This is a genomic window from Turicibacter sp. KK003 (assembly GCF_037014675.1).
In the GTDB taxonomy this organism is placed as follows: Bacteria; Bacillota_I; Bacilli_A; order MOL361; family Turicibacteraceae; genus Turicibacter; species Turicibacter faecis.
The window spans coordinates 697501-755171 of the sequence record NZ_CP142738.1 but is presented as its reverse complement, the minus strand read 5'-3'; the positions used below and the strand labels follow the sequence as shown (position 1 = coordinate 755171).

49 protein-coding genes and 3 other annotated features (2 of these 52 only partly in view) are annotated in these 57671 nt (G+C 36.5%); of the genes, 12 read left to right on the top strand and 37 right to left on the bottom strand.

Features of this window, described 5'->3' with window-relative positions; all coding sequences use genetic code 11:
• On the bottom strand, positions 1-67 hold the 5' portion of the coding sequence (locus VXM77_RS03580) for a PASTA domain-containing protein (RefSeq protein ID WP_161831581.1). The gene continues 416 nt to the left of window position 1, outside the view; only the first 67 of its 483 coding nucleotides appear in the window; it begins with the start codon at positions 65-67; the stop codon falls past the left edge of the window.
• Positions 68-302: 235 nt separating this feature from the next.
• Positions 303-2939, bottom strand: coding sequence for a valine--tRNA ligase (locus tag VXM77_RS03575; RefSeq protein WP_338507181.1), 2637 nt, complete (start codon positions 2937-2939; stop codon positions 303-305).
• 1847 nt (positions 2940-4786) lie between these two features.
• Positions 4787-5004, bottom strand: a binding site (T-box leader).
• 164 nt (positions 5005-5168) lie between these two features.
• Here VXM77_RS03575 and VXM77_RS03570 point away from each other — a divergent pair.
• Entirely contained in the window at positions 5169-5345 is a 177-nt protein-coding gene (locus VXM77_RS03570; RefSeq protein ID WP_161831579.1) for a hypothetical protein, read from the top strand.
• A gap of 498 nt (positions 5346-5843) precedes the next feature.
• On the opposite strand, the gene VXM77_RS03565 is transcribed toward VXM77_RS03570, so the two are convergent.
• Both VXM77_RS03565 and VXM77_RS03560 read right to left on the bottom strand, forming a co-directional pair.
• Positions 5844-6821: a hypothetical protein gene (locus tag VXM77_RS03565; RefSeq protein ID WP_338507179.1), complete on the bottom strand. Its 978-nt coding sequence runs from the start codon at positions 6819-6821 to the stop codon at positions 5844-5846.
• Positions 6805-8049, bottom strand: coding sequence for a hypothetical protein (locus VXM77_RS03560; RefSeq protein ID WP_338507177.1), 1245 nt, complete (start codon positions 8047-8049; stop codon positions 6805-6807). The genes VXM77_RS03565 and VXM77_RS03560 overlap by 17 nt, the downstream gene beginning before the upstream one ends.
• Positions 8050-8285: 236 nt before the next feature.
• On the opposite strand from VXM77_RS03560, the gene VXM77_RS03555 reads away from it, so the two are divergent.
• Positions 8286-8855 carry a transposase family protein gene (locus VXM77_RS03555; protein ID WP_338505899.1) on the top strand — a complete coding sequence of 190 codons (570 nt, stop codon included), beginning with the start codon at positions 8286-8288 and terminating at the stop codon, positions 8853-8855.
• A complete protein-coding gene (locus VXM77_RS03550) occupies positions 8828-9622 on the top strand; it encodes an ISL3 family transposase (RefSeq protein WP_338506044.1) in 795 nt (264 codons plus the stop codon). The genes VXM77_RS03555 and VXM77_RS03550 overlap by 28 nt, the downstream gene beginning before the upstream one ends.
• Before the next feature lie 208 nt (positions 9623-9830).
• Here VXM77_RS03550 and rplT read toward each other — a convergent pair whose 3' ends face one another.
• The 13 genes from rplT to polA form a co-directional block, all read right to left on the bottom strand.
• A complete protein-coding gene (gene rplT / locus VXM77_RS03545; RefSeq protein WP_055243298.1) occupies positions 9831-10190 on the bottom strand; it encodes a 50S ribosomal protein L20 in 360 nt (119 codons plus the stop codon).
• Between the two features lie 43 nt (positions 10191-10233).
• Positions 10234-10431, bottom strand: coding sequence for a 50S ribosomal protein L35 (rpmI, locus tag VXM77_RS03540; RefSeq protein ID WP_161831576.1), 198 nt, complete (start codon positions 10429-10431; stop codon positions 10234-10236).
• A gap of 24 nt (positions 10432-10455) precedes the next feature.
• Positions 10456-10992 (bottom strand): translation initiation factor IF-3, encoded by a 537-nt coding sequence (gene infC, locus VXM77_RS03535; RefSeq protein ID WP_262950841.1) that lies wholly within the window; start codon positions 10990-10992, stop codon positions 10456-10458.
• A gap of 25 nt (positions 10993-11017) precedes the next feature.
• Positions 11018-11158 (bottom strand) — a sequence feature (ribosomal protein L20 leader region).
• Between the two features lie 54 nt (positions 11159-11212).
• Positions 11213-12199 carry a hypothetical protein gene (locus VXM77_RS03530; protein ID WP_161831575.1) on the bottom strand — a complete coding sequence of 329 codons (987 nt, stop codon included), beginning with the start codon at positions 12197-12199 and terminating at the stop codon, positions 11213-11215.
• 339 nt (positions 12200-12538) lie between these two features.
• Complete coding sequence (locus VXM77_RS03525) at positions 12539-13726, bottom strand: hypothetical protein (RefSeq protein WP_338507167.1); 1188 nt, start codon at positions 13724-13726, stop codon at positions 12539-12541.
• An 18-nt stretch (positions 13727-13744) separates the two neighbouring features.
• A complete protein-coding gene (locus VXM77_RS03520; protein ID WP_338507164.1) occupies positions 13745-14278 on the bottom strand; it encodes a YiiX/YebB-like N1pC/P60 family cysteine hydrolase in 534 nt (177 codons plus the stop codon).
• 69 nt (positions 14279-14347) lie between these two features.
• Positions 14348-14557: a hypothetical protein gene (locus VXM77_RS03515; RefSeq protein ID WP_161831572.1), complete on the bottom strand. Its 210-nt coding sequence runs from the start codon at positions 14555-14557 to the stop codon at positions 14348-14350.
• Between the two features lie 238 nt (positions 14558-14795).
• The gene (gene thrS / locus VXM77_RS03510; protein ID WP_262950836.1) at positions 14796-16733 is read right to left on the bottom strand and encodes a threonine--tRNA ligase; all 1938 of its coding nucleotides are present in this window, start codon (positions 16731-16733) and stop codon (positions 14796-14798) included.
• Between the two features lie 79 nt (positions 16734-16812).
• Positions 16813-17024, bottom strand: a binding site (T-box leader).
• Positions 17025-17099: 75 nt separating this feature from the next.
• The gene (dnaI, locus tag VXM77_RS03505; protein WP_338507159.1) at positions 17100-18008 is read right to left on the bottom strand and encodes a primosomal protein DnaI; all 909 of its coding nucleotides are present in this window, start codon (positions 18006-18008) and stop codon (positions 17100-17102) included.
• A gap of 5 nt (positions 18009-18013) precedes the next feature.
• A complete protein-coding gene (locus tag VXM77_RS03500; protein ID WP_338507156.1) occupies positions 18014-19384 on the bottom strand; it encodes a DnaD domain protein in 1371 nt (456 codons plus the stop codon).
• A 461-nt stretch (positions 19385-19845) separates the two neighbouring features.
• Positions 19846-20457 carry a dephospho-CoA kinase gene (gene coaE, locus VXM77_RS03495; RefSeq protein WP_262950831.1) on the bottom strand — a complete coding sequence of 204 codons (612 nt, stop codon included), beginning with the start codon at positions 20455-20457 and terminating at the stop codon, positions 19846-19848.
• 356 nt (positions 20458-20813) lie between these two features.
• Positions 20814-21677, bottom strand: coding sequence for a DNA-formamidopyrimidine glycosylase (gene mutM, locus VXM77_RS03490; protein WP_262950829.1), 864 nt, complete (start codon positions 21675-21677; stop codon positions 20814-20816).
• A gap of 241 nt (positions 21678-21918) precedes the next feature.
• Entirely contained in the window at positions 21919-24555 is a 2637-nt protein-coding gene (gene polA, locus VXM77_RS03485; RefSeq protein ID WP_338507149.1) for a DNA polymerase I, read from the bottom strand.
• A gap of 110 nt (positions 24556-24665) precedes the next feature.
• On the opposite strand from polA, the gene VXM77_RS03480 reads away from it, so the two are divergent.
• The 3 genes from VXM77_RS03480 to VXM77_RS03470 all read left to right on the top strand — a co-directional run bounded on the left by VXM77_RS03480 (position 24666) and on the right by VXM77_RS03470 (position 26291).
• Entirely contained in the window at positions 24666-24935 is a 270-nt protein-coding gene (locus tag VXM77_RS03480; protein WP_262953465.1) for a hypothetical protein, read from the top strand.
• A gap of 94 nt (positions 24936-25029) precedes the next feature.
• On the top strand, positions 25030-25830 hold the full coding sequence (locus VXM77_RS03475) for a metallophosphoesterase (RefSeq protein WP_262953466.1): 801 nt from the start codon (positions 25030-25032) through the stop codon (positions 25828-25830).
• 71 nt (positions 25831-25901) lie between these two features.
• Entirely contained in the window at positions 25902-26291 is a 390-nt protein-coding gene (locus tag VXM77_RS03470) for a hypothetical protein (protein WP_161831564.1), read from the top strand.
• A gap of 40 nt (positions 26292-26331) precedes the next feature.
• On the opposite strand, the gene aspT is transcribed toward VXM77_RS03470, so the two are convergent.
• The 9 genes from aspT to VXM77_RS03425 all read right to left on the bottom strand — a co-directional run bounded on the left by aspT (position 26332) and on the right by VXM77_RS03425 (position 36929).
• On the bottom strand, positions 26332-28014 hold the full coding sequence (aspT, locus tag VXM77_RS03465; protein WP_161831563.1) for an aspartate-alanine antiporter: 1683 nt from the start codon (positions 28012-28014) through the stop codon (positions 26332-26334).
• Positions 28015-28285: 271 nt separating this feature from the next.
• Complete coding sequence (locus VXM77_RS03460) at positions 28286-28969, bottom strand: hypothetical protein (protein ID WP_161831562.1); 684 nt, start codon at positions 28967-28969, stop codon at positions 28286-28288.
• Positions 28970-28984: 15 nt separating this feature from the next.
• The gene (locus tag VXM77_RS03455) at positions 28985-29845 is read right to left on the bottom strand and encodes a polysaccharide deacetylase family protein (protein ID WP_338507140.1); all 861 of its coding nucleotides are present in this window, start codon (positions 29843-29845) and stop codon (positions 28985-28987) included.
• Positions 29846-29985: 140 nt separating this feature from the next.
• Entirely contained in the window at positions 29986-30750 is a 765-nt protein-coding gene (locus tag VXM77_RS03450) for a polysaccharide deacetylase family protein (protein ID WP_161831560.1), read from the bottom strand.
• 111 nt (positions 30751-30861) lie between these two features.
• A complete protein-coding gene (gene ptsP / locus VXM77_RS03445) occupies positions 30862-32571 on the bottom strand; it encodes a phosphoenolpyruvate--protein phosphotransferase (protein ID WP_161831559.1) in 1710 nt (569 codons plus the stop codon).
• A gap of 178 nt (positions 32572-32749) precedes the next feature.
• Positions 32750-33013, bottom strand: a complete 264-nt coding sequence (locus tag VXM77_RS03440) for a phosphocarrier protein HPr (protein WP_161831558.1) — start codon at positions 33011-33013, stop codon at positions 32750-32752.
• Between the two features lie 87 nt (positions 33014-33100).
• Positions 33101-33610: a PTS glucose transporter subunit IIA gene (locus tag VXM77_RS03435; RefSeq protein WP_161831557.1), complete on the bottom strand. Its 510-nt coding sequence runs from the start codon at positions 33608-33610 to the stop codon at positions 33101-33103.
• A gap of 248 nt (positions 33611-33858) precedes the next feature.
• A complete protein-coding gene (locus VXM77_RS03430) occupies positions 33859-34824 on the bottom strand; it encodes a polyprenyl synthetase family protein (protein WP_161831556.1) in 966 nt (321 codons plus the stop codon).
• A gap of 119 nt (positions 34825-34943) precedes the next feature.
• Positions 34944-36929 carry an FAD-dependent oxidoreductase gene (locus VXM77_RS03425; RefSeq protein WP_320100814.1) on the bottom strand — a complete coding sequence of 662 codons (1986 nt, stop codon included), beginning with the start codon at positions 36927-36929 and terminating at the stop codon, positions 34944-34946.
• A gap of 349 nt (positions 36930-37278) precedes the next feature.
• Here VXM77_RS03425 and VXM77_RS03420 point away from each other — a divergent pair, with 349 nt between their 5' ends.
• The 3 genes from VXM77_RS03420 to VXM77_RS03410 all read left to right on the top strand — a co-directional run bounded on the left by VXM77_RS03420 (position 37279) and on the right by VXM77_RS03410 (position 40130).
• On the top strand, positions 37279-38124 hold the full coding sequence (locus VXM77_RS03420) for an FMN-binding protein (RefSeq protein ID WP_161831554.1): 846 nt from the start codon (positions 37279-37281) through the stop codon (positions 38122-38124).
• Between the two features lie 369 nt (positions 38125-38493).
• Positions 38494-39528 (top strand): FAD:protein FMN transferase, encoded by a 1035-nt coding sequence (locus VXM77_RS03415; RefSeq protein ID WP_161831553.1) that lies wholly within the window; start codon positions 38494-38496, stop codon positions 39526-39528.
• Positions 39529-39662: 134 nt separating this feature from the next.
• The gene (locus tag VXM77_RS03410) at positions 39663-40130 is read left to right on the top strand and encodes a hypothetical protein (protein ID WP_161831552.1); all 468 of its coding nucleotides are present in this window, start codon (positions 39663-39665) and stop codon (positions 40128-40130) included.
• A gap of 107 nt (positions 40131-40237) precedes the next feature.
• Here VXM77_RS03410 and pyk read toward each other — a convergent pair whose 3' ends face one another.
• The 9 genes from pyk to asnB all read right to left on the bottom strand — a co-directional run bounded on the left by pyk (position 40238) and on the right by asnB (position 52788).
• Positions 40238-41671 (bottom strand): pyruvate kinase, encoded by a 1434-nt coding sequence (gene pyk / locus VXM77_RS03405; protein ID WP_161831551.1) that lies wholly within the window; start codon positions 41669-41671, stop codon positions 40238-40240.
• A 64-nt stretch (positions 41672-41735) separates the two neighbouring features.
• Positions 41736-42695, bottom strand: coding sequence for a 6-phosphofructokinase (gene pfkA, locus VXM77_RS03400; RefSeq protein ID WP_161831550.1), 960 nt, complete (start codon positions 42693-42695; stop codon positions 41736-41738).
• 112 nt (positions 42696-42807) lie between these two features.
• Positions 42808-45849 carry a DNA polymerase III subunit alpha gene (dnaE, locus tag VXM77_RS03395; protein ID WP_338507129.1) on the bottom strand — a complete coding sequence of 1014 codons (3042 nt, stop codon included), beginning with the start codon at positions 45847-45849 and terminating at the stop codon, positions 42808-42810.
• A 122-nt stretch (positions 45850-45971) separates the two neighbouring features.
• Complete coding sequence (locus VXM77_RS03390) at positions 45972-46928, bottom strand: bifunctional oligoribonuclease/PAP phosphatase NrnA (RefSeq protein WP_161831548.1); 957 nt, start codon at positions 46926-46928, stop codon at positions 45972-45974.
• A gap of 106 nt (positions 46929-47034) precedes the next feature.
• Complete coding sequence (locus VXM77_RS03385; protein ID WP_161831547.1) at positions 47035-48222, bottom strand: acetate kinase; 1188 nt, start codon at positions 48220-48222, stop codon at positions 47035-47037.
• A gap of 16 nt (positions 48223-48238) precedes the next feature.
• A complete protein-coding gene (locus VXM77_RS03380; protein WP_338507123.1) occupies positions 48239-49225 on the bottom strand; it encodes a class I SAM-dependent methyltransferase in 987 nt (328 codons plus the stop codon).
• Positions 49226-49662: 437 nt separating this feature from the next.
• On the bottom strand, positions 49663-50079 hold the full coding sequence (gene ytfJ / locus VXM77_RS03375; RefSeq protein WP_161831545.1) for a GerW family sporulation protein: 417 nt from the start codon (positions 50077-50079) through the stop codon (positions 49663-49665).
• Between the two features lie 4 nt (positions 50080-50083).
• Positions 50084-50857 (bottom strand): DUF2953 domain-containing protein, encoded by a 774-nt coding sequence (locus VXM77_RS03370; RefSeq protein WP_161831544.1) that lies wholly within the window; start codon positions 50855-50857, stop codon positions 50084-50086.
• Between the two features lie 122 nt (positions 50858-50979).
• Positions 50980-52788, bottom strand: coding sequence for an asparagine synthase (glutamine-hydrolyzing) (asnB, locus tag VXM77_RS03365; protein ID WP_161831543.1), 1809 nt, complete (start codon positions 52786-52788; stop codon positions 50980-50982).
• 232 nt (positions 52789-53020) lie between these two features.
• Here asnB and yidD point away from each other — a divergent pair, with 232 nt between their 5' ends.
• From yidD to VXM77_RS03350, 3 genes are all read left to right on the top strand, one after another.
• Entirely contained in the window at positions 53021-53248 is a 228-nt protein-coding gene (gene yidD, locus VXM77_RS03360) for a membrane protein insertion efficiency factor YidD (RefSeq protein ID WP_262950819.1), read from the top strand.
• 95 nt (positions 53249-53343) lie between these two features.
• Positions 53344-53985, top strand: a complete 642-nt coding sequence (locus VXM77_RS03355; protein WP_338507117.1) for a trimeric intracellular cation channel family protein — start codon at positions 53344-53346, stop codon at positions 53983-53985.
• Positions 53986-54072: 87 nt separating this feature from the next.
• Positions 54073-55971, top strand: a complete 1899-nt coding sequence (locus VXM77_RS03350; protein WP_262950840.1) for an ABC-F family ATP-binding cassette domain-containing protein — start codon at positions 54073-54075, stop codon at positions 55969-55971.
• A gap of 513 nt (positions 55972-56484) precedes the next feature.
• On the opposite strand, the gene VXM77_RS03345 is transcribed toward VXM77_RS03350, so the two are convergent.
• Positions 56485-57429 carry an IS30 family transposase gene (locus VXM77_RS03345; protein ID WP_289461060.1) on the bottom strand — a complete coding sequence of 315 codons (945 nt, stop codon included), beginning with the start codon at positions 57427-57429 and terminating at the stop codon, positions 56485-56487.
• Between the two features lie 156 nt (positions 57430-57585).
• A protein-coding gene (locus tag VXM77_RS03340) for a M18 family aminopeptidase (protein WP_161832939.1) crosses the window boundary here: on the bottom strand, positions 57586-57671 show its 3' portion. Its footprint extends 1210 nt past the window's final position; 86 of the gene's 1296 nt are visible here — the last part of the coding sequence; its start codon lies beyond the right edge, outside the window — the gene reads right to left on this strand; its stop codon occupies positions 57586-57588.

Below are 57671 nucleotides of genomic sequence, written 5' to 3'. Positions count from 1 at the left end.
TACCAAGGCTTAATACGAGACAATAAAACCTTGCATTTAGCCGGTACTTTTTTCTTTTCTTTTTCATACCCTCACATCCTTATTCATTTAATTAGTTATCTTTTTAGTCATAAAGCGAAACTCACTTTCTACATCCTTTTCCTTTAATCATTATTTAAAAGGTTTTTTCTTATAAAAATATAGTCAGACTTATCTATAATTTTATCAACTAATGTAGCATTTTTAAAGGACTTCCCAACCTTTCTACCTGATTCATACAAAAAAAGCCTTCGGTCAATGACCGAAAGCTTTTTTTGTAAAAATTATTTTTGAAGTTGTAATAAACGAGCTTCAACTGTTGCGTATTTTTCCTTATAATCTGAGAGTTTATGACGTTCTTCCTCTACTAAATGGGCAGGTGCTTTCGCCACAAATTTCTCATTTGCCAACTTCGATTCTCCGCGTTTAACCTCTGCAGCTAATTTCTTTAATTCAGCATTTAAACGCTCAATCTCCGCACTAACATCGATTAATCCATCAGTTGGTAAGAAAATATCCGCTCCCGTTACAACGGCAGTCATTGTTTCCTCATCTACCGTTAATCCCTTTTCGATAACTAATTCGCTTGGATTACAGAAACGTTGTAAATAGGCTTGGTTTGTCGTTAAATTTTCTAATGCCTCTTCTGACTTCGCGTTAATGAAAATACGAATTTGTTTACTCATCGGCGCTTCAACTTCCGCACGAATGTTACGAACACTTCGGATAATATCCATTAATAAAGTAAAATCAGTCATGGCTTTTGAATGATTATATTCCTCTTTAACAACTGGCCATGAAGCAACTGCACAAGCTGTATTTTCGCGAGTAATCATTTGGTAAATTTCTTCTGTCACAAATGGCATAAATGGATGTAATAATTTAACAATTGATTCTAATACGTACGTTAATACCATACGCGTTGAATGTTTGGCTTGTTCATCATCACCTTGTAATGGTAACTTAGCCATTTCAATATACCAGTTACAGAAATCTTCCCAGATAAAGTTATAAAGATGACGTCCAACTTCTCCAAACTCAAACTTATCCGCATTATAATTAATTGCTTCAATCGTTTCATTTAAACGTCCTAAAATAAATTGATCAGCAACGTTTAATGTAGCTTTAGATAAATCAACATCCTCGCACGTCATTCCATCTAAGTTCATAATAACGAATCGAGAAGCGTTCCAAATCTTATTAATAAAGTTCCATGTAGACTCTACTTTTTCTTCGATATAACGTAAATCTTGGCCTGGAGCCGAGTTTGTCGTTAAGAAATAGCGTAAACTATCCGCTCCATATTTTTCGATAACATCCATTGGGTCAACCCCGTTACCCAATGATTTACTCATCTTACGTCCTTCAGCATCACGAACTAATCCGTGAATAAGAACATTCTTAAATGGACGCTGGTCAGTGAACTCCAAACTTTGGAAAATCATACGTGATACCCAGAAGAAAATAATATCATACCCTGTAACAAGCGTATCCGTTGGGAAATAGGCTTTAAAGTCTTCTGAAGAAACATCTGGCCACCCAAGTGTTGTAAACGGCCATAATGCTGATGAGAACCATGTATCTAAAACATCTTCGTCTTGTGTCCATTGACTTGAATCAGCAGGTGCTTCCTCACCTACATACATTTCTCCCGTCTCTTTATGATACCAAGCCGGAATTTGATGTCCCCACCATAATTGACGTGAAATACACCAGTCATGAATATTCTCCATCCAACGTAAGAATGTATTTTCAAAGCGGTCCGGAACAAAGTTAACTTTATCGCTCGTTGACTGATTAGCAACTGAACGAGCAGCTAATTCTTCCATCTTAACAAACCATTGCGTTGATAAATACGGTTCAACAATTGCATTTGTACGCTCTGAGTGTCCAACCGAATGCACATGTTTTTCAATCTTAACGACTAATCCCGCTTCTTCTAAATCTTTTACTAACTGACGGCGTGCTTCAAAACGGTCCATTCCGCTATATTTACCAGCAAGCTCATTCATTGTTCCATCTAGATTCATACAAATTGGGCGTGCAAGATCATGACGATTTCCAACTTCAAAGTCGTTTGGATCATGTGCCGGAGTAATTTTAACAGCTCCCGTTCCGAAATCCATCTCAACGTACTCATCAGCAATAACCGGAATCGGCTTGTTATTCCCCGGAATTAATACGTTTTTACCTAGTAAGTGCTTATAACGCTCATCTTCTGGATGAACAGCTACCGCAACATCCCCAAACATCGTTTCTGGACGAGTGGTTGCTACTTCTAAGAAATCAGCTGTTCCTTCAATCATATATTTAAAGTGATAGAAAGCCCCTTCGATTTCTTTATGGATAACTTCAATATCTGATAAAGCGGTACGTGCTGCTGGGTCCCAGTTAATAATACGCTCACCACGATAAATTAACCCTTTTTCATATAATTGAACAAAGACTTTACGAACAGCCTTTGATAAACCTTCATCTAAGGTGAAACGCTCACGTGAATAATCTAAAGATAGCCCCATTTTTTCCCACTGTTGGCGAATAAATCCGGCATACTCTTCTTTCCACTCCCATGCTTTCTCCAAAAATGCTTCACGACCAATGTCATAACGTGAAACACCTTGCTCCTTTAAACGCGCATCTACTTTCGCTTGAGTCGCGATTCCAGCATGGTCCATTCCTGGTAACCATAACGCATCGTATCCTTGCATACGTTTCATACGGATAATAATATCTTGTAATGAAGTATCCCAAGCATGCCCTAAATGTAATTTTCCTGTTACATTAGGTGGTGGGATTACAATCGTATACTTAGGTTTATTCGATTGAGGTTGAGCTTTAAAGCAATCTTGCTCATACCAAAATGCATACTTACCATTTTCTACTTCTAAATGATTATACTTAGGTGCCAAGTTTTTTGACATTTTTGGTCCTCCTTATTATAGTGTGACTAGCGTTTTATTTGAAACAACAGGCCTATATAAACAAAGTAGGCTATCCCCACTTCCTCAAGATTCCTCGGCCATCGTCACCCTATCTAAAAAACAATAAAAAATACTCTTTAACTAAACCTCAGCACTAAACAATGACGATTGGAATAATCACCTTGTTCAATAAAACAAGGAGAATGGATGGATTTCTTTTTGATTAGGTTGGAATAATCTGAATTTACACATGGTGAGTGTGCTTATTCTATCAAATGAATGAATTAGATTCCTAATCAAATGGGAATAACCCGTTATGACGCGTGGTGAACGCGCATGACGAATCAAAAAATGGATGATGTCTCATTGTTAAATGCTTGCTTTTAATTAAAAATATTTTTCATATTTTTTGAAATCAATGAAAATGGACGTAAGATTCTTAAATCTCATGAAAATAAGCCTTTTTGTCTATCTCGTGTTTCTTTCTTGATAGGAATACGCTAGTATCCGTTCAAGAGTTAATCGGTCCTTTAAAAAACAATCATTAAAACCACTATGACGATTACCTAAATGATTTAAAAATATTTCGTCCCTCTTAAATTAATGATTCATTCCACCTGGATTTTGGACTTATCAATTAAAAAATATTCACCTTCACATAAAGGTCAAAACTGATTCAAGCGATTATTCTTTTTAATACGTTTATTTCGATTAACTTTTTTCACTCACCTAATTATTTTTAAAAAGAGACCATCTGCCCACAAGATATTCGATTAAAGTTGGGACATAGAATTAATTAACTAGTCATTATAATCCATTTGATTCAAAAGGAACCGTTTGCTAGGGTTCATCCTGCCATTTTAAAGACATTTTCTCATCAAAATAACGATAATACTCATTTTATAGACAAAAAAGATCTATAGATTTTATTTGAACCACCTGGATTTTGGAAAAATAAAATCTTATTGAAGTAAATCTCTATCGTTTTTCTTCATTTAGCAGGGAAGAATTTACTACTTAAACGTTGATAAGTACCACCTGGATTTTGGACCTCTACATTTTGATAAATAAATCCTGACTCTTTTCTAAATGAACTATCATTCATCATGAATGAATCATTATAAAACCACCTGGATTTTGGATTTATAAACATACGATGAAAAATTAACTTCCAAACTTCTTCGTTAAAAATATTTCTCTTATCGATATGGATTTAAGGTTTAAAGTGAAGAAAACCACCTGGATTTTAGCTTTCATGTTACACTTCATCACCCTAACACCTTTTCCTTTAATCCGTTCGATTATGATGAACCAGACTTAAAATTCTTTAATAGGTTAAATAGGTTCGATTTTATAAATACCACCTGGATTTTGGACTTATACTAGCTCCTATTTAACACGTCTTCATTTAATCCTCTTTTTAAGCAGTTTCTCCTTCAAAAAAAGTGAGAATATAAGCACCACCTGGATTTTGGCTCTCATATTTTATCTTTGTAACTCGTATTTAAAAGGTCTCTCACTGAATGTCAGACTCCTTTATTTATCAGCGCCTTTTTTAAATAAAAGGAAAACGATTGCTCTTTTAAATAATTGGAATCATCACTCTTCGTTTTAAAGAAAGTTTTTTATTTTGTTAAAATCTTAATCGTCATAAGTCATCAATAAATTCTTTAGTACTCTTTCAAAAACCAACCTTAGAACCTTACTCCGTGATTTTTAGAAGAACATGGTGGGAGAATCTATCCTTTTCCTTATTTATGATGAATTAAGCTTTATACCGATATCGTAGCAATTCAAGGACGTTATCTGTTATTATCAAGCCGCAAAAAAAAGCACTCCGCCCTATAACTAAGGACGAAATGCTACTATTCCGCGGTACCACCTTGTTTGCAGGTTCAAAAACCTACCTCTCTAAACTTTAACGCAGTAAACGAAATTTCCTACTTTTATTTCAGAAACTCAACTCACAGGCTACTTCAAAGTGATCACATAAGGTTCTTTCAGCTATGAAACCTCTCTCTAGAATGTGAAGGAAACTTTTACTCCTCCTGATCATCGTTTTTTATATCACATTATATACACTGATATTCTACTATAATCCGCCTCCTTATTCAAGAGTTAGTCAAAAATTTTATAACCTTCTACACGAAAAATATTTATTTTCTTTTGTGAAAACGAATTGATACTCCGTTTCCTGTCCGCATAGACTATAGCATAGGGGGTGAAAATATGGGACGCTATCAGCGGGGTGGAGGGTTTAGAGCTTATTTGCAATCCCTTCGCTCAATTATTTCTGTTTTATTTTTCTATCAACTTTATTTAATCATTTTTTCATTTTCCCAATTTGATTTTGTAATGCTCATGATTCTTGGAGGATTACTCGGACTTTTGTGGTGGATTTGCTAATTCAGCCTAACATAAAAGTAGGCCATGACTCCAGGTCTGTAGCCTTTTTAAAAAGCAATCGTTTCGCCTCATTGAACGATTGCTTTTTGCGTTCTAACTATCGTTTCACTAGAATCAATTGATTCGATAACGTTCTAATTCTCCCTTTCTCCTTCTATCCTTTAAGCAACAGCCCTTCAAACAATGGTAGCTAAACTGTCATCGCTAACTCCATTCGATTAATGACCGTTAAATAAGGATTCCTCATCACGACAACGGAACATTTAAACGATCAAATCCACTGTCATACGAATGAAAAGTCCCCTCCTTTTCATCCATACAAAAAAAGTAATTGGAAGAACATTCAATTCCAATTACTTTTTTCATAGCTAATATACAAACAGAATAACCCTTTGCCTTTGATAAACTTTCCCTCACACGAATCATCAGCGGTTACTCAGCCGAAAATTTTTATAAAGCAACCACCTATCCCCATTTTTCATAACAGAGGAGATTCATTTATGATGACTTCGTTCCGGTTGTTGAACTCGGCGGCGGTGCATTAAATTGGTCATACACCTGCAAAGCCATTAAGTGGGGGGCGATACACTCATTTAATAACGCAATATTAATGAGCGAATGATCCTGTAAATTTTGATTTAATTCCTCTAGGTCAATACAAAGTGATCGAAAAAAGAAATAGTGTCGCAGCGCTTGAACCTTCTCATTTTTTACGTAATCTAAAATAATGGAATGCAACCCTGGGACTTGATGATAATTTTCTAAAAACAAACACATGTCGACAGAGGAAATAGAAAACATACTCTTTTCAAAGTTAATTAAATAGGACGACTTTTCAGTTACTAATAAATTAGCAACATTTACATCCCCATGAATTAAACTAATCGGCATTTTTTTATCTTTCTTGATTAAATCATAAAATTTCTTTAACTCATCATGAGCATGATGCAACATCGTATACAACATGGGATAGACCATCATAAAATACCACTCAAAGGGAGAGCGCTCCTGCCTCAACTCAAAAGCCTCCATATTTTTTTGCAACGCATCATAACTATCTTGTAACCTCTTATAATCTTTATTATAAATACGTTGCAGCTCATCATCACGCACATCGACTTCTAACGCTGTTTCAGCGTGTAGTTTCCCAAGTAATGCAATGTAATAGTGAATCTGTTGCTCAAGCGGAAGTGGGATAGTCTGAACATAGTCCGTGAGGTAAAAAAAATGATCGCGCCAAGGGACGCAGTGCTTATTATCCCTTGTGCGATAAATAGGTAATATATTATGTGACAACGATTTATACGCAAAAAGTTGCTTCATAATAAACTCATCATTCCCACTAGCGACTTTTAACAAATACTCGTGATTAGTCGCTCTAATTTTCATAGATTTTTGCGTAATCGGTGTTATCGATTCAATTACTAAATCATAATGGGCCTGAACAAATTCCTTTATCTCATCGTAATTTGCCATAGTTAATCATCACACGATCTCCACAGCGTAATGGTGTAGCCAACTCATCCTTATTATAAATTTCTTTTTCTGACACCCCATACTTTGTGCAAATATTTGTGATCGTTGTTTCCTCTTCTTGAACAAAAATGATTTTTAAAATGCTTTCCCCATCTGAAAATTGATTAGCAATTGAATCTTCATTTGAAACAACTGAAACTGACGTATTAGGGGCTAATTCTTCCATCTTTTCTGCCACTTCAAGCAACTCTGCTTCTTCTACTGGTTGTGTTGCTTCTACAACTGTTTCCACAACGTCTTCTACTGAATCATTTGTAATTGGATGTTCCCCTTCTAATGAGTATAACATATCAAAAATTTCTGATTTCTGTTGAGGTTTCACTGTGACTTCTGCAGCGTTCTCTTTCTTGATTGGAAATGGTAACACTTCATCTGTCTCTTCAACCTCTACCTCTTGGTGAACCACTGGAATTTCTGGAACAGCCTTATGATGCTCTTTTTCTACCTTAACTTCTTCCCCGACCACTGGTTCTACAACCGTTACTTCAGTCTCTTTCGTTGGTTCTACTACATTTTCCACGGTTGAATCAGAAACAGTAGCTGTTTGCTTCTCAATCACTTTTTTAATCTTATCAGTTAAAGCTTCTTTACGCTCTTCAGCTAACATTGGATCAATAGCCTCGTGCATCGGTTGATGATCGAATACAACCTCGTCAAAATCGATATAATCCGAATCATCTTCTACTACTTCGATTTCGTTCACTTCCTCAACTGCAGGTTCTACTTCCACAACTTCACAAACCTCAGACTTAGCAACTTCGGCACCTTTATTAAACATCACAGGGGCCTGTGTTTGAGAGTCCTCTTCATGGTGATCCTCATCTACTAATTTCACCACATCACCTAAGTCATATCCTTCTAATGTTAAATTTAAAGATAAGGCTAAACTATTATCACCTTTTACATCATAATCAAAATTCGTAATATCGGCATTAATATCCCCTTTTTTACCGCTATTAGGTAAAGTAATATCAAGTGGAATATGCTCAGTAAATGTTTTTTGTGTTCCTTCTGTTGTTAAGTACTCTCCATCAATCGATACATCGCCGCGTAAAGATAAATAATCTCCTTCATCGTGCGCCTTTGTGTTTGGCACAATATTAAGCGATACGATATCTGCTATGTTGTTGATCGGTAATGTACAATCCCAATTAAATGAATAACTCATGTTAGACCCTCCTAATTTGATATTTCAATTCATTATATTCTTCAAATTCTAAAATATGTGAAATCGAGATCAAAAATGATTCAACATTTCAATTGAAAAACGGTTCTATAATATTTGGTGTGGGTGATGCCCACACCTCTTTTATTGGAATTAAAAAATAAGTACAAAAAAAGAGACATAACGTCCCAAATTCTATACAATGTAATCGACCAAAAAAACACGAAAGGATTGGGTTTATGTCTCACACTAATTGTATCTCAACTTTACTTGATTTAAAAGATAAAAATATTACTTTTTCAAAAAATTGTATCCAAGAAACTCAGATTAAGAATGTTCGTTCTAAACTTATTTTGGGAACTCTTTCTTTTCAACCGACTCATTGCTACCACTGTGGTCATTCTTTTGACTCAAATATCATTAAACACGGCTTCAAAACTTCACGTATTAAGCTAGTCAAAATTTCCGGATTTGATGCTTATCTAGACTTAAAAAAACAACGTTATAAATGCCGTCATTGTGACCGAACATTTACCCTAGAAACATCTCTTGTTAACCCTAATTGTTTTATTTCCACTCCCGTAAAACAAGCCATCTTTTTAGAAGCTAGTCATAAGAAATCCGAAACAGATATTGCACGTGAGCTTAACGTTTCTCATTCAACCGTTAACCGCGTCATTCATTCTTCCTATGAAGAACAGCCGCTTCCCTTTAATTCTCTCCCAAAAGTTCTTTGTTTTGACGAGTTTAAGTCGGTTAAATCGGCCGAGGGTCACCTGCCATGCGAAGCATGTATCCTCCATTGGTAGGGAACGGAGCAATGTCCTTCATTTTTTGTGATGCGTCCAATGGAAAGCTAATTGATATCGTTGAAGACCGTCGCTTAAGTACACTAAGGACTTATTTTATGCGATTTTCTAAAGCAGCTCGTGAAGGTGTAACCCACGTCGTCATTGACATGTACGCCCCTTATATGACACTCATTAAAGAGGTATTCCCTAAGGCTAAGATTGTTTTAGATAAATTTCATATCGTTCAACTAGTCTCTCGTGCTCTTAATAAAACACGCATTCGTTTCATGAATCAAAATAAAGAGTTTTATAATAAATTCAAACATTATTGGCGACTTCTCTTAAAAGCCCAAGAAGATCTTAATGCCACTCATTACTTCTATTCCAACTGCTTCAAAAAGATGATCTCTCAACAAGAAATTATTGACTTTTTATTAGCCCTAGACCCTGAACTAAAGGAGACTTATGATTTCTACCAAACTGTCCAACAGGCTATTAAACTTCGTAACCTTGAAATATTTCATCATGCCATTCAACACCCCTCTGACCTGCTTTCACACGAAATGAAAACAGCTTTAAAAACACTCACTCATTATCAAGATTATGTCAAAAATACTATCGAAACTCCTTATACAAATGGAGTACTCGAAGGAATTAACAATAACATTAAAGTCATTAAACGTATTGCCTTCGGATACCGTAGTTTCTACCATTTCAAAGCAAGAATTTTGATTATTCATAAATACACTTTTGAACAAAAAAAGAAGAGGAACCAAGCCGTCTAAAGAATGGCCTAATTCCTCTTGATTACATGTATAGATTTTATTCACCCACACGATTTGACAAAGAGCCTGAAAAACTTCCAAATTAATACGGATAAACATGAGCTCTCGTTTAAAACACCCCACATATCTATCTAACTAACCCATTTAAATCATAAAAAAAAGCATCCCTAAAGGATGCTTATTCTCTTAAAAAATATGAAACAATAAATTATTTATTCATTGCTTCTTTAGCTGTATTAGCTAAAGTTGCGAATGCAGCAGCATCAGAAACAGCTAAGTCTGCTAACATTTTACGGTTAACTTCGATTCCAGCTAATTTTAATCCGTGCATTAATTTGCTGTATGATAATCCGTTCATACGAGCAGCCGCATTGATACGAGTGATCCATAATTTACGGAAATCACGTTTTTTCTGACGACGGTCACGGTAAGCGTATTGTAATGATTTCATTACTTGCTCATTTGCTGTTTTGTATAATGTATGTTTAGATCCGAAATAACCTTTTGCTAATTTTAAAACGCGTTTACGACGTTTGCGTGATACAACTCCACCTTTTACACGTGGCATAATGAGTTCCTCCTTTGTTGTTACGAAAAATGTTTAGTGATTATTATAAGCTATATAACATATCTTTAATACGTTTGTAATCGCTATTAGATACAACAGCTGATTTAGCTAAGTGTTTCTTTTGTTTTGTTGTTTTGTTATGAGCTAAATGGCTTGTATAAGCGTGAGAACGTTTTAATTTTCCTGATCCTGTACGTTTAAAGCGTTTAGCAGCTCCACGATGAGATTTCATTTTTGGCATGGTAGAGTTCCTCCTTTATCTTTTCTACTTTTTCTTTGGTGCTAAAACGAGAAACATTGAGCGTCCGTCAAGTTTAGGATTTGATTCTAAATCCGCAATCTCAGCGCACCCCTCAGCAAAGCGAGTTAAAACGTTACGTCCAAATTCCGTGTGTGCGATTTCTCGTCCTTTAAAACGTACACTTACTTTAACTTTATCACCTTTTGCAAGGAATTTTTGTGCATTTTTCAACTTTGTATTAAAGTCGTGTTGCTCAATGTTAGGACTTAAACGAACTTCTTTTAAACTCACAGTCGTTTGGTTTTTACGAGCCTCACGAGCGTGACGTTGTTGTTCGTAACGGTATTTACCATAATCCATAATACGACAAACAATTGGGTTAGCTTGTGGTGCAACACATACTAAATCTAAGTTTTTCTCAGAAGCAGCACGTAATGCATCTTTACGTTGCATTAATCCTAATTGCTCACGATTCGGACCAATCACTAACATTTCCTTTGCACGGATATCTTCATTGATTAAGCTCTCGTTTTTTACATTTTTCTTGCTAATGATGAGCACCTCCAATTTTATAGAACATTCATGGAAAAAAAGAAAAACGCAAGCACTATAACCTAAGATAAAGCGCCCACGTTTAAATCACAATCACGTAACATCGTAACGATGTGACCTTGAACCTATCAACTGAAGCTGATCAGGTGAGAAGTGGGTACTTCTTCTTTCCACATGATATTCACATTTATTAATTTTAACACCTCAATTAGTTTATGTCAACTAGGTATTAAATATTCTTCAATTTTTTTAGATTATCATCATTTAACAATGGACTTTGCATTAATAGCTGTAAAGCTTCATCATTAATGATTTGATCCTCGATTAGTTTACCATACGTTCCGTTACAAAGCAACTCTTTATAATAAGAATTAAAAATTTCCAATGTTAACACATCTTCGTCAATATACCTCTTCATTTGTCTTAAATGTTTACTCATACTTATTTTATCAATAGTTTCATAATCAAAAAACTTTAAATACGCAGTTGGTGTTGCAAATAACGGTGTTATCATTTCAAAGGAAGACTGAATCTTCACTCGCTTCGCAGGTTCTTGATCGATGTATTCCTTTAAATATTCAAAATCGACCTCATTATTAGCATATAACAACTCCATCTCATCCCCAAACAAACGCATTCCCTTTTGAACTTTATAATACGGTTCAGAAAGATCATCGACAAATGCCCCAATTACCGGATTAATGTGCAACAAAAGTTGGCTTACTGAATATTTTCCGACAACCCCAAACAAAGGAAAGGATAAAATAAAAAGAATGACTAAAAGATATGTATACGCATGTAAGGCACTTAAACATCCACTTAAAAGATGGTCCACCTTACGATCAAACTTAATTTGCGGACATAAATAGTTTTCCCATTCATAGTTCACTGAAAAAACATAGAGTAAACTTTTAAATACGGCAAATAGCAAAATAAATAAAATCATAAAAATAATAAACGGAAGCACGTATTGCTCATAAGGTTGAAGAACGTAACTAAAACTTTCCGGAATCCATGAAGAAAAATCAAAGGTTGAAAAAAAGCGATTCATCAGCATCGTGGTAATTCCAAAAGAAAGGACGCCAGCTAAAATCATCGATGCTAATTGCATTAACAAGTGAAGCAAATTCAAACGATACGAACGCTTATAATAGGTTGATACGATTAAATAAAAAACAGCAATGATTGCTAGATCTAAGATTAAACTTTTTATCACTTCTGTTACCCCCATCATGTAAGACTCTCTCAAACTATTCCTTACATTTTAAGCCATCACCCTTATATTTATGCCCATGAACGTTCCACTTTTTCAGCTAACAAAATCTCTTTCAACGACAAAAAAAACACTTAAACGCCATTAAGCCTTTAAGTGTTTTTTTATTTCATTACAGGGATTATCCCCTATCATCTTAATGATTATCCCTTCTAAATATCAATCGAAACCGATAAGATACGTTTTTTCATCACAATCTTCAAAGATAGCAAAAAGGCAAGATTCGTTCATCTTGCCCTTTTGGGTAATCTCTTAATCGTTTTAGTTTCTTTTTCACCTGCGCTATTTGTCAGAATCCTTTTTAATTAAATCCATCGAAATATCAACGAGTGTTGGCGTCCTACTATCCAAGCTTTCAAGGGTCGTCGTCCCTAGTTTACTAAAGTTGGCATCATAAACATCTAATTCTATGTTTTCTCCTTCGTAAAGACGATTTTCTAATAAGATGATTTGATTTTGAAAGTCAAATCCAGCCATCCGTTTATCCCCGTACAAAAACACTTCATAATTCGCATTCTCGATATCATTTAAGTCTATTTTTAATAGTAAATTATCCTCTTGATACAATCCCTTTTGATAGTCTGAGGCTTCCGACGATTTATTACAAAGAACCTCCAAAAACAATTCATCGTCACTAAGACTAAATCTAGAAGCCGGAACACATTGCTCGCGTTCTTTCGAGTCTGTTTCAGGATAGCTTACTTTCTTTTGAATAGTCAGATTCTCATCAACTTCCAAAATCATAAACGAGCCATTTTCCTCGTCAGTCCCAAATATAAACAACTTATTATTAGCGTGATAGAACTCAATAGGACCATCATTTATTCCGAGATTATCTCTAATATCGCAAGAATAAAGTAAATTAAATGATAAATCATAGACTAAAATTTTCTCCTCAATTATTAGATTGTCATCCTCATCTAATTCGGGAGAAGCTGTGTTAGCGTATAGAAAAATTTTATTATTAAACATGACACCATTTCTTATAGCCAGTTCACTTTCAAACTCCTTACAAACCCACTCATCTGCCAAATAGCACGCCCCAGAATTATATAACCCTTCCTCGGCGAATCCTCCATTCACGGTTAAAAAAAGCTGTTGAGAGAATGGATTAATCACATCATAAATTTTATTTAAGGTCGGTAGCGTTGTAATTTCTTTTGTGTCATAATCATAGAATGACGGCGTTTTGGCAATATAGCCATCAAAATACACTTGCTGACCGAGTTGTTTCAGGTAAGAATACTCAATTCCTGTTTCCACTGGAAACTCCTCATAGTTTTTTACCCTTCCTTGATCGTCCGTTGTCACTAAGACGGAGTTGTTATACGGATCTTGACTTACAATATATTTCGCACTAAACTCAGTGGCCGAATCCGATGAACCCCCCTGCTTCATCTGATGAAAGACATAGGAAGCAAGTACAATAAAAATAAGTAAGCCACCCAATTGTAACACTCTTTTTCTCATATTAATCCCCTTTTTTCATTATTTTACCTTCTGATAGAAAAATACATTATCATCCCATAAAATCTGATACGGAGTGACACCTACAATACCTGATGGAATCGGAAAGCTTGTTTTAGCATTCCCTACATTATAACCAGCCGCCAACCACGCCTTGTATACTAATTTTGAACAGTACCAAGCATTTGTGCTAGATAGTGTAGTTTTAATTGCATATGGTTTTCCTATTTGTTGCCTTGCATAATTCACAGCTGTTTTATACTTCGCTTGAGTTGCCCCGCCCACGTATAACTCATCCGTGTTATATTTTGCCCAAAACGACTTATATCTATTTTTACTAGCCACCCCGAAGTCTGGGTGCGCTTCGATCACATAATTGGTTGTAAAATCAGCAATACCCGCATGACCATGGTTCCACTCTACATATACCCCTCCTGTCTTAGGCCATCTCCACGAAAAGGTCTTATCCATACTAATTAAGATATCACCATAATTAGTCCAGTCTGCCCTAGCTGTATAATTTACACTATTAGGGACTAAGCTATCCTTTTTCATTTCTGTAATAGCATCAATCTCCTCTCTATTTAAATCCGCTATAACTTCTAAGACATTTCTAGTAGCATCTTACCTTTCATCCTCGGGTAACTTATCAATAATAGGTTGATTCAAATCCCTAATTTGTTGTGAATAGGTTTTTAAATCACTTGAACGCATAAGAAAATCTTCAGGCATTATTACCTCATAGTCTGATTTTGCAAAAACACCCTCTGCATTTGCTAATGACATACTTGTAGCCATAAATAGGCCAATAATAACTTTGCTAGTTACTTTCATATAAACTCTCATCTCCTTAATAGTTATTAAATTAATCCCCTATAAAATTTCAGATCAATTCCTCTACAATTTTACAAAAAAAACTTTTTTCTGTCAATATACCACAAAAAAATACATTTATGGAATTTATGCTTTTAATAATATTTATGACAAATAATCCCTTTCTCTTTCAACGACAAAAAAACACTTAAACGCCATTAAGCCTTTAAGTGTTTTTTTATTTCATCACATGGATCAATTATTCAGGTAGATAATTTTTACGTTCTGCAATTTCATCTACTAAGAAATGGATAAATTCTTTTAATGGTAATGTTGTTGTTTTTTGTTCTCCAAAGCGGCGGAATGTCACTTCTTTATTCGCAACCTCTTTATCTCCTAAAACAATAGACATTGGAACCTTTTTAGTTTGTGATTCACGGATTTTATATCCCATTTTTTCTTCACGATCGTCTAATTCGAAGCGAACTTTATATTTACGTAACTCTTTCGCTACTTCTTGCGCATACTCTAAATGATATTGGTTATTTACTGGAATCACAGTGACTTGTGTTGGTGCTAACCATAATGGGAATGCCCCTTTATAAGTTTCAATTAAGTAAGCCATAAAACGTTCATATGTTCCGATTAATCCACGGTGCATAACGACAGGACGCACTTTTTCTCCTGTTTCAGAAACGTATGTTAAATCAAAACGTTCTGGTAATAAGAAGTCTAACTGAATAGTTGACATAGTGATATCATGTCCTAATGCTGTTTTAATTTGAATATCTAATTTAGGACCGTAGAAGGCTGCTTCTCCTTCCGCTTCAATAAACGGAATATTATTTTCAACTAATGTTTCACGTAACATTGATTCTGCTGTTTCCCACATTTGATCATCATCAAAATACTTTTCTTTATTTTGAGGGTCACGAAGTGACAGACGATAATAGTTAATTTCCACTCCGAAATCTTTGATTACCCGGTGAATTAACTCTAAGCAGCGTGAGAACTCTTCCTTAATTTGATCGGGACGAACAAATAAGTGAGAATCTGTTAATGTCATCGCACGAACACGTTCAAGACCTGTTAACGCACCTGAAGCTTCAAAACGGTGTTGAATAACTTGCTCAGCATAGCGAATTGGTAAATCACGATATGAACGTAATTTTGTTTTATAAACCATCATATGATGCGGACAAGACATTGGACGTAACACAAGTTCTTCATTATCCATCTCCATTGGAACAAACATATCTTCTTTATAGTGTGACCAGTGTCCTGATGTACGATATAGATCAACTGATCCAAGAACCGGTGTCGCTACGTGTTGATATCCGTATTCTTCCTCTAAATCGATAATGTAACGTTCAATTTGTTGGCGAACTTTCATTCCGTTTGGTAACCAAATAGGTAATCCCTGTCCAACTAATGGACTGAATGTAAATAATTCTAATTCACGTCCGATTTTTTTATGATCGCGCTCTTTACGCTCTTCTAAAATACGTAAATGTTCAGCTAATTGATCTTTTGTATTCGCAGCTGCCCCATAAATACGTGTTAACATTTTATTATCGCTGTCTCCACGCCAATAAGCACCAGCCACATTTAATAATTTAAAGAATTTAATATCTTTTGTATTTGCAACGTGAACCCCACTACATAAGTCAGTGAAATCACCTTCTGAATAAGTAGTAATCACTTCGTTAGCTGGAATAGCGTCAATTAATTCTAATTTATATTCATCGTTTGCAAATAACGCTTTTGCTTCCTCACGGCTTAATTCATGACGAACGATGGGTAAGGCTTCAGAAGAAATTTTGTGCATCATCTTTTCAATAGCCGCTAAATCCGCCTCTGTGATTTTTGCTTCTGTATCAATATCATAGTAGAACCCATCTTCAATCGCTGGACCTACCCCAAATTTTGCATCTGGATATAAACGTTTAACAGCTGCCGCCATTAAATGCGCCGCTGAATGGTTGATAATTTCCCATGCTTCCGGACGATCATTTGTAATTAATTCAATTTTGGCATCTGTTTCAATCGGACGAGTGAAGTCATATAAATGTCCGTTCACCTTTGCAGCCACGCATCGTTTGCGTAATCCTGGTGAAATAGATTGTGCAATCGCCTCAGCAGTTACTCCTTTATCAAATTGTTTTACATTTCCATCAGGGAAAGTAATGTTAATCATAATATTTCCTCCTTTTTGTATCTTTTGATAACGGGAGCGATTATTTTGACAATAAAAAAAATCGCTCCTAATCTTTACAAGTAGGAACGATTAAAATCGCGGTACCATCCTAATTCCGATAAGAAAATTCTTATCAGCAACTTAATTTCGCTTTAACGCAGCAAACGGGAATCTTTTTCAAGTCCAGTTCAAAGGGAGTAATTTAATAAGCGTTCTTAGTAACCTTTCAGCTAATAGTCACTTCTCTAAAAAGACGTTTTTATTAAACCGTATCCTTTTCAAAACCTTTAATATTTATTTATATTATATCACTGAGTCATATTATAATGCATGATTTTTTTAAAATCAAGAAAAAATCTGATGATTTCATCGTTTTTGTCGATAGTTTGTTCCTGCAATTTTAACGGGGACGGTTAAGGCCTTAATTCGTTCTAACACACGTGCTCCTTTAATCTCTTCGATTTCACCTTTTTGCGTATATGAATAGTGATGCTGCAATTGTTGGTAGTCTAGATTAGAACTAAAGAAGGTTGGTAGCCCCTGATGCATGCGATAATTCAAAATGCGTCCAAGGACTTCATCCCTCATCCAACTCGTCATTGACTCACTTCCAATATCATCAAGCATGAGAATCTCAATCTCTTTGAGTTGCTCAATCTTATCGTAAGCACCATTCGTTTCACTATTAAAGCCTGATTTAATTTCAGCAATAAGTTCCGGAAAGTAAACGAGCCCACAAACAATTCCTCGTTGCGATAAAATATTAGCTATTGCACTTAACATATACGTTTTTCCTGTCCCAAACGGTCCATATAAATAAAGACCTCTTCCCTTTTTGGTCGACATATATTCGTTAATAAATAACGTCGCTTTTTCATAAAATTCCACCCGTTCAGGGTCCATAATAAATCTTTCGAAATTAGCGTTTAAAATGTCTGATGGCATATGAAAACTTTTAATATTTTCTAAATGACGTTGATTTAAAGCATATTGGCACGGCGTATATGACACCTTTAACTGTTTATGGACCGGCTTTAACATCGGATAATGCCCCTTTACCGGTTGGCAACAGTGATCAATCCCTTTACATCCCTGACACTTCTCTTTATTTCTTAAAAACTCATCTAAATCAGAAATATAACTCGAAATTAATGAAAGTTCAATTTCATCGCCATACTGGCTTAACGCTTCTTTAATCGATGGATCATCAATAATTTCACGATAGGCCTCCTGAGCATTTTTAGGTTTTGCCATTAACTCCCCAATCCGTTGCATCTTGCTCACCCTTTCTTATTTAAAAGTTGATTTTGTAATTCTTTCATACGTTCAATTTTTTGAAGGTCATCATCTGACAATGATTTTTTGTCTTCCTGAGTGGCCCCCTGCTCTTTTAACCAATCTGGAACTTGCTCTTTTCTAACGACACGCGTTGGTTTTGCATAAACTTTATTCGCGGCCGGAACAGTTTTTTCAAGTTCCCTTTTATGTTTCGCCTTCAACGTTGCCTTAACTTGAGCAATCGCCTTTTCCGTCGTGTCAATTTCCTTACGTTGCCACTCACCTGCAATTTTTTCCACGAGTTGTTTTGGCAAACGACCATCTGAAATATTTAGCACATAGTCAATTAAAACATTGACGACCCCGGCAGCCATCTGTTGATCAACGACTAACCATTCAACTAATTGGCGGTCCGCTGGAACGGGTTCCTTCTGATGTTGCTTAAAGCGTAAAAATTCTAGTGGATGTTGAGAAAGAACAAGCAAGAGTTGCTTTTCCTTAGACAATTGCTCTTGTTCCGGGGTGTGTGATAAATTTTCGGGATTCACTTGAGGAACCTCTACAACTTCTACAGGTTTCCCCTTATTTAAAAACTGAAAATACTGTTTAGCCTGTTTTCTAAAAAGCTCTAAGTTAACAAAGCCATCTGTATCTAAAGCATCAAAAATAAGTCTTGCCAACTCGTGCTCATCTAATTTATATAAAAATGCAATTCGATTAATTTGATCGAGTAACTTTTGAGAAACCATTGTCTCATCCATCCCAAATTGGTGCAACAAAGAAAATAACAGCTCTTTATCAAAGGATAATTCTAGCGTGACCCCTTTTTTATCCGTTTGATTGGTAGGGAGCGGACTCGCCTGTAGCATAGCCGACGAACGCATTAAAATAGTTGTATCAAATACCTCGTTAAATGGCTTAGAGATATTTTCTCCTTCTATTTCAGGCGCTTCTTCAGCAAAGAGCCGTTTTAATTGTTGATACTCAGGATGCCCTACCTTTAAGTTAAGAAAAACATTAATGATCCCATCATTAAAAAATTCCTTCGCTTGCATCGGCTTTCTTACAGAATAAGCGAGCGTCCCATCTCCTTTATGACAATACACCTGGATCAGTCCGACCGCCTCTAATTTATGCCTAAACTCAATTAAATCATCCATCGAAATATTTAACATCTGTAATAAAAAATGGTGGGCATACTCCTCCTCTTGTCCTCGTGTAGCTAACGTATTTAAAGTTAAATAAAAACTAGTTGCCACAGGACCGATGAGGGGTTGGTAAAGTAAAATTAAAATTTGTAACTCTTCCGTCGTTACCCGCTGCATCCCATACAATTTAAACTTCGTATTTGGTTTAACACCTTGTGTTGACACCGCAAACACTCCTTCTATCTAAACAGAAATATCTTCTTAATTTCCCCCCCTCACCTCAAATAATAGCACCTCTTTTTAGGCCAACAAAAAAAGGGGTGCTTGCGCTAAGGGGGCTTCTCATCATACATCAGGAAAACCATCACTAACTAGGGCGTTTAATACGTTCGATCTAAGAATGTGATAGCGACTAAAAGTGGTCGCGCGAAAAAATTTGACTTTCAAAAACGCCACCGAGTGTGACCTCTTTAAAACAACGAAATCGCGCATCAGCACGTTAAATTTTCCAACCGAAAAAGCCACGAACCTCTCTTCAACTAGCGCCATCAAACACCCAAATTAACCGCACCATCCTTTTTGTGAGGGGCTCCCACTTCATCATTATTTCTCCATTCTATCTCTCACTTTAATCCATCACGACTCACAACCATCCAAAAATTAAGGCAAGTGGGCACGCCCACCTCTTAAAACACCTGACAAGCCCGTTCCCATAACACTTCAAATAAATGATCAAATTGTTCTCTAAGTTGTCCCATGGTTCCATTATTAATCAACACGTAATCAGCACGTGCTCTTTTCTCATCTAAAGACATCTGAGAATTCATTTTAGCTAACGCATACTCCCGATCAATTTGATCCCGCTTCATCAATCGTTGAAGTTGAACATCAGGCGAAACATAAACAACAACCGTACGGTCTACTAACGCTTCAAAACGACTTTCAAAAAGCAAAGGGATATCTAATACAACAAGTCCCTCGCCCACTTTTTTTAACCGCTCAATCTCTTCTTCTAATTTTGCTTGGACAAGCGGATGAATCATCGCATTTAAACGCTCCTTCGCCTCCTGATCATAAAAAATTATTTTTCCTAAAACGTCTCGTACAAGTTCTCCGTTTTCGTTTACAATAGACGCCCCGAACTCCTCCGCTAATTTTAAGACAAGCGGACTATTCGGACGTTGTAAATTTTTCACTATTTGGTCAGCGTCCAATACAACGATTCCTTTTTGTAAAAACCATGAAGATATTGTACTTTTTCCCGACGAGATTCCTCCCGTTAATCCAACGACTAACATTAATTACTACTGCTACTTAAAACATCGACAAAAAATAGATCGCAAAAAAGTTTCACTCGTTTAGCGCGTCTAATGAGAGCAATTTAACCTGACTGCTTCCATTCCATCAGACACCCGCGCTTCCTCCTCATCTCTTTAACGTTTTACCATAAACATTAATCTTATTTAATAAAAGTTGTAACGCCCTTGTTCACGTCGTCGGGTTGACGATGAGTGAGTCCCTTATAAAACCTTATCACCTCTCGCGATTAGTTCACTACATTTTGTCTCGTAGCAGTCCCTCCTCTCTTTTTAAAAGTTCCTAGTGGCTTAGGCCTCCCACTTAAATAGCTACCACTTCTTTTTAACGATACCCATTAATCCGTTGATGAACCCCGTTCGTTTTCCTTTATATTCAAACGCTGACAGTTCGGACAAAGATAAGTTCCCCGACCGCCAACTTTGATTTTCTCAATTTCACTTTGACAGGTTGGACAAGCCTCACCTTGCCGTTGATGAACGAGTAATTCGTTTTGAAAAGAGCCAAGCACCCCATGAGAGGAACTGAATGTCCGAATCGTCGTCCCGCCTAATTCAATAGCACGCGCCAAAACCTGCACCGTATATTTTACCACATTCTCCAAATCTCTGTCCTCTAAATCCGAACTTGGTGTTAAAGGATGTAATCGCGCACGGTAAAGCACTTCATCAACGTAAATATTACCTAATCCACAGACGACGCTTTGATCAAGAAGCAAACTTTTGATAGGTTTCTTTTTATTTTTTAACTTTTCTTTTAAGTAATGAGGGGTAAACTGCGAAGAAAAAGGCTCTACTCCTAACACTTTAAATGGAGGGGTTTCCTCTAAATTGATGGACCGATCGTACAAGTGATATGTTCCAAATTTTCGCGTATCCTGATAAAGCAATCGTTTGCCTCCATCCAACGTCATGACTACATGGACATGGGGATTCAACTCAAAATCTGGCTGAACAACAAAATACTTTCCTTCCATTCTAAGGTGTGAAAGCAACACATAATCATCCAAATAAAAAACAAGATATTTTCCACGCCTTTTAATCTCTTGAATGGTTTGACCCGTTAACTTGTTTTTAAATTCTTCTACCTCCATATTTTTAACCATCGGCTCATATTTCACTTCAACTCCCTGTATTTGTCTCCCTTTTACTTGTTGACAAAGGGCATTCTTTACATTTTCAACCTCAGGTAATTCTGGCATGTGTTCCACCTTCTTTCTTAACAACCCCTATAGCTGCTCAATCATGTGCTATCCGGTAAGGAGCACCTGCATTGAATGGGCCCCTATCGGGCATAACTTCCATTTTTATTCGTCATGGGATGCAGACGTGACTGCTTCGCATTTTCAAACTCCAATAACCCCTTATCTTTCCTCTCCTTATTTCCAAGGAAAATACGTTAACTTCTAAAAAGGGCACTCGCCTCTCGTGCCCCTTTCATCATTATTTTGCATCATACCAGGTTGGACCATACGAATAATCGGCTTTTAATGGAACCTTTAATTCAACAACGTCCTCCATCGTTTTTGTCACTAACTCAATCATCAAATCCAATTCATTCTCAGGAACTTCAAATATTAACTCATCGTGTACCTGTAATAACAAGCGTGACTGTACCTTTTTTTCCTGCATCTTACGGGACACGTCGATCATTGCCTTTTTGATGATATCCGCTGCTGTCCCTTGAATCGGTGCATTCATCGCTGTTCTTTCTCCAAATTGTCGAATCGCATAGTTTTTTTGCGTTAGCTCTGGAATATAGCGTCGACGATTAAACAACGTCGAAACATATCCATTATATTTAGCTTCCTTGACAATATCCTCCATATACTGGTGAATGCCCGAATACGTTTCTAAATAATGATCAATATATTTTTTCGCCTCTTTTTGAGTGATATTTAAATTTTCAGATAAACCAAAAGCACTCATTCCATAAATAATTCCAAAGTTAATGGCCTTTGCAGAGCGTCTTAAATCTGACGTCATCTCTTCCCCTGACACTTTAAAAACGTCCATTGCTGTTTTCTTATGAATGTCGTCCCCTTGTTTAAAGGCCTCAATTAATGACTCTGTATTTGAAATATGAGCCAAAATACGAAGCTCGATTTGTGAGTAATCGGCCCCTAAAATCAACCAACCTTCTTGACTTGGGACAAACGCTTTTCGAATCATTCTTCCCTCTTCTAAACGAATAGGGATATTTTGCAAATTAGGTTCAATCGATGACAATCGACCTGTTTGGGTTAACGCTTGATTAAAAATGGTGTGAACCTTCCCATCGTCATAACACGCCTTTTTTAAACCTTCAATATACGTAGAATATAATTTACTCAATGTTCGATACTCCATGATTAAATGAATAATCGGATGTTCATCACGCAATTTTTCTAGAACATCGGCATTCGTTGAGTAACCCGTCTTCGTTTTTTTAATCACCGGCAATGATAACTTTTCAAATAGTACCTCTCCTAGTTGTTTAGGGGAATTAATATTAAACGACATTCCTGCCTGTTCAAAGATAGACGATTCGAGCGCTACAAGGCGAGACTTCAACGTTTCTCCCATCTCCTCCAAACCATTTAAATCAAGTGCCATTCCGTTAAACTCCATCGTTGCTAAAACATCGGCCAATGGCATTTCCATCTCTTCAAATAGTTCTAGTTGCCCCTGTTCACGCAGTTGCTCAAGAATTTGATCTTTTAGCTTAAAGACTGCCGTTGCAATATCGATCGCGTAACGCGCAACCTTTTCTGGTGCGGCAACGGCACGCTTAGCCCCTTTCCCGTAAACCTCTTCATCGTATGATACCTCATCGTAATCATAATGCATAACAACCTTTTTAAATTCTCGACTACCATTCGTTGGGTTAAGAATATACGTCGCTAATAATAAATCAAAATCAACCCCTTCTAATGGTAAGCCTTCCCACATGAGTGCAACACGCGAGCGTTTCACGTCAAAAATAGACTTCTTATACGTCGAACAACTTAAAAATGAAAGGAACGCCTCACTCTTTTTCGCAAGTTCAAATGGAACATAATAAGCCTCTTCTTGATTAACAACTGCTATTCCTAAAATCGTGCCTCGATGATAATTTTCCTCGAAGACCTCTACGTGAATAGCACTATCTTGATAAGTTAACTGATCTAACTCTTGTTCACTTTGAATGATTCGAATAGGGAGCTGTGGTTTTGATTCTTTTGACTCCTCCATTTTTATCTTCTTCAAAAAGGCATTAAACTCCATTTCCTTAAAGAAGGCCATCAATTCTTCGACATGGGGTCCCTCGTAACGTAAATCATCAAAGGTTAGTGGAAGCGGGACTTCCTTATGAATAGTCGCCATTCGTTTACATAATAAGGCCTGTTCAACGTTTGCCTCTACCTTTTCTCGCATTTTACCTTTTAACTCATCTGTATGTGCCACTAGATTTTCAACCGTTGTAAATTGTTTTAATAATTTAATCGCGGTCTTCTCACCCACTCCAGGAATTCCTGGTAAATTATCCGAAGGGTCCCCCATCAACCCTTTTAAATCTACAATTTGCTGAGGAGAAACTTCATATTTTGCAAAAACTGCGGCCTCATCAAACGACTCAATGTCTGTCACACCTTTACGTGTAATATGAACAATCGTTTTCTCGTCGACCATTTGCAGTAAATCTTTATCCCCCGTAATAATATGCACCTTGTCAAAATTATCACCTTTCGCCTGCGTTGATAAGGTTCCAATAATATCATCGGCTTCATAAGTTGCTAACTCTAACCGCTTAACCCCTAAAAGGTCTAAATATTTTTTAATCAAATTAATTTGTGAACGCATCTCATCTGGCATCGGTTTGCGTCCATCTTTATAACTTTCTAAAAATTCATGTCTAAATGTCGTCTTACCAGCATCAAAGGCGACCAACATATGCGTATGGTTATAATCATCTAACACCTTATTCATCATATTTACAAATCCGTATAAAGCGTTTGTAAATATTCCTGTACTTGTTTTCATGAGGTTCCCGCTATATGCCGTCGCATAATAGGCGCGATACATCAAACTATTTCCATCGATTAAAACTAACGTATTCATTGCATCAATCCTTATCCATAGCATATTTTTATGCCTTACTTACTATACTGTACTATTATTTTAGCACATCAAAGCAGTTTAAAACATATTTTTACAAGGATGGTGTCAAGATGAAACAAAATATGAATTCAATCACTTCACAACTCTTTTTATTTTTTAACATTACACTCCTCTTTACTTTTCCATTAACCCAACAATCTCCTTTAATCGTGCGACTTTTCTCAGGACACACCCTGCTTTTAACGCAATTGATTCCTGCGTTCAGTTACCTTCTAATTCTAGGCGTTAGCTTCGGGGTAGAGAAAACGGAGTATCTTAACGTCATCCGAATGTTATGTACCCTATTTTTCATTTATCACCTCGTTCAATTGTTCTGCTAACGACGAACATTCATCTATTTCTATAAAAAAACGACAACCTTTATATGATATAATAGCTTATATAAACAGTTATTTTGGTAAAGGATGAAATATGATGAAAAAAATCCAGGTCTATCTACTCACCATCACAGTCATTGTGATTTCACTCTTCGTGTATTTTATGTTAAATTTCAGGCAAGGCATCCATATCGAAGAGACCATGATTACCCACTCAACCATTCCGGCACGTTTTAGTGGGACGCGTTTAATTCAATTGAGTGACACTAAAATCAAAACAAAAAAAGACCTTTCACTTTTAAAAAAGACCGTCGAAGAAATAAATAAACTCGGCGCAGATATCGTCGTCTTCACGGGGGACTTATTCGAAAAGGGAGCCATCTCCTCTGACCTATCTAAACAGGTAGAAAAAACTTTATCTGAGCTCAATCCCTCGCTTGCAAAGGTTGCCGTTTTAGGCGATACCGATTTAAAACAAAAAAAAGAAATTACAAAAATTTTAACGGGATCGTCATTTAAAATCCTTCGCAATGAATCCATTGAACTTTATAACGGAAGTAGCGAGGGCATCCAATTAATTGGGATTGACTCTTTGTCAACGACACCCGATTTAACACATATTCTTGAAAAGGAGTCCTCTTCAGAAATGTTCCAAATTCTCCTTCTTCATGAACCCACACTTGCAGCTAAGGTCACTGACTATCCAATTAATCTCCAACTTTCAGGTCACTGCCAAGGAAATTCAACTAAAAATGGTTGCACACAGTTTTATAACGGAACTTATCCTTTTGCAGATCAACTCATTTTAAATGTTAATCCGGGTCTTAAAGAAAGAAAAGGTATTTTTTCTTTCTTCTCCCGACCAACGATTCATTCTTTTTTACTCATTCAATCTTAATAGTGGGGCAAACAACTCTTTCGTTGCATATGATAACGTAGGACTGCAAGATAAAGGAGGAGTTTAAATTGATGCCAGTAAATTATCATAACGGGGTTCCAGTCCAAGTCCCTTATCGATCAACAGCACCACTTACTCAACAAGTCCCTAATCTCTCAATGATGCCTGAAGTAGGACAGGATGAGCGATGGGGATTCTTACCTTTTGTTGGAGGGTTAGCTTTAGGAGGATTACTATTTAATGGATGGGGAGGACGCCCTTGTTGTGGAGGCGGTGGATATTCTTATCCTGCGTACCAACCAGTTTACTACCAACAACCGGTTTATTATCAACAACCCGTTGTCTATCCTGCCTACCAACAACAGCAACAACAAGCGCAAAATGGATACTATGGACCTTACAATCCCGTGATGCCAAGTGAAACGACGATACTAGAAAGTAATAAATACTATTTATCATAAAAAAAACAGCTCAATTAAGAGCTGTTTTTTTGTTTTCCTCCTAAGAGAAAAACATGATAATTAAAGATCCCCAAACAGTTAACAAAATATTTCCGATTGCATAAGGTATCGTATAACCTAATACGGGGGCATTACTATTGGCCTTTTCACATAATCCCCCTAATGCTGCCGTAGTCGTTAAGGCACCTGCCGTCGCCCCTAAAATGACGGGTGGAGAAAATTTAAACACATATTTTCCTAATAAAATACCAAATAATGAGGATACAGCTGTCACAATAAGTCCCGCTAAAAAGAAAATCAATCCCGAACTTTGTAACCCTTCAATAAATCCTGGTCCAGAGTTAATTCCAACAACCGCGACGAAAACAGCCAATCCTACGTTGCTTAAAAACCATGTGGCAGCCGGTGGAATTTGTCCCATCGTCGGCTTCCGTGAATGAAGATAACCACAAAGTAACCCCATGATTAATACACCACCACTTGTTGAAAGCGTAATCCCAATCTTACCAATCATTAACGCCGGTATTCCAATCAGACCACCTAAAACAATCCCAAGTCCCATAAAAGTTACATCGGTTTCATCTGTCTTTACAACTTTTTTCCCAACAAACGGAAGAACTGATTCTACACAACTCGTCGGCCCTTCTAAGCAGAGGACATCCTGTTTACCAACAACTGTTCCTTGATGGTAATGAATGAACTCCCCGTGGCGTTTAAGTTTTGAGACTAATACACCCTTCTGCAAGGCCTCTTTTTGAATTTCCTTCATCGTTTTTCCACATGAATCTGATTGACCTATATAAACCTCTACAGTGTCAGATTTCAGCTCTTCTAAGCGATGATCAAAAATTTCTTTTCCTAAGCCTCTCCATTCAACCTGTGCGGCATCCTTCCCTTTAAAGGCAATCGCCAAGCAATCATTTGCTGCTAAAACCATCTCTTTAGCCGGAAAAATAAACGAGTGATGACGTTTTGGGTTCATGACATACAAACTGACATCAATTTCGTCATCCAATGGCCATTCAAGATCAGCGACAGTCTTTCCAACCCATTTTTCGTCGACTTCATAAAGACGATAAGATACCTCACCCGTTTGCACGCCATCGCCTACTGACTTCTCTTCCATTTTAGCTTGTTGGTCAAGCTCTAAACACGCCTTCTCCAAATCAATTTTTAAAATTTTAGGACCAAATGTCGTGAGAATAAACGTACATCCGATGGTTCCAAAAATATAAGTAACAGCATACCCTACAGGAACAAAATCCATCATCATTTTTTGATTAGAAACATCTAATCTTGAAAGGGCATCTTGAGCCACACCAATCACCGAGGATTGTGTTAACGCCCCTGCTAAGAGTCCCGAGGCCTGTCCAGCATTAAAATTCATTAACTTTCCAATCGTAATCGTAAAGATAAATCCAAAAAGGCAAACCATGCAGGCGAAAAGAACTTGAGAAAATCCTTCCTTCTTTAAGCTTTTAAAAAACTGTGGGCCCGCATTATAACCTAGCGCAAATAAAAACAGTAAGAAGAAAATAGACTTGACCGTATTATCTACCGTAATCCCCAATTGACCTACTAATACACCAGTCATTAAAACTCCTGGAACCGTTCCAACTTTAAATGAACCAAAACGAATTTTTCCAACCTGATAGCCAAAAGCTAACGTTAAAAACAGTGTTAATTCCGGATATGTCCTCAATACCTCGATTAACCATAACATATTAGTCACCCCATCACACATTTTTTAAGATTACAATTCCTATAGCAGATTAAATTCAAAAATACGATTTCGTTATTTTTAAGAACCTCTTTGCGATGAACCAAGTAACCTTCTAGACATTCATTTTTATTATAAATGGTATTAACATAAAATTAAAGAATATTTATCCAAATTTCTATCCTATCTTTTATATTTCTACATCATGCTATAAAATTCACCCTTATCCCCATTAAAAAGGTTACCCCGTATAAACAGGGTAACCTTTTTAGCTCTATTTTTTAAAGATGTAATCAAAAACTCCTTTATTAGCAATCGCTTCATAATATTCTGCCTTTACGCTATAATACGCTTCAACATTTTGAACATATTCATGATGTGTAGTAGCTAATTGTGAAAACAATTGATTAAGTTGTTGAAAGTATCGAACCGTCTCACTGACTTTAGAATGATAAAACATTTCTTGAAGTGATTCTAACTTATTCATTAACTCGTCAATTTCTCCATTTAGTAACGTTAAACTTTCTATCCGCTTTTGTTGATTTTCTGATAATTGTTTTCCTAACGTCGAAAGGGGCTTAGATAACTTTGATGAAACGGAGTTGATATGATTAAATTTCACCTTAACTAGCCTTTCATTCATCGCATCAATAACGTCATCTCTATATGCCTTTAATTCGGCGTACTGCGCGTTAAACGTGGAAAATAACTCATCCATATCTTCCTCTCCATCGTATGTACGGCCAATTTCAATAATCTGTGACGTTGTCTTATTTAGTTCATTTAATATCTCCTCTATCGTTTGGGGGGATTTTTTTTCAAGAGAGATTATTTCTTCATCTATGCGTTGATAAAATTGTAACACCTCAATTTCAGGGAATTTATAGGTCATTGCAAAGTAGATTCCCATCGCAACGATTCCCCCTAAGGCTATCCAAAATAAACTAACTTTCTTCATCCAATCACTCTCCCCCTATATTTCATCGCTACCTACTAAATTTTTAACGATATGATAATCTGGATTGTAGGGTAAAAATTCATACCCTAGCTCCATATAATACTCAATCACTTTCGGTAACACCTCTACCGTTATATCTTTTTCATGAAATAAAACAATTGTATTTTTAGGATAATTCCAAAGGTTCATGCAATATTCAATATTTTTCATAATCCCTGTGACGGTAGCTCCTGAATCCCAGTCTAGTGAGTCCACATCCCAATCCCAACATTTTATTTTTGCCTCCTTTAACGCCTCGATATGACCGGCATTAAACGTTCCACCACTCCCATATGGGGCACGGCACAGTTGACTCATAAAACCGCCCGTCACTTCCTTAATAAGCTGCTGTTCCTCTAATAGCTCCCCGACGAAATTTTCCCCACCTTTTTCTTTATCATATAAGTAGGAATAATTATGGGACATTGAATGCATTCCAATGTAATGACCGGTATCTGCCATTCTCTTCAAAACCTCATTTGATTTACTATAGCCCTCAATCGCTGAACCTAACACAAAAAAAGTTCCTTTAACGTCATATTGATCAAGAACATCCAATATTTTATCGGCGTTCTTGCTCGGTCCATCGTCAAATGTTAAATAAACAAACTTCGCTTCCTTGTTATGCCAACTCTCAATAGGCGGTATATCCTCAAATGTCAACTCCCCTTTGTTCTGCGTCAGAATACTTAAGTGATGAACCTGATAAAAAAGATTAAAGAATAACCCTCCGACCAACATGATAAATCCTATTAAAATAATAGTAATGTAACCCCTCGGATTCGTCCGTCCCCTTTTCAATCGGTTCTTACCCAACTCATACGTTTGCCTTGCCACTCCATTCCCTCCATTCATTCAATTTCTTTATCTCTATACTACTCTTTCCCCTGCCTGATTTCAATAAATTACTTTATTTTTCAAAAATAAACAATTTATCATCGTTTAGCTTTCCTTTTTTATCTCCATAATAGTGTTATCTAGTTGAGTCCACAATCAAATTCATCTCCCTCACAATATGGCATAAAGACATATCCTAACTCTCTATAATAATTGAAGACCTGTGGTAAAGTTTCTAAAGTTAATTTCTTTTCGTGAAATAGTAAAACAACTTCATCAGGGTAATGTGCCATCTCTAAATCTTTCACGACTTGATCCATAATTTCACTCGAACTTGACTTAGCCCAGTCTAACGAGTCAACATTCCAATCCACGCAGTTAAGTCCAGCATCTTTTATAGCCTGGTAGTGTGCCTTCGTAAAATGACCTCTACCTCCGTAAGGTGGGCGACAAAGATTACTTTCAAATCCGGTTAATTCCTTAACCTTTCCTCTTACTTCTAACATTTCATTAACAAAGTTATGAGCCGCATCTGGTGAATTATATAATTTATCTAAATCGTGAGTCATACTATGTAATCCTATATAATGACCATGATCTAAAATTTCATTCAAAATTTCCCCCGAATGAGGGATATTATTAATACTTTCACCGATGACAAAAAATACGGCAGGAACCTGTTCTCTTTCTAATAAATCTAATATTTCTTTTGTATACTTAGACGGACCATCATCAAATGTTAAATATGCAACTTTATCAGGTTTAGGTTCATGATAAATAAAATGGTCAATGCGATCCTCAACAGTAGCCGATTTAACGGTAGGACAACAAACCGATAATAAACAACTTAAGAAAGAGAAAAACAAAAAAAGATGCAGTTTATTATTAGTCAATAGCTTTCTCATTATATCAACTCTTTTCATTAAACTTCTTTTTTAGTATGGACGAGTTCTATTTAAATTATATCCTTATTCCAATAAAAAAAGTGTGAAGAGAAAATCTTCACACTTAATTAATTATTTTTGGATATTTTCAACTAATTCGATAACTTCTTCTACTGTTGATTTGTTTAACGCTTCAGCAGCTAATTCTGCCATTTCAGCTTTTGATAATTTACTGATTAATGAACGAGCAGGTAAGATAGAAGTTGCAGACATTGAGAACTCATCTAATCCTAATCCTAATAATAATGGAATAGCAGTTTGATCTCCGGCCATTTCACCGCACATTCCAGTCCATTTACCTTCCTTATGCGCTGCATCAATAACCATTTTTACTAAGCGTAAAATACTTGGGTTATATGGTTGGTATAAGTATGATACTTTTTCGTTCATACGGTCAGCTGCCATTGTGTATTGAATTAAATCGTTTGTTCCGATTGAGAAGAAGTCTACTTCTTTTGCGAATTGATCAGCTAATACAGCTGCAGATGGAATTTCAACCATCATTCCCACTTCAATCTCATCAGAAACTGTTACACCTTCTGAAACTAATTTCGCTTTTTCTTCTAATAATAAAGCTTTAGCTGCACGGAATTCATTTAATGTTGCAATCATTGGGAACATGATACGTAATTTACCGTAAGCACTTGCACGTAATAAAGCACGTAATTGTGTACGGAATAAATCTGTATCATCTAAACATAAACGAACCGCACGGTAACCTAAGAATGGGTTCATTTCTTTTGGTAAGTGTAAGTAAGGTAATTCTTTATCTCCACCGATATCTAACGTACGAACAACAACAGGTTTTTCTCCCATCGCTTCTAATACTGCTTTATAAGCTTCAAATTGTTCTTCTTCAGTTGGGAAGTTGTCACGTCCCATATATAAGAATTCTGTACGGTATAATCCAACAGCTTCTCCACCGTTACCTAAAACACCTTCTACATCGTTTGGTGTTCCGATATTCGCTGCTAACTCTACGTGTTGTCCATCTTTAGAAACCGTTTTCTCATTTTTTAACTTCGCCCATTCAGCTTTTTGAGCTTCGTATGCTTTCGCTACTTCTTCATAATGAGAAACTTGATCAGCAGATGGATTAATAATAACGTTTCCTTCTAATCCGTCTAAGATAATCATATCTCCATCTTTAACGTCTTCTAAGATTGTTTTCGTTCCAACTACAGCCGGAATTTCTAAAGAGCGAGCCATAATCGCTGAGTGAGACGTGCGTCCTCCGATATTAGTCGCAAATCCTTTTACAAAGTTACGGTCTAATTGAGCTGTATCAGATGGCGTTAAATCTTCCGCAATGATAACAACTTGTTCATCGATTGTACTTGGATCGTTAACTTTAACCCCTAATAAGTGTGCTAAAATACGTTTTTTGATATCTTTGATATCAGCTGCACGTTCACGGAAATATTCATTATCCATGCTTTCAAACATCGTAATAAACATTGTTGAAACTTCATCAAATGCATAAGAAGCGTTTACGCTTTCTGCTTTGATTTTATCCGTCGTTTGACTTAATAATTCAGGATCGTTCGCCATATTGATATGTGCATCAAATACAGCTGCCTCTTCCTCACTTAAATTTTGTGCTGCTTTAACTTTAATTTTTTGTAACTCTTCAGTCGTTTTAACTAATGCTTCTTTGTATAAGTTAATTTCTGCTTCTACATCTGCAATTGTAGATTTAACCACAGTTAATTCTGGTTCAATTAATTTAAATGCCTTCGCAATGGCAATACCATTAGATGCTGCAATACCTTTAATATTCACAATGCTACCCCTTTCATTTTTCAATGATATATACTTAATTATTATATCAGATAAAATTAGTTTCACAATAGCCTTTTCTATGTAAACTGTTACATATGTTATTATGTCGCATTTTCACCTGATAGGAGGTAAATAAAAAGTACTGGTTATCCAGTACTTTTTATTCTATTTTAGATAATTATTTACCTAATCCTTGAGTTGTAATTGTTTCTGTTAATGCAGTGATTGCCTCTTCAGCATCTGCACCTTCAGCAGAAATTGTAATTTCAGCTCCTTGTTGGATTCCTAAAGACATAACACCCATGATTGATTTTAAGTTAACTTTTTTGTCACGGTATGTTAATGAGATTTCTGCGCTGTATTTGCTAGCTGTATTTACTAATACTGTAGCAGGACGAGCATGTAATCCAGTTTCATCTGTAATTGTAAAGATTTTTTCCATCAATAATCGCTCCTCTTTTAATTAAATTAGTTTCAACGTTATTGTAACGTGCGACTTTTAAAAAATCAAGTTCTATAACAATGAAATTTATTTGATTTCTAAAATGCTAACTTCACCATGTGTAACAGGTCCAGTTTTCTTTAAGTCAATGACTTTTTCACCTAAGTTAGTGAAAACAACTGGTGTTACTAATGATGGCACTTTAGGACGAACAGCATCAAGATCAACTGATAATAATAATGTATCAGGCGTTACTGTATCTCCCTCAGCAACGTGAGCTGTAAATCCTTCACCTTTTAATGCAACAGTATCCATTCCAAAATGGATTAAGATTTCATGTCCGTCATTAGATTCTAACGCTACGGCATGTTTTGTTGGGAAAACGTTTAATACTTTACCTGAAACAGGTGAATAAACTTTTCCTTCCGTTGGTTCGATAGCAAATCCATCACCCATCATTTTTTGACTGAATACTGGATCTGGTACTTCTGTAATTGATAATAGCTTCCCTGTAATAGGAGCACAAATTCCTTTTTTCGGTTCTTCAGTCTTTGAGTTTGAACTAAATAAATTTTTAATTGAGTCAAAAATTCCCATGGTGCACCTCCTAATATCTTTCATATCTATTATAGCGTTTTTTCTTCACAAATATAGATTTATTTTTAATTTTTCTTATTAAAAGCGCTAACAGGAGGTGATATAGGCGATAATTTTAATATTTTTTTCTTATTTATGTATAAATTCTTCAATTTATGACGTCTATTAGTCGTATGTTGTCCTAAATTTAACTTTATAAAACGCATTCATATTTTTCCAATCTAATCAAAAAAAGACCATTAGCGAACCTAATGATCTCTTTTTAATAACTTTTTCACAATCCACTCTAAATCATCCCTTGCTTGGCAGGATGGAAGTGCCGAAATCTCCTTTAAAGATTTTTTGGTATATTTTTGGGCCAACTCTAATGCCTGATCAATTCCGCCCAATTCATCTACACGTTCAATAATTTTTTGAACGTCCGCATCATCATAATGCCCCTTTGAAAGAAGTTCATTTAAATGTGCATCGTCTGTCTTTAACGCATAAATAAGTGGTAAGGTATAGTATCCCTGCTTGAGGTCATTTCCCAATGTCTTTCCAACCCGTGAAGTATCACCTTTATAATCTAAAATATCGTCAATGATTTGAAATGCATTTCCTAGATGTAATCCAATCTTTCCTAATTTCCGACATAATTTTTCGTCACATCCAGCTTCATAGGCCCCTATAGCAAGACTCGTCGCTAAAAGAGCCGATGTCTTTGCCCCTACGATTTTTAAATATTTCTTTACGGAGTCATGCGTCTTAAATCGACCATCAAATTGTTCAATTTCTCCCACACACACGCGTGAAACGGCCCGAGACAATTCCCTCATATGGTGGAGCTCATAGTTTTTTGCTAAAAGTTCAAAACATTTTGTAAAAATATAATCCCCCGTATAAACCGCATAGTCTTTTCCATATTTTTTTTGTGTTGTCAACGATCCCCTACGGTGAGTCGCATCATCGATAATGTCATCGTGAACAAGTGTCGCTAAATGCAACATCTCAACAACGGCTGCTAGTGGGTAAATAGATTTAAAAGATTTCGCCCCGAATCCGGCACCAATCAAGCATAAACCTGGTCGAACCCTTTTCCCTCCTGATTTAGCTAAATCTTGTAATATTTCATTCATCTTTTCCTGCTTGACCGTCATACTTTGTTCAATTACACCATTTACCTCAAAAAGATGATTCATCATCCTAGGATTATCTTGCCAAAACGAATTCATATGTTATCACCTACATTACTGAAATACTACCCCGGATTAATCCCCTAAAACTTAGTAATAGAAAAACATAGTCAATACCCCCGTATTAACTATGTTTTCCTAATCTCATCTATTCTAAATTAATCGACGTACAAATACCATTTTTTCAATAATGGGGTTTTTGGTAACATTTTTCTAATCCATGGCCAAACATAATAATCTAAACCTAAGACCATTCCAGAGTTACCAATTAAAGCAAATCCACCTACAAGGTACCAAAGCATTTCGGTTGGTGCCATTCCAGAAGCCCAAATCATACATCCCATAGCGATAGTCGCAATAGCGGCAACTGGTGTAAATAAACCAATAATCAACATTCCACCGAAGATGATTTCACCGCAAATCATTCCACCTTGTACTAGACTAGCTAATTGAGTAAATTGTGTTCCATCAGGTGTATAGAAAAAGGCATCCATTGACCAATTCACCATATTTTCAACAAACCCTGGAACAGGTAATACCGTAATCCAATTCATAAAATCATGAATAGCATCTGCTAACATCGTAAAAATATCTCCACTATTTGAAACAACGTCACTCACCGTTTGCGAAACTGCTGCTGCCGCTGATGAGGCCCCTTCTGCAATTGCACCTGATGCTGCTGTTACTGTCTCTACTACTTCTGGTACAACTTGACTAACAGCCTCTGATGCACCACCGATTGTATCTGCCTTTGGAGGTGCGGGTAATAAAAAGACATTGTTAAAATCATGAACAATTTTTGGTAATTTAGTTAATCCTTGTTGTAACCACATAAAACCGATAAAAATACGGAGCGGGAATTTCCAGAATACTGGAGCTGAGTTTGATAACAAACCTCCCACCATCGAACGATTATTTTTTGTATGGAAAAATTCATGCATTAAATAAGACCAAATCTTATTGAATCCTAATACTTGAATAAAATAAATGATATTAATTAAATGTTTTGATGCCATTGCAAAAAATCCAGATAAATTAAACCACATTCCTGGCATTCCAACCTGTGCCACCCCATAACGTGATCCGATACAAACCATCGAACCATGGAACGTTGGTTTATATGTTTTATGAGTTCCACCATTAATATCTACTGCGATATTATGAGCAACAACTGGTGCTGAATGCTCCGCGTTTTCCACCATCTGAGGGACAGGGCGTTCTTCACCTTCTGGAATATAGAAAATATTATCTCCAACAACATAAACATCTTCGTAATCTTTCGCCTGTAAGTGCCCGTTTGTTACAATGCGTCCACGACCAGCCTTCTCAACTGATGCCTGATCAACAATATCAGACCCCTCAATACCTGCTGCCCAAATCACGGTATGCGTTTGAATAACTTTCTCACCTTTATTTAAAACCACTTTATCTTCATGAATCTCACTAACCGCTGAATTCATCACTAATTCATTTCCAAGTTTAATTAAACGCTTTTCCGCTTTTTTAATCAACTTATCTGGGTACATCGGTAAAACTTTCGGTGCAAAATCAACAATGTAAAGACTGACTTCATCACGATCAATATGGAATGAACGACATAACTCATCTTTCCATTCCCCTAATTCACCAGCCATTTCAACACCCGTAAATCCTGCTCCAACTGTTACAAATGTCAGTAACTCACGGCGCTTTTGCTTGTCTGCTGTCAATGCCGCTTGTCGGAACATATTTAAAATGTGCTCTCTTAAGTTTACAGCATCTGTGTATGACCAAAGTTGATGAGCATGTTCAGCCCCAGGAATTCCAAAGAATGTCGGCTTACATCCCGTCCCGATAACTAAATAATCATACTCGTATGACTGTTGGTCAGATACTAATACCTTTTGGTCAAAGTCAATTGTTTTAATCTCATCTAATACAACTTCAACGTTACGCCCAGCAAAAATACGCTTTAAATCCATACGAATTGATTCTTCATCAACACGACCTGCAGCAACTTCATGTAGCTCAGTTAACATCGTGTGATAAGATTGCTTATCAATTAACGTAATCTGCACATCTTTGTTCTTTTTAAATTTTTTTGCTAATTTCTTTGCAGTTAAAACGCCTGCATATCCTCCACCAAGAACGACTATTTTTTTCATGAAACTCCTCCTCAAATAACCCTACTTTTTCATGTCTTAAAACATAAAAAAAGCAACCTTCCCACAACCATTAATCATCATATACTTTTAATGCGTGGGAACGTCAATAAAACCACTAACATTACATTTAGTTCATTAATATTTTATCATATTTTTTCACATATTCAATCTTTTTTAAATTCCATCACTTTACCGAATTCACCTCCTTTTACACCGTTTGTAACCGATATCATCTTTGGCAGATTAACCTATTCGACAATATAAGAAATATTTACTCATGGTAACTTCTATACAAAGTATGTTAAAATAGCAAAAAGTACAACTAATCTAAAGTATGAGGAGGGGTTTGATGAAATACAAAAAAGCGTCCATTTTTATGATCTCAATCCTTTGCTTACTAAGTGCTTGTAATGCAAATGAAGTTTCACAAGAAGAAGAAAAGACAGGTGACGCCGTAGAAGAGGTGATTCCTGTAAATGAAAATCAACATAAATTAAAAGATGGTCAATATTTTGCCGAAGTAGATACGCATACCTCTAATTGGAGAGAAATTGTTGATGTTGAAGTCGTTCACGGAAAAATAAAAAAGATTACTTTCAATGCCGTGAATCAGGAAGCAACCGATTATAAACGCAGTCAAAACGAACAAAAAGAATCTGAATCTGATAACAAAACAGATAACGGATGGGAAGAACAACTTCAATTATTAGAAGATTATCTCCTTAAAAATCAAGATTCTATCCTAACTTTAACCAAGGAAACGATTCAACCGATTGAGGGACTCACCATTGATCCCCTTCCATTTATTGAATTATTGCAACGTGCCTTAAAAACGGATCCCATTCAGACAGGTGCCTATCAGGATGGACGTTATTTTACCACAATTAATGACGAACAAAACAAAACTAAACACACGATTAACCTCTTGGTTCATCACGGATATATTATTGCTGCTCACTGGGATACAACCATTCCAAGTGATTTAAATCTAACAGAGGAAGAACAATCCTATGTCGATCAATGGAATGAACAGGCCAACTTACTTGAGCAACATTTAATCCAATTACAAGATCCAACACAAATTACCTTCAATGAAGAAAATAAAACAGCAGATATTTCAGGTGTAACCATCGAAGTACACCAGTTTATTGAGCTTGCAACAAAAGCATTGGCCGGTGGCCCTTTATTGGATTAAAAAAGGATAAGATTTCATTTTTTGAAATCTTATCCTTTTTTCTATCTCTAAAGGCGTATTCACTAGTTCGAACATTATACGACTTTTACCCTTTCTAACGAGAGATTTCCAAAGAGATATAAAAAATTTATCGCCATCACTTCATGGAATATGATATCCTATCTAAGAGTAACGATAAATTTTGCCCCTATCCTTAACAATCCATTCATTTTACCATTTTACTGAAGCTAGGGACTGTCCCTACTAGCGGTGGAGACATTGCCTCCTCTATAGTGGTGGATACGCGGATAGGGAGGATTGAACATTCGATTTATACGTATAACCAGCTAGTTTAAATCATACATAAATAAATTAAGAAGGGAGCTTTTTATGAAGTCTATTAAATACTATTTACTTGTTTTCCTACTCTTACTCGCAGGATGTACCCAACAAAAGAAAGAACAGTCGTTTGAACCCGTTTCCCAAAATAAATTTTTACTAGGAACGGTCGTTACAGTTACACTATACGATAATCCAAAAGACGAAATATTCGCCGAAATTTTTGAGAAAATTGAAAAAATTGAGCAAGAAATGACCATTAACAATGCTACGACAAGCGAAGTTATGGAAATTAACAAATACGCAGGATCAAAGGAAGTTAAAGTCTCAGAAGATACGTTTAATGTGATCAAAGCTGGTTTAAATTACTCTAGTCTTGCAAATGGAAAATTTGATATTACCGTAGGACCGTTAGTAAAGCTTTGGGAGATCGGATTTGACGATGCACACGTTCCGAATAATGATGAAATTTCTAATGCAGTAAAGCTGATTAACTATAAAGATATTGTATTAAATGAAGAAAATTTAACGGTAAAGCTCATTAATCCGGCCATGATGATTGACTTAGGCGGAATTGCAAAGGGCTATGCCGCCGACGTTGCCACAAAGGTTTTAGAAGACCACGGTAATAAGCACGCCATTATTAACCTTGGAGGAAATGTCTATGCCTATGGAGATAAGATCAACGACATGCCATGGAAAATAGGTATCCAAAATCCATTCTCACCTCGTGGAGAATATTTAGGAATCGCTAGTGTTAAAAATAAGGCGGTGGTCACATCAGGTACATATGAACGTTACTTCGAACAAGACGGAATAATTTATCACCATATCCTAGATCCACAAACAGGCTATCCCGTCTCAAACAATATTGTTTCCGTTACGATTATCGCGAATGACTCTATGATGGCCGATGCTTTATCAACAAGCGCCTTTGCACTTGGAGTCGAATCTGGACTAGCGTTAATCGAATCACTTGATAATGTTGAGGCGCTTTACATTACCGATGATTATAAAATTTATCCTTCTTCTGGATTTCTCAATTATTTCGAACTAACCGATGAAAACTTCACGCTAATGAACTAATCATAAAAATCTCCTAAGGAGATTTTTATTTTGTAATAAAATCCCATTAATTTGGGCGTCTGCCATCTCATTTTTCCATTCAAAAAATATACTATATTGTAATTGAATTACAAGATGGAAAGGAAGTTTTTTTAATGAATGGATATAATAGATGCGGTGGTTATAAAGCTCCTATGTGTGGGATGCCAGTAATACCACAACCAGTACCTGTAAAAATGGAGGCAACTTCTGTTGCAGAAGCGTGTGAAACAACTGTTGTTGCACAACCTGCACAACCAGTTTGCTGTCCAGTAATGCCACAACCAGTACCAGCTCCAATGCCTGCCCCTATGTGCGGACCTGTGCAATTTGAAAGTTGCTGTCGTGTAGTTGAACCAACTGTTTGCTGTACTCCTGAAGTTCATCATCATCACAGAGTAGAACATATTGTCCCTGTAGTTGTCCGTAATGTTCACCATCATCATAATCACCATGATTATGTTATCTGTAAACAAGAAGCAACTGAAGCTCATCAATACGATCACGGACTTCGTAACGAAGACTGGTGTTCTCTTGCAATGCAACAACAAAATCCATGTGGACCTAAAACTCCAATGTGCTAATGAATCATAAATAAAAAGAACGACTTTTTTAGTCGTTCTTTTTTTACTAAATAAGAGCGTAAAAAAAAAGGAGGGAAAAGCCTCCTTTTTTTATGAAATTAACTTAATTATTTTACTTCATGAATTTTCATTAAGTTAGTATTTCCTTCACCAGCTGGTAACCCTGCAGTTACAACTGCGATTTCACCTGCTTCTAATCCAGCGAAATCTTCTGCAACTTTAGCTGCTGTTTCTAATAATTCATCTGTATTTGATGTTTCAGCAACAACAACTGGTTGAACTCCCCAGTATAATGCTAAAGAAGCAGCTGTTTTTTCACATGAAGTTGCAGCAACAACTGGTGCAGATGGACGATATTTAGAGATTGCACGAGCAGTAGCTCCTGATTGTGTACAAGCGATAACCGCTTTAGCACCTAAATCTTCTACAGTATCAGCAACTGCTAATCCCATAGCTGAAGCTACGTTACGTGTAGATGAAGCAATTGCACGAGCGATAAGTTCTTGGTGATCTAAAGCTTGTTCAGTACGACGAGCGATACGAGCCATTGTTTCAACAGCTTCTAATGGATATTGCCCTGCAGCTGATTCTCCTGATAACATGATTGCATCTGATCCGTCGAAAATAGCATTAGCAACGTCTGATACTTCGGCACGTGTAGGACGTGGATTTTTTTGCATTGATTCTAACATTTGAGTTGCAGTAACAACAATTTTTCCTGCAGCATTACATTTAGCAATGATTTCTTTTTGGATTAATGGAACGTCTTCAGCAGGTACTTCTACCCCTAAATCCCCACGAGCAACCATGATTCCGTCAACAACTTCAAGGATTGAATCCATGTTGTCAACACCTTCTTGGTTTTCGATTTTAGCGATGATTTGAGTGTGAGTATTTCCGTGTTGTTTGAAGATTTCACGGATTGCTAATACGTCTTCAGCACGACGAACGAATGAAGCAGCTACATAATCAACTTCCATTTCGCATCCGAAAACAAGGTCAGCATGATCTTTTTCAGAAATGAATGGCATGTTTAATTTAGCACCTGGTACGTTGATTCCGCGACGGTCTTTAATGTATGCAGGGTTTTGAACTGTACATACGATTTCTTGGTTAGCTGTATCTAATTCATTAACAGTTAATGTTACATATCCGTCATCAACTAAGATTGTTCCACCAACTTCAACGTCATTGATTAAACCTGGGTAAGTAATTGAGAATTTTTCAGCTGTTCCTAATACTTCGTTCATAGCAACGCGTACAGTTTGTCCAGCTACTAAATCTACCCCACCGTTTTCAAATAAATGAGTACGGATTTCAGGACCTTTAGTATCTAATAATACAGCAACATGAGTTCCTTTTTCTTTATTGATTTCACGGATTAAGTCCATACGAGCTTTTTGCTCTGCATGATCACCGTGTGAGAAGTTACAACGAACACAGTTCATTCCTGCATCTACTAATTTTGATAACATTTCTTTTGATTCTGATTTAGGACCAATAGTACAAATCATTTTCGTATTTTTGAAAGTATGTTTCATATCCTAGTACGCTCCTTCGTAGAAATAAATTTAATAATATTACAGCAATTATTATTTCATTTTATTATGATAATTGTTTTGCTAGACAATACATTGTTTCATCAAAAACGCGTGGTAAGTCAAGTGCTTCTAAAATATCGTAGTGCGCTAATTTGTTATCGCGAATACCAACACAACGACCACCTTGACCTTCGATTAATAAATCAACAGCGTAAGCTCCCATTCTGCTTGCTAAAACACGATCCGCTGCCGTTGGAGCACCACCACGTTGAGTATGTCCAAGAACAGTTGCGCGAGTTTCAACACCCGTACGTTTTTCGATTTCTTTAGCTAATTGGTGAGCATCTGTCATTAATTCAGCTAAAGTGACAATATAATGTTTCTTTTGACGTTTTTTTCCTTCCTCAATTTGAGCAACGATTTCGTCCATGTTAATTCCTTTTTCAGGCACGATTAACTCTTCGGCACCACTAGCAATGGCTCCCCAAACAGTTAAGTCACCGCAGTGACGTCCCATAATTTCAACAACGCTACAACGGGCATGAGATGCTGACGTATCACGTAAACGGTCAATTGCGTCAACAACTGTATTTAATGCCGTATCGAATCCGATTGTGAAATCACTACTTACGATGTCATTATCAATTGTTCCTGGTAAGGCAATACAATTAATTCCCATCTCAGTTAATTTTTTAGCTCCCATATAAGAACCGTCGCCACCGATAACAACTAATGCTTCAATTCCGTGTTTTTTCAATTGCTCTACACCAAGTTCACGAACTTCAATGTTTTTGAACTCAGGAAGACGTGCTGAACCTAAGAATGTTCCACCACGATTAATGATGCCACCAACATCACTATTCGTTAATTGTTTAATATCACCCTTAACTAATCCAGCATATCCATTGTAAATACCGAACACTTCAATATTGTTAGCAATACCTGCTCTTACAACGGCGCGAATGGCTGCATTCATACCTGGTGCATCTCCACCACTAGTAAGCACACCAATTCTTTTTACCATAGTGTTTCACCTCACACTAGAATTTTGTTCATCATCCATTCAATGAAGATTATTCCTCAAATATTATACCAGTTATTTCACAAATTATAAATCTTTTTCCCATCTCTTTTAATTATGAAATCGTTATTATTTTAATAAAGTTAAGATTTTTTTCATTATTTCGTTCACTAATTCGTCCCTGTACAGCGATAACTTTTCCTAAAAGTCTCTTATATTCACTCACGTAAACATCCGAAAAAATTGTCACCGTTAATGAGGTATTTTCATCTGTTATTTCCATAAAGGCCATCAATTTTCCATGACGATCCCTAATCTCTCGAAACTTTTCAATAAATCCAACAAAAGTAGCCTGAGTCTTTCTTATCGAAGAGATTTCGCTTGGATAATACCACCCGTTTTCCTTGGCAACCTTTTGCAATAAATGAATAGGGTGAGAGTTCAAGTAAAATCCAAGTAACTCCTTTTCACGTTTCATAAGGTCAATTTTACTAAAATCTTTCGAAATAATTTGCATTTGAAAATCGGGTTCAAATAACCCACCGTCATATTTAGAAAAATCGAGAATTGCCGTTAAATTGTGATGAAGCGTCGCGCGATTGTATCCAAACTCATCTAATGCCCCCGCGTCAATTAAACTTTCATATGCCCTTTGATTCATAAAAGTTCGCGTTCTAACCACAAAATCATACACTGATTTAAACGCGCCATTTTCACGAATAGAGACGAGTTGTTTGGCTAAATTTAATCCGATGTGTTTGATTGGAAGGAGGCTAAATCTAATACATTTATTTTCAATTTGATACGTGAGTCCACTTCTATTTACTGACGGGGGCAAAATAGTTAAATCTAATTGCTTGGCTTCACGAATATAAATCGCTGTGTGGTGCTCACTTCCAATCACATTTGTTAAAGCGACGCTCATAAAGTAAGCAGGATAATGTGCCTTTAAGTACGCCATTTGATAAGCGATTAAACTATAGGCAACTGCATGGCTACGGTTAAAGCCATAATTTGCAAATTTTAGAATAAGTGAATATAACTTCTTAGCCATTTCAGGTGAGTGTCCCCTTTGAGTGGCCCTTAAAATAAATTGTCTCTCCTCTTTTTCTAAAATCTCTTTATTTTTTTTAGAAACCGCACGACGCAATACATCAGCCTCTCCTAATGTATACCCTGAAACGACGTGAGCGATTTGCATAATTTGTTCTTGATATACAATAATTCCATACGTATCCCGTAAAATTTCTTCCAGGATAGGATCTAAATACTCAATCCGTGCCTCCTTGTGCTTTCTCGCCGCAAACAGAGGAATATTCTCCATCGGACCCGGTCTGAATAAGGCATTACAAGCGATAATATCCTCTAAGCAATTAGGACGTACTTTTTTAAGAACTTGACGCATCCCCTCTGACTCTAATTGAAAAATTCCGGTTGTCTGACCAAGTGTAATCATTTTATACGTTTGTGAATCATTTAAATCCAATGAGGCTAAGTCAAACTGAAAATCAGATTCCTTTCTAATAAGCGTCATCATCTGCTGTAACATATTAAGATTCTTCAACCCTAAAAAGTCCATTTTAAGTAGTCCAATCGCCTCTAAATCCTCAGCCTCGTATTGAGAAACGTAAATTCCTGTTGGTCCCTCCATGATAGCGGTGTGTCTAGTTAAATCCTGATCATGGATAATGACTCCCGCAGCATGAATTGAAGTATGGCGAGGTAATCCCTCGATTTTCATCGCCTCTTGATAAATCATTTCAAGTTTAGGGTATTTTAAGAAAAATTCCTTTAACGGTTGACTTTGCTCATACGTTTCCCTAAGCGTCTGCCCCGAGGAAATGTAGGTAGCTACCTTGTTAATCAATTCAGTTTGTACATCATGGATGCGGGCCAAATCACGCCACGCCGACCGTGACTGAAACGTTCCAAACGTTGCAATTTGAACCACGCATCTTGCTCCGTACTTTTGTTGAACATATTGAATAACTTCATCACGCCGATTATCTTGAAAATCAATATCAATATCGGGCATCGTAATACGTTCAGGGTTTAAAAACCTTTCGAACAACAACTTATATTTAATCGGATCAACATTTGTAATTCCCAAAACATAGGAAACAAGCGACCCCGCAGCTGATCCCCTTCCGGGCCCAACCAAGATTTGATTCATCTTGGCATACCTAATAAAATCCCAAACAATTAAAAAGTAGTCGCAAAATCCCATCTTTCTAATGGTTTCTAACTCATACCTCAATCGATTTTTATGAATTTCTGACACCGATGTTCCGTATCGTTTAAGCAACCCTTTATAGCATAGCGCCTCTAAATAAGTGGCTGCTGTCGTTCCCTCGGGTGTTTTAAACGTTGGCAATAAGGACTGATGGAGCAATATTTCAACCTCACATGCGTTAGCAATCTCTTCTGTATGATCAATCGCCTCTTCGTGATCGACGAATAATTGACGCATCTGTTCCTCCGTCTTAAAGTAACGCTCCACATCACTAATCTGCATTTGCTCCACCGATTGATTCGCCTTAATAGCCCGTAGTAAAGTTAACGTTTTAGCATCTTCTTGATTCAAATAACGCACATCATTAACAGCAACCATCTTTAGCTGCTTCTCCTTGGCGAAAGAGATTAAGCGGCACGAACAATCATACGTCTCTTGGTTAACACGTAACAATCCGATATAAAGATGATTGAACGGTTTAAGATAGCGTTGATAGTACTGATTAAGATTTTCCCATTGATGATCCATCACCATAGAAACAAATACCCCTGTTTCCCCATTCGTAATCGTGATTAAATGATTCGAATAAGGCAATAGTTCTTCAAATTCTATCCCCTCGTCGTTCAAAGCGTATAAAGAAGCTAACGACAGGAGCGCCTCATAACCGGTCTGATTTTTAGCAAGAAATGTCCATTCCTCCGTTCCCATTTCGAGTTTTACTTTAACAGTTAATCCAATTAATGGTTTAATGTTGTTCACTCGACATTCCTGGTAAAACTTAATCGCACTGTGCATGCTACCGTCTTCAGTCAGAGCGAGTGTTTTCAACCCCTGTCTCGTTGCAAGATGGACATAGTCTTTTATCGTTATCGAGCTATTTAACAAAGAATAGGCTGATCGCACCTGTAAATGCGTAAATGCCATTCGAACCTCACCCTTTCCTAAAATAAAACATTTGTTCGTTTTTTATCTTAACACAAAAGAAGACTACTGACAATTGTCTATAGTCTTCCCTAAATTTTCTTTTTTATAACCACTCATAGAGGCTAAACTTCTAATTTATATTTCAAGCAAACTTCCCCTAATTCATCAAGTAATCCCTGACAATCTTCCCATTTACTTAGCATTGCTCCAGATGCCTTAGGATGTCCTCCACCATCAAATTTAGCAGCGACTTCATTAATAATAGGTCCATTCGATCGAATATTTGCACGAATTCGTCCATCCTCATTTTCAAATAAACATACCCAAACTAAGATTCCCTCAATATTAGCAAGCGTATTAACAAGCGCCGATCGTGTCCCCGTTGTTAAATGATAAGACTTTTGGATATCTAGCGGCATTTTAAAGAAGGCAACTCCCGCTTCACTGACCTCAAATTGACTTAAAACATATCCTTGTGCCTGAACAATATTTAATGAACGGCGATATAAATTCTCGTGAATTTTATTTCGATTAATCTCGCAAGAATATAGAAGTTGTGCCGCACTTAATGTATCTATCGTTGTATTATCGTATAAAAAGCGACCGCTATCCGCAATAATCCCCGTATATAAGCATGAGGCAGCCTCTTGTGATAACTGCAAGTGATACGCTTCTCGATTGGCCTGATATAAATTAACAACGATTTCCGAAGTAGAAGAGGCGGCTGTATCTGTATAGTTAATATCGGCGTACTCTTCAACAACTGGATGGTGATCCAATTTAATTAACTTAGCTCCTAATTTATAGCGAGAATCATCAATTCGAGCAGAATTTGCAGTATCCATAATCAATACGAGTGCCCCCTCATAATCCTCATCACATACTTCATCCATTTGCCCCATCCATGCAAGGGAAGGTTCATTAAACCCTACTGTTTTAACTACTTTATCTTTATAATTGCAACGAATTAATTCAGCTAGACCAAGCTGTGAACCTAGGGCGTCTGGGTCAGGGCTCACATGACGATGGATAATAATCTTATCAAATTCAAAAATATGGCTCCAAATTTCTTTTAACATAATTTCACCTCTATTTTAACATGACTAAATTATAACACAATCTATCCAACGATGGACTTTTTATACCCTATTAAAAAATGAGATTCGTCACCGAATCTCATTTTCCTTATTTTACAAATGCATAGGTATCTTCAGCAATCATTAATTCCTCGTTAGTCGGAATCGCAAACACCTTAATCTGAGAATCCGGCGTTGAAATAAGCTGCTCTTCTCCCATTACCTGATTAGCTTCGTCGTCTAATTGAATACCTAAAACTCCTAAGCGATCAACGATTGCCTTACGAACCGGTGTTGAATTTTCACCGATTCCCGCTGTAAAGACTAAGGCGTCGACTCCACCTAAGTAAATGTAGTAAGCACCAATATAATCACAAATACGTTTAACGTATAAATTAAAGGCCGTCATCGCACGCTCATCTTTTTGTGCAACCAGTTTCAAAATATCACGCATATCCGATGACTCTCCTGAAACACCGTATAAACCTGACTCTTTATTTAACGCATTAACCGCTTGATCAACCGTTAAGTTTTCTTTTGCCATTACAAAAGGTAAAACAGCTGGGTCGATATCCCCTGAGCGTGTTCCCATCATAATTCCCGCTAAAGGAGTGAATCCCATTGAGGTATCAACTGAGTGCCCCCCCTTAATAGCGGTTAAAGATCCTCCATTCCCTAAATGAATCGTAATCATTTTAGTTTCTTCTAACGGCTTATTCATTAATTTAGCGCATTGTTTAGCAACATATTGATGTGAAGTCCCATGGAATCCGTATTTACGCACACCATATTTTTTATACCAATCATATTTTACCGGATATAAATAAGCATCTTCTGCCATCGTCTGATGGAAGGCTGTGTCGAAAACAGCAACAGGAACAGCATGAGGTAATTCTTTCATAAATGCTTTAATTCCTAAAACATGAGCAGGGTTATGAAGTGGCGCTAATTCTGATAAAGCATCAATTTCAGCTAACACCTCATCCGTAATGACCACTGATCGATCAAATTTTTCTCCCCCATGAACAACGCGATGACCGACTCCGCTAATTTCATCATAGTTTTTAACAATTTTTAAATCAAGTAAAGCTTCTAATAATAAATGAACTGCCACACTATGATCTTTAATAGGTAAAACTTTTTCAATTTTTTGATCTTCAAATTTAATATTAAATACTCCATCATTAAATCCGATACGTTCAACTAATCCTTTAGTAATGACAGTTTGGGCTGGCATTTCTAACAATTGAAACTTCAATGATGAGCTTCCTGCATTAACAGATAAAATTTTAGTCATATAGGTATCCTCCATTTTATTTATTCATTTTCATCCAATTTTCAATACGAATTAACGTCTGATTGAATGCGTGTGGGTCGTTAAAACTTGGCAATTGCGCGACAAGTACCTCGTTAACTGGGCGAACATGTTCCCCATGTTTTTGGATAATAAATAGGCTCTTTCCGACCTCATCCTTTTTAAATAATGACATCGGTAATTGTAATAAAGCCTGAATTGTTGCATTTTCCTTAAGTAATTGATGAAATGCTTGTGAATGGGCCTGACTAAACAAATCATTTGGAATCACATAAAAGCCATACCCTCCAGGCTTTAAGTAGTTTAAATGATTTTCGATTAGTAAATAAGGAAGATAATCCACTCCTTGAGAACTCAATGTCAAATCTAAATTAACTAACTCTTCCTTAGGAAGATGCCCTTCCGGTAAATCACCTATAATTAAATCCAATGGATTCACCAATAATGGTTTTAACGAGCTTTGCTGATAAAACTGAACCTCGTATTCCTGCATATCAGAAAGTGTACACGCAATCTTTAATAAATCACTATCTACATCAACTCCATAAATCATCTGAGGCTCTGCCCCCAAATGATTTAAAACAGCTGTCAGCAAATTCGCCGTACCGACTGTCAAGTCCCCCATATAGGCCTGTTTAATATCCCCCATAAACTTAGAAATTAAATAGCCCAGTATCATTGCAATAGAGTCTGGTGTCATCACCGCATTTGTGACTCTTTCGGACTTAAGCCCCTTTAAAATTGCCAACTGTAATGCCTTTCTAATTTCCTCTTGCGTAAACTCTAACCCCTCTAACTTCGCATAATGCGATTTTAAAATCTCTTTCGACTCTTCATTAAGAGATAAATTAATCTCTTGTGACATGATATTTTGACAACTTTCACACATCGCATGTAAATAATTCATCTTTAACTCTGAGCTAATGATCATCGAGGTTTCATCTACGAGATCAAATAGTTGTTCAATTACTTCGGGTCTAAGCACTAAAAATCACCTCTTCATGATATACAAATTGATTTTACTACAACTTTAAACCGTTGTCACGGCTTTAGCCAAAAAATGTTATAACGTTTAAGTAAAAGAGATAACGCTTTCTACATGACACATAAATCCAATTTATAAGCTCTCCTGTTCCACGTCTATCTTACCAAAAATTTCATAAGTAACCCCTCCTTAACTTCCAAGGTTATCTTTTAATTCGAAGGACATCGACGCTAAGAAAAACTAGTACCTTTTGATCATGCAAAAATATGAGTTAGGAGACATCGAATGGAAGCACTTCTTACTAGGAGTATGCAAGTTAAAACATCTACCTCTTAAGCTAAACTTTTCTATTTAAAATAAAAGAACCTATAGGCCCACACTTTTTTTAAGTGTCTCTCTTATAGGTTCTCATTCAGCCAAAGTCGACGAATGTTTAATCATTTCGCAACAGTCTCATTTTTTTCTGCCGCTTTAGATCCCGATTTATCAAATTCATTCACGATATTATTTATAAACTTAGGGGCTTGATCCAATAATCGCTCATAAAGTGACGTACGTTCCTCAACGTGTTTTAACTCAACCCCAGATTCATTGACGATTAAAAAGGCAATGGGTGTAATCGAAACTCCACCACCACTTCCGCCCCCAAATGGAGAACCATCGGTTGTTGATTTGCGCTCAGTTTCAAATTCGCTACCTCCCGCTCCAAATCCAAAACTTACTTTAGAAACAGGAATAATCGTGTCCCCGTGATCTGTTTTTAAAGGATTTCCAACAATGGTATCGACATCAACCATTTTCTTCAAGCTTTCCATTGAAATTTTCATTAAATTATGTATTGGATGTTCTGCCATAAAATTATTCCTCCTCAATTTTTAGCATCCGTTTAATTGTTAATAATTCTTTAAAGGATAACAAAAGAACAAGTATAATATCGACGATTCGAAACGAGAGTATACATGAAAGGCTAATAAAAAGTGAATTCCCCTTAAATTTACTTTTTACATCAAAGTGATAGTGATCCACTTTCTTAACGTATCTTTCAATAAAGGCATAAAAATTGGCTTGAAATGTCCACAATGCTCCGATGATGCACCCGGTGGTCATGGCATCGTCTAAACTGAAATCAATCATCGACTCTAAGCGATGAATTCTAATTCTATTCGTTAGACGAATAAGGACTTTTCGAGAGAGTTTAAAAATCGTCTTGCCCCGTCTAATCATAGATTTTATCGCTCTCATATCTAATTTGCGTGTCACCTTTTTTTGTTTAATCTTAACTGCCCTTGTCTTTTTCCGACGCTTCTTCCTAGTGCCCCCCATCTCCTTCTTCGGCATCGATGGAGATGGATCAACAATCGGCTCTTTTTTAACTTTAACTGTTTCCTTAAATTCAACCCGGGTCAACTCTTGTTTTGTTTCCTCTTGAACCCTCGCAAACTGGGATTCTACCTTCTCCTTCGTAGAATCCTTTAAAAAATCAGTCATCTCTAAGCGATACTTCAGCCAAAGATAGCGTAACTCAACCCACCCATCCTGCTGATTTAAAAACAATTCAACTTTAATTTTTATAAATGACAAAATAATAATGAGTCCTAATAAGACAAGTAAAAAATAACCGATAAACCGCATGACGTAATCCCCTTAATTTTTTATTTTTCCATAGTATGGATGAAATACCTTTCTTTTATACTTCTAGATGATCTTCTCAAATAAAAAAACATTAGCTCATTTAGCTAACGTTTTTTGTTTTGCTATTCAATAAAATTAATATGATACTCTTTAAACCAAAGATGGAATTGATATAAATAAGCAATCAACTGTGGCTGTGTCATTAACTGTCCGAACCATGGACGTGTAATAATCTCATCACTCGTATTGGCAAGAGCCCATAGTTTTTCCTCATCAAAAATCTCATGTAAAATTGAATCTGGATCATTCAATGCCTCTCTTAATAGCGCTTGGATTAACTCTGTATAATGCGGATTATGGGTTTTAGGATATGGATTTTTTTTACGATACAACACTTCATCCGGCAATACTCCCTCTAAAGCTTTACGTAATAATCCTTTTTCCATTCCACCATGAAATTTCATTTCCCATGGAATATTATATAGATACTCCATTAGACGATGGTCGGCAAATGGAACCCTAACTTCAAGACTCGCTCCCATGCTCATTCGATCTTTGCGATCTAGTAAGGTTGTCATAAACCATTTCGTATTTAAATACGTCAACTGACGTTTTTCATTATTTAATACACTATCTCCTTCTAAAATAGGGGCACTCGCAATCGATTCATTAAATCGTTTCGTTGCATAGCCAACAAGATCTAACTTCTCTTGCCATTCCGGTTTTAAAAGTGTATTACGAATCGCTAAATCACGAAGCCATGGAAACATTCCATTCATCGGTTCACGGTAAAACCAAGGATATCCCCCAAAAATTTCATCGGCGCATTCTCCTGATAAACTCACGGTATAATCCTCTTTAATTTTTTTACAAAACCAGTAAAGCGATGAATCGACATCTGCCATCCCCGGCATATCTCTAAAATAAACAGCATCCTTTAAGGCATCAGCCAAATCCTGATTACTAATGACGCAATAATGATGATGGGTTTGATTTAAATCCGAGATGAGTTTAATAAAATCATTATCTTGAGAGACCGTAAAAGCGGTTTTTTTAAAGTATTTCACGTTATCTTCATAATCAATAGAGAACGTATGTAAATTTTTAATTTCCTGGGCAGCGATAGCTGTAATGGCGGATGAGTCCACCCCTCCTGATAAAAACGTACATAATGGAACATCTGAAACGAGTTGTCGTTTAATAGCATCTAACAAAATATCCCTTGTTTTAGCGACAGTCGTCTCGAAATCATCGACATGTTCAGACGCCGTTAATTCCCAGTACTGCTCTTCCTTTTTACTTCCACTTGAGACGTTCATATAATGTCCTGGCTTCAACTCTTTGATTCCCTTATATAGTCCGTGACCCGGTGTATGAGACGGCCCAACCCCTAACAACTCTCTAAATCCTTCTAGCGTAATTTCATTTTTTTTCGTATACTGTAAAATCTGTTTTTGTTCCGAAGCAAAAATAATTCCATCTGGTAATTCATAATAATACAGCGGTTTAACACCGGCACGATCTCTCGCTACGAACAATCGCTGTTCCTTACTGTCCCAAACTGCAAATGCATAAATTCCGTTTAATTTCTCAACAACTCGCTCTTGAAAGCAAACGTAAGCTTTTAAAAGTACCTCCGTATCCGAATGTCCTTTAAACGTATATCCCGCTTTCAATAACTCCTGACGAATTTCTTCCGTATTATAGAGCTCACCATTATAAACCATTGTATATTGGTGAAAAGACATCGGTTGTTTTCCTTGTTCAATATCAACCACTGATAACCGGCGGTGACCTAAGAAAACATGTTGATCATAAAAGGTTCCCCCTTCGTCAGGTCCCCGATGTAAAACAGCCTGTACACAACTCATATCATAAGGTGTCCTCACCTCATTCAAATGATAATTTACAACCCCAAAAATTCCACACATATCACCATCTCCTTACCTATCCCCTTATGGGATTAAATGGAAAAAACATTGTACGACATATTCTATGCGAAAGACTCCATATTGAAACATGTTTTTTCTTCTGCTAAAATATTTTTATCAAAAATGCAAAAAATCGACTTCAGGAGAAGTGTCTTATAGGACACCATGCTCCCCCACTTAAGCGATTTAGACGCATATAACCTATTATTTACCCCAAGCGGAGGCGACTAAAATGAAAACTCTACTGATTAAACTCATTCGATTTTATCAAAAATACATTTCCGTTCAAACAGGACCTAACTGCCGCTTTATTCCGACCTGTTCGCAATATGCTATCGAGGCTATCGAATCTCATGGGGCGTTAAAAGGAGGATGGCTAGCAATCCGAAGAATTTTAAGGTGTAACCCCTTTGGAAAAATGGGATATGATCCTGTTCCACAGAAAAAAAAGAAAAAATAATAAAAATTCTTAAAATAATTGGCGTTAATTAAGTGATAATGCGTAAAATATAATAGATTTAAAAGGTATTATTTTGTATAGGGGGATTTCAGATTATGGAACTCATTTCTTTTTTAGAATATATTGGCGTGTTTGTGTTCGCCGCTTCTGGGGCAATCTGTGCCATCGAAAATAGGATGGATTTCTTCGGAATATTAACCTTAGCCGCTGTAACAGCAATGGGCGGTGGTGTCATTCGTGATGTTGTAACGAATATCGGAATTCCTGCATTATTTTCAGACTATATATCAATAGGAATTATCCTTCTTTCAACCACGTTGACTATTATCTTTCGTGGTAAAATAAAATGGAAAACTTCATTTCTTCTTTTAGATGGGATTGGTTTAGCCGTTTTTACCGTTGCTGCGGGCATGAAAGCCATTGAACTACATTATAACTTCTTAACCTTTATCTTTGTTTCCCTTATCACAGCAATAGGGGGTGGCGTCGTTCGTGACATTCTTTCTAAAAGAGTCCCAATTATTTTAAAAAGAGAAATATATGCGGTTGCCTCCCTCATTGGATCTACTGTGTTTTGGATAATAAGTCCTTGGATTGGTATTTATCTGAGCTCCTATCTCTGCCTTACTCTTATCTTTATGATCCGTATTTTTACTTACTATTATCATATTCACTTGCCGTATATTGAAAACGGAAAAATCATCTTTTACTTTAATCAAAAAAAATCCGATGATTGATTCATCGGGTTTTTATTTGCTCTCTTTTTAAAAAAAGGTATAATAGTTTTATCTTTAAGAAATGTTGTGGTGATAAATTTGAATTTAATGACAATTGAAAATATAAGCAAAAGTTACTCAGTAAAAACGTTACTTAAAAACATCTCATTTGGGATTAGTGAAGGCGAGAAAATAGGGATTATTGGGGTTAATGGAACCGGAAAATCAACGCTTCTTAAAATTATTGCGGGTGTCGAGACCCCTGAAACAGGGAAAATTACCAAGGGAAATCGGGTACGAGTAGAATATTTATCACAAAATCCAAACTTTGACGAAGAGGCATCCGTTTTAGAGCAAGTATTCAAGGGAAATTCTAAGGAAATGCAACTTTTACGAGAATATCAAGAGATCCTTGAAACTTTGCAAACTCATTACGATGATAAAATAAATGAAAGACTTTTAAAAGTTCAGGATCAAATTGACCGTTTAAACCTATGGGATTTAGAAAGTGAAGCGAAATCCGTATTAACAAAATTAGGCATTATTAATTTTTCCCAAAAAGTAAAGGAATTATCGGGGGGACAAAAAAAGCGAGTTGCACTCGCATCGGCACTCATTACCCCATGTGAGCTATTGATTTTAGATGAGCCTACCAATCACCTGGATAACGAAACAATATCTAAATTAGAAGATCATTTAAATAGTCGTAAAGGGGCCCTTCTTATGATCACGCACGACCGTTATTTTCTTGATCGGGTTACCAATCGTATTATTGAGCTTGATCACGGAAACCTCTATAGCTATGATGGGAACTATTCTCTATTTCTTGAAAAGAAGATGGAACGTCTTCAACTTGAAGCGGCGATGGAAGATAAGCGACAAAATTTACTTCGAAAAGAGTTAGCCTGGGTTAGACGGGGAGCCCAAGCCCGTTCCACAAAACAAAAAGCACGATTACAGCGTTTTGATGAACTAAAAAATAAAGAGAAACCTACCAATCAAGAAAGCATTGATATTTCAGTCGCATCTACACGATTAGGTCGAAAAATAATGGAATTCAATCATCTCCATAAATCTTTTGATGGCCGTTGTCTGATTGAAGATCTCGATTACACATTAGCAAGAACAGACCGTATCGGAATTGTTGGACCAAATGGAATCGGTAAATCAACACTTATTAACCTTATTCGCGGAAAAATAGCTCCGGATAGTGGAAGCATCGAAATCGGAGAAACAGTTAAAATTGGTTGTTTCGCCCAAGAGAGTGAGGAAATGAACCCTAACCTCCGAGCGATTGATTATATTAAAGAAAAACGTGAATACATTGAAACAGCTGATGGAACACGTATTACCGCTTCACAGATGTGCGAACGATTCCTCTTCGATGGGCACCTCCAATATTCTCAAATTGGAACTCTATCTGGGGGCGAAAGACGTCGTCTCTACCTACTCCGTATTCTAATGGATGCTCCTAACGTACTCCTCCTTGATGAACCTACCAATGATCTTGATATCGATACTTTACGTCGTCTTGAAGATTATCTTGATGATTTTAACGGAATTGTCATAACCGTTTCCCATGACCGTTACTTCCTCGACCGAGTTTGTAATAAAATATTTGCTTATGAAGGCGAGGGGAAAATTACCATCTATACTGGAAATTATAGTGACTACCTTGTCTTCAAAGAAGCAAATCCCTCAAAAAACGAAATCACGAGTGAGAACAAAAATAAGGAAGCAAGTAAATCTAAGCCACGTCGTGAAAAAAAATTAAAATTTACATTCCAAGAACAAAAGGAGTTTGAAACCATTGATGATGAAATTGCTACATTAGAGGAAAAGATAGAGCAATTTAATCAGGAATTAATCAAACATGCCACTGATTATGTGAAACTTCAGGATATTATGGCACAAAAAGAAATAATAGAGGAAGAATTAGCCCATAAATATGAGCGATGGGAATACTTAAATCAATTAGCTGAAGAAATTGAAAATAAAAGTAAGTAAACAAACGAATACCCAATAAAGTACCTTCATCGTAGACAAAAAAATAAAGCGGAACGGTCAATCATGATAGAACCGCTTTATCGTCTATGAGAGAGGTACTTTTTCTTATACTCACCCCCCGTTTGCCCCATTCCAAACCATTAAAACGTCAAAGAATTAAAATTTATTTAAAGGAAGGGGAAAAAGGAAACTACTAATTCTAATGGTTTTGGGCCCCAACATCTTAAATCCATCTATCGAAATTTAATTCATTGAAAAAATGCCTTAGATTCGACTCAATCAAAGCCCACAACTGCTGTTTAAAAAATGGCTCTTCAAGAAGCTTCACAGGGTCAAAGGCTTGTATTAAAAATTCATCACCCTTCCAACATCACATTCCTTCATTCGTTCAACGCAAATGTAAAGAGAGATTTACACCTATCCCGCCATCTCGTACAAGACGTATAAAAAAATACAGTATGAAATCTACACATAACTAGATTCATACCGTATTTTTTTATTTATGACGAATTGTCAATACAAATGCGACAGTTTCTCATGAAATAGCTCGAATGAAGTTTTCCAACCTAAGCATTTTCGTGGTCGATGATTAATGAGGAGGAGGGCTTCATCAATCTCTTTCTCACTAACTCGTGCTAAGTCCGTCTTCTTCGGAAAGAATTCTCGAAGAAGACCATTGGCATTTTCATTACTTCCTCTTTGCCAAGAGGAATAGGCGTCAGCGAAGTAAACAGGAACCTTTAAATCTGCTTCTACTTTGGAATAACAAGCAAACTCTTTTCCTCGATCAACGGTATAAGTTTTAAAGGTGTCTTTAGGAAAATGTTCATATAACTCACTAATCGCTCGGTACATTTCAGATGCTGAGCGATTTTCGATTTTAACGGCGACATAAAATCGTGTTTGACGTTCAATAAATGTAGCTAAACATCCTTTACTTTTACCACGGCTTGAAACAACTGTATCAAGTTCCCAATGACCAAATGCCTGACGTTTTTTTACCTCTTTCGGACGTTGATGAATTGATGTCCCAATGTTAAATCGTCCGCGTGTTTCTCGTGGTTTTCGGCGTTTTCCCTTTTGCCTTAAACAGCTTAAATCCCCTAACAAAATCGTTCCGTCATAAATCCAACGATAAATAGTTTTGAATGAAATAACACCCTTTAAAACCGTATTAGAAATTTGTTCAGGCGACCAGGTTAACTTTAAATAATGTTGGATGGTTTGAATAACTTCTTCAGATTTGGTCTCTGGACGATGACAAACTAAGCGACGTTGCTCGGCTAATTCATCTGCTAGCTCTGCTTGATACGTCTTTTGAGTATTTCGTTTTAGTTCACGAGCAATGGTTGAATGATGACGATTTAATTGCCCCGCAATTTGTCTCGTTGAATAACCCATTTTTGAAAGAACTTCTATACGTGTACGCTCAAATGTGTTAAGATGTTTATAACTCATAAATAGATCTCCTTGTTAAGAATTTGGTGTGGTAACTTCATTCTATAACAAAGAATTCTATTTATGAGCTTTTTTTATTTGTCGTACTTAATATTACAATCTGTCTTATATAAATGAATTCCTTAAAAGTTGTGAACTCATCGCTCATTTAGAGCCTTATAGACTATAAAAGGTTTTAAATAATTTGATGACGTACTCGTGGTCCTTTACTGCTGCTAATTCACGAATCGAGTGCATCCCTA

Coding starts and splice junctions, on each gene's coding strand:
- VXM77_RS03575 (WP_338507181.1), bottom strand. CDS start 2,939: ATGTCAAAAAACTTGGCACCTAAGTATAATCATTTAGAAGTAGAAAAT.
- VXM77_RS03570 (WP_161831579.1), top strand. CDS start 5,169: ATGGGACGCTATCAGCGGGGTGGAGGGTTTAGAGCTTATTTGCAATCC.
- VXM77_RS03565 (WP_338507179.1), bottom strand. CDS start 6,821: ATGGCAAATTACGATGAGATAAAGGAATTTGTTCAGGCCCATTATGAT.
- VXM77_RS03560 (WP_338507177.1), bottom strand. CDS start 8,049: ATGAGTTATTCATTTAATTGGGATTGTACATTACCGATCAACAACATA.
- VXM77_RS03555 (WP_338505899.1), top strand. CDS start 8,286: ATGTCTCACACTAATTGTATCTCAACTTTACTTGATTTAAAAGATAAA.
- VXM77_RS03550 (WP_338506044.1), top strand. CDS start 8,828: ATGCGAAGCATGTATCCTCCATTGGTAGGGAACGGAGCAATGTCCTTC.
- rplT (WP_055243298.1), bottom strand. CDS start 10,190: ATGCCACGTGTAAAAGGTGGAGTTGTATCACGCAAACGTCGTAAACGC.
- rpmI (WP_161831576.1), bottom strand. CDS start 10,431: ATGCCAAAAATGAAATCTCATCGTGGAGCTGCTAAACGCTTTAAACGT.
- VXM77_RS03525 (WP_338507167.1), bottom strand. CDS start 13,726: ATGAGAAAAAGAGTGTTACAATTGGGTGGCTTACTTATTTTTATTGTA.
- VXM77_RS03520 (WP_338507164.1), bottom strand. CDS start 14,278: ATGAAAAAGGATAGCTTAGTCCCTAATAGTGTAAATTATACAGCTAGG.
- VXM77_RS03515 (WP_161831572.1), bottom strand. CDS start 14,557: ATGAAAGTAACTAGCAAAGTTATTATTGGCCTATTTATGGCTACAAGT.
- thrS (WP_262950836.1), bottom strand. CDS start 16,733: ATGATTAACATTACTTTCCCTGATGGAAATGTAAAACAATTTGATAAA.
- dnaI (WP_338507159.1), bottom strand. CDS start 18,008: ATGCAACGGATTGGGGAGTTAATGGCAAAACCTAAAAATGCTCAGGAG.
- coaE (WP_262950831.1), bottom strand. CDS start 20,457: ATGTTAGTCGTTGGATTAACGGGAGGAATCTCGTCGGGAAAAAGTACA.
- mutM (WP_262950829.1), bottom strand. CDS start 21,677: ATGCCAGAATTACCTGAGGTTGAAAATGTAAAGAATGCCCTTTGTCAA.
- polA (WP_338507149.1), bottom strand. CDS start 24,555: ATGAATACGTTAGTTTTAATCGATGGAAATAGTTTGATGTATCGCGCC.
- VXM77_RS03480 (WP_262953465.1), top strand. CDS start 24,666: ATGAAACAAAATATGAATTCAATCACTTCACAACTCTTTTTATTTTTT.
- VXM77_RS03475 (WP_262953466.1), top strand. CDS start 25,030: ATGAAAAAAATCCAGGTCTATCTACTCACCATCACAGTCATTGTGATT.
- VXM77_RS03470 (WP_161831564.1), top strand. CDS start 25,902: ATGCCAGTAAATTATCATAACGGGGTTCCAGTCCAAGTCCCTTATCGA.
- aspT (WP_161831563.1), bottom strand. CDS start 28,014: ATGTTATGGTTAATCGAGGTATTGAGGACATATCCGGAATTAACACTG.
- VXM77_RS03460 (WP_161831562.1), bottom strand. CDS start 28,969: ATGAAGAAAGTTAGTTTATTTTGGATAGCCTTAGGGGGAATCGTTGCG.
- VXM77_RS03450 (WP_161831560.1), bottom strand. CDS start 30,750: ATGAGAAAGCTATTGACTAATAATAAACTGCATCTTTTTTTGTTTTTC.
- VXM77_RS03440 (WP_161831558.1), bottom strand. CDS start 33,013: ATGGAAAAAATCTTTACAATTACAGATGAAACTGGATTACATGCTCGT.
- VXM77_RS03435 (WP_161831557.1), bottom strand. CDS start 33,610: ATGGGAATTTTTGACTCAATTAAAAATTTATTTAGTTCAAACTCAAAG.
- VXM77_RS03430 (WP_161831556.1), bottom strand. CDS start 34,824: ATGAATTCGTTTTGGCAAGATAATCCTAGGATGATGAATCATCTTTTT.
- VXM77_RS03425 (WP_320100814.1), bottom strand. CDS start 36,929: ATGAAAAAAATAGTCGTTCTTGGTGGAGGATATGCAGGCGTTTTAACT.
- VXM77_RS03420 (WP_161831554.1), top strand. CDS start 37,279: ATGAAATACAAAAAAGCGTCCATTTTTATGATCTCAATCCTTTGCTTA.
- VXM77_RS03415 (WP_161831553.1), top strand. CDS start 38,494: ATGAAGTCTATTAAATACTATTTACTTGTTTTCCTACTCTTACTCGCA.
- VXM77_RS03410 (WP_161831552.1), top strand. CDS start 39,663: ATGAATGGATATAATAGATGCGGTGGTTATAAAGCTCCTATGTGTGGG.
- pyk (WP_161831551.1), bottom strand. CDS start 41,671: ATGAAACATACTTTCAAAAATACGAAAATGATTTGTACTATTGGTCCT.
- pfkA (WP_161831550.1), bottom strand. CDS start 42,695: ATGGTAAAAAGAATTGGTGTGCTTACTAGTGGTGGAGATGCACCAGGT.
- dnaE (WP_338507129.1), bottom strand. CDS start 45,849: ATGGCATTTACGCATTTACAGGTGCGATCAGCCTATTCTTTGTTAAAT.
- VXM77_RS03390 (WP_161831548.1), bottom strand. CDS start 46,928: ATGTTAAAAGAAATTTGGAGCCATATTTTTGAATTTGATAAGATTATT.
- VXM77_RS03385 (WP_161831547.1), bottom strand. CDS start 48,222: ATGACTAAAATTTTATCTGTTAATGCAGGAAGCTCATCATTGAAGTTT.
- ytfJ (WP_161831545.1), bottom strand. CDS start 50,079: ATGGCAGAACATCCAATACATAATTTAATGAAAATTTCAATGGAAAGC.
- VXM77_RS03370 (WP_161831544.1), bottom strand. CDS start 50,857: ATGCGGTTTATCGGTTATTTTTTACTTGTCTTATTAGGACTCATTATT.
- asnB (WP_161831543.1), bottom strand. CDS start 52,788: ATGTGTGGAATTTTTGGGGTTGTAAATTATCATTTGAATGAGGTGAGG.
- yidD (WP_262950819.1), top strand. CDS start 53,021: ATGAAAACTCTACTGATTAAACTCATTCGATTTTATCAAAAATACATT.
- VXM77_RS03355 (WP_338507117.1), top strand. CDS start 53,344: ATGGAACTCATTTCTTTTTTAGAATATATTGGCGTGTTTGTGTTCGCC.
- VXM77_RS03350 (WP_262950840.1), top strand. CDS start 54,073: ATGACAATTGAAAATATAAGCAAAAGTTACTCAGTAAAAACGTTACTT.
- VXM77_RS03345 (WP_289461060.1), bottom strand. CDS start 57,429: ATGAGTTATAAACATCTTAACACATTTGAGCGTACACGTATAGAAGTT.